The organism is Vibrio sp. Vb1026 (assembly GCF_033338745.1).
Classification (GTDB): Bacteria; Pseudomonadota; Gammaproteobacteria; order Enterobacterales; family Vibrionaceae; genus Vibrio; species Vibrio alginolyticus.
In genome coordinates, this window is the sequence record NZ_JAWOTH010000008.1 from 115,343 (window position 1) to 173,013 (window position 57,671).

Below are 57,671 nucleotides of genomic sequence, written 5' to 3' on the forward strand. Positions count from 1 at the left end.
AACTGGCGGTTAAGCGTTGGATAAAAAGGTCGAGTCTATCTCGGCCTTTTTATTATTAATTGCAAAACTACTCTTCAGGACTTTTAATTAATTATATTTTTAGAAGGCTAGTTATTGAGTATTAATTATTAACTCCACAAGCACTACTCTCTGAAGCCTCTCTTATTAAAAGAAAGGTTCTCTGACTTATCATTCGGAACATTGTTCTTCCACAGTTTTTTATTGATTAATCAAATACCCAATCTTTACTATTTTAAGATTGCGATAAGAACATTGTTCCAAGTAAACATCATCTCACTGTCGAGATAGTTATTCACATAAAATCAAAACAGGTGTTACTTAAAAGCTAGCGTGAGATAAGGCAATACATACGCTTTGAGCTTAGACTCTATCTGTTCCACTGTTTTTAGTTGAGCTGGTAGAACATTGTTCATAGGAGTTTCAACATCTATAACAGTGACCATTCCACTCGCTCGTGGTACCGTTTTTTTCGTTACCACTACTAGTGCTTCGGCTTCACTTTCAACGGTATCTAGTGCACTTAATAGAGCGTCACATTGAGATATTTGCGGTGTGTAACGAATCAGAAATCGGGTAGGGTTTATTGGACTTACGAACACCTCCCGAGCTAGCTCTGCTGTTTCATGGTAAAAGTATCGTTCTACTACATCTCCAATTGCTACTTTCCAACCTTGTTGAATGGCCGCAGTCGTTGTCGGCATCCAAAACTTAGAGAAATTCTCTCTCTGTTCTCTTGGCGCATTACGTGTCAGATCGCCAATCACTGGGTGAGCAGGAACAAATCCCATGCTCTTAAAACCATCTCGTAATTCTTTGGCGATTGGATTGGAGTCTTCGCATAACAAAGGGTAAATATCACGCCACAAATAATGAGGCCTTTCTATCGGCGATAGATACTTAGGATGGCTCGTAACTTGGTATGAAGGCGGCAGTAACTCAGAGCGAATATAAATCACATGATCCACAGGCAATTGCAGATATCGCTCCAATTGTAAAAGGTTGCCACTCTCAACATTACCGATCGTTTCGGCAGCATCGAGTTTATTTTCACAAAGAACAATTGAACCATCACTTAATATCAGACGCATGTCTGGTCGGCATCCAGGATAGATAACTTGGGTTTCGACCTTGCAGATCAATCTGTTATCTTCGTCTCCAAAAATCAACCTAACAAACGCTCGACTGAAACTTTCTGAAGACCCTAACGCCGCAGCGAAGAACTCAGTTAAGTGATCCTCTTTTGCTACCGTTAGTTTTTGAGTATTGATGAATAAGCTCACAAGCATCCCTTTCTATCAGCGTCGTTTACTAACAGAGAGGTTATCCGATTTTCCAGTCAGAACAATGTTCTTGTATCAAATATCAGCGGGATATCTTAGTAGCCTTGCTCTAAGCAAGAACAAGGTTCTTGCAATATCGTTAAAACCTCTTAGCTAATAACTACTACTGGTAGATCTCCGCCTCTCGGTATCATAGAACATTGTTCTTCATTGAATACTTTCAGTTAACCGCTTGTTCCAATGCCGCTTGACCGTAGGGACGGAGATGCCTAGAGCATGAGCTGTTTTGGATTGGCTCAGCCCTCTTGCCCTACATTCTTGGACTTTTTGAGTTGTGGTTAGTGCTTCTGGTCTACCAATACGCTTACCTTCAGACTTAGCCCTAGCCTGCCCCTCTAGCGTCCGCTCTCGAATACGGTTTCGCTCAAATTCAGCAAATGCTGAGAACATTTGCAGCATCAATCGTCCCTCCGCCGAGCTTAGATCAGCGGTCGGCAGATCCAGAGAAATTGGCGTAACACCTTTTTCTAACAGCATACTGATCGTATGCTGAACATCGATGTTATCTCTTCCAAGTCGATCAAGCTTAAGTACAACTAGTTTGTCCCCTGGCTCTAGTTTATGCTCAATCAACATTTTGAACTCACGTCGTTCTGTTGCTGGCACACTACCAGAAACTGTTTCATGTACAATTCGGTGTTCTTGAACATCGTAGCCAGCATTTCTGATAGCTAAGATCTGATTTGACACAGTTTGCTCGCTAGTCGATACACGACAATAAGCGAATGTCCGTCCCATACTATTCACTCCTTTTGGCATCACAATTGGTATCATCAATCGGTTGGGTATCATAAAAATCCGAACCCTACTTTATGAGACCGCAAACACTTCATTCCCGTCTGGTATCAGAAAACGGATGTTTGTTGATACTACAGGGGTGTTTACATCTCGCTAAAGTTGACTAGTCAATAATTTTGGCAAACCACCTTTGCCTTAATAAAAATCGAGTAAATAAATTAATACGCATAGGCAAATATCATTACTCTAAAGTTATTTATATATAATTAAAAACAAATTCAGTTTAAAAACACCTTGACATTAAAATCCAACATAAAAAATTAAATTTTATTTATTTAATTTTTTATGATATAACTATTATAACTGTTATAACTATTATAAAGTTATAATTCTAATATAAGGTTGACCTTTTAAAAAAGGAAGTTTATGACGAAGAAAGATTAAATTATTGAAAAAATTCTTCTGCCACTACTGACACTTTCAATGCCAGCATTGGCACATTGATTGCCAATCTTGGCAAATTCTCTTGCCACCTGCTTTAATGACGGAATTTTTAAGGCTTTTATCACTTGCCTGATACAAGTCCATAGGCTTTAACGTTGTGCAAAAAAAGAACAACGTTAGAACACGTTGAATGTCTCATTTTTTCTTGACTTATAACGGTTACAACCATACAAGCCAGGCACTCGGCATTCTTTCTCTTCCTTAATAGGTTGTCTTTTTAAACGAACTTGAGGAACATTGTTCTTTTCATCTAAATTAATAGAGTTTGCTCTACGTAATGCTTCTTCATCCGAAATATCATTATAAACGACTTGAAATCTATTTGGCTTAGCTTCACGTTCTTCTCTTGCAGATAGATAACTCATTTCACGATTACGTTTAGAATAAACCAAAACTTGAGACATATCGACAACCCTCTTGATATATATAGATAAATTCAATGACTATTATATTTATCAAGTAATATTCTCTTTGTAAAGGACCTTTAATCACTATTTTAAAAATCACATTAACATTTAATTATTAAATAAAAACCGTTTGTTTTTTAATTATTAAATTAGAAAAATAATAATTAGTTAAACTTCTACCTAAAAATGAAAAAGATCAGATTCTGGGCTATTAGTGTTGCGATTTCTCTCCTCAAAGAACCACATATTCATCACTATGAATTCTCGGTTAGGATCCTAACCGAGAATGAGCATCGGAGTCTGGCCGCGATTAGTGATTCTATTTCCCAAGCCTCATAGCAACCGAATTCATCACTACAAATTCCGAGTTAGGATCCTAACCGAAAATACACATCGGAATCTGGCTACGATTAGTGCTTCGGTTTCCCTAGCCTCACAGCAACCACATTCATCACTACGTATTCCACGTTAGGATCCTAACCAAGAATGAATATCGGAATCTGGCTGCGCTTAGTACAGCTATTTCCCCTAGTCTCAAAGTAACCATATTCATCCCAAAAATTCCGAGTTAGGATCCTAACTCGGAAAAACAAGTCAGGAATCACTAGGCTATCAGCGACTACCGATGTGCTTTAGCCTCAATCACAAGTAGACAAAAATATATGCTAAACTTACTTTTTATGACTACTTATAAGTATTGAAGTGAAGATTAAGACCGCTTTGGAGCGTCTGTATAAGTTTGACAAGCGAGGCATACACGTTTATCGAAAAAGTGACCTCAGGAGGTTATTTTTTGATGATTCACTTACAGCATTCCAGCAAAGTTTACCTCGTTTGGTGAAAGCTGGAGTACTAGAGCGGGTGTGCAACGGGGTTTATGTATTCTCATACAGTCGTCATAAGGACGGTTATACCATTGAATACATTGCTAAATGCTTGCGACGAGGAGAGTACAACTACATCTCTCTAGAATCGGCACTCTCGGAATACAGTGTTATTTCCCAAGTAATGCTTGATCGAATTACGATCATGACGACTGGACGCAAGGGAGAGTTTAAGACACCTTACGGCGTTATCGAGTTCACACATACGAAGCGTGATGCTATTGATATTATCAACAATACTATAACTTCAGATCGGCCTCTGCGAATTGCGAAAAAAGAAGCTGCGATTCGAGATTTGAAAAGGGTTGGAAGAAACACGCACTTAATAGTGACGAATCACAAGTAGGCAGATGCTGGCACTCCCAAAAACCACACACACAACTCACTTTTGGACAAAGGCGAGTTTGACAGCCGCAAGCAAGTCTCTCTCAAAAAAGGCCGTTTGGCAGTATTGATTTATTGCTTAATGTTCCCGACTGCAAAACGTCGGAATCAAGATGAACCCTTTGTGATAAAATGCGTTTGAATAGATGATATAAAAATTAATTTAAAATAAAGGTATATTTTTTTTAATTAATCTGTATAGTGGTCTTTGCTCTGACACAGAGTTGTTTCAAGATAAAATATAAAGAAAGTTTTCCAGCGTCATCCCTAGCAAGTTTCTCTCTGTAATCTCCTTAATGCTCTATCCTAAAATAATACCTATGTTCAGTGCACCTTAATTTTAATTTTATAAGGGGCATAATATGTCTAATCAAGTAATTGGTACAGTAAAGTGGTTTAACGAAACTAAAGGTTTTGGTTTTATTTCTCAAGAAAATGGCGATGATTTATTTGTTCATTTCAGAAGCATTTTAGGCGATGGCTTTAAGAAGCTTATTGAAGGCGAGCAGGTTTCCTTTACTGTAGGTAAAGGTCCTAAAGGCCTTCAAGCAGAAAATGTAACGACTATTTAGTCTTACAATTGAATTTACACTGCCTCGTCATACGCCTGGCGAGGTAGTTGCTCTGACAAAGATTTGTTTCAAGATAAAATATAAAGATAGTTTTCCAGCGTAATCCCTAGCAAGTTTCTCTCTGTAATCTCCTTAATTACCTATCCTAAAAATACTTATGTTCAGTGCACCTTAATTATAATTTTTTATAAAGGGGCATAATATGTCTAATCAAATATTTAATAATGAGAATAGAAATAATAAAAACAAATCTATTCAAAATAAAGAAACATCAATACATAAAAAAATAAAGATGAATAGCCTTCTCCAAAGGATTGCTAATGGTGAGACTGGTGTTGTTTTAGAGGAACTACTTTGAAAAATCACGGTAGAAAGAAGATCTGGTTTAAGTTAAAAAAGTGCGAATCATACACTAAAAAAATTTTATTATATTGAATGTAAGGTTTGTACAAGGTTGCTCATAGAAAGACTATGCTCTTCAACAGATGAGCTTTGGAAATAGCAACAACGAAATATCTGGGGCACACATCATATTATGACAAGTGGAACGTTAAGTTGCTTAAACTGTAGGAGCGATGAAACATACTCGTAGTGCTCAGGTTTGTGAGATGAGGTAATAACCATTCTATGATGGTTTTTTGCCGTCCATACTCCTTGATAATCAGTTGCTTGCCTAGTCCAGCTTTTAGGCAGAAACCAAGTCAGTTCGAACGTTTAAGCGTGAAACAATGCCATATTGAAAGCATCACACCACTACGTCTCCTCAAAAGGAATAGGACCATGCCGACCTAAAACACACCGTGATGGATAGCGAAACTATCTTCATGAAAAGTCTAACGAACGCCAAGCGCTCAGCTGAGCATCATGCGCCAGAGGGTGCAATACTAATTAAGATTAGAGATTTAATGGATCAGATGCTAAGTCGAATAACGCTTGATGCTTGATGCTTGATGCTTGATGATAGCTGGGTAGATAGCTGTGAAGACTGACGTTGGTTAGCAATCATGATTCGTTTTTCGTAGTAGCCTTTGACACAGTTTGGATTGTTTGTCTGACAAGGTTTGCTCACGATTAAGTTGATCTCGTAAACCTGTCAGCATGTCTCGGTCCAAGTTGCTCAGCTTTTCGGAATGTAAGAGGAGTGTCGTATTGATAAGCTCAGAGAGGTTTCGTGAACTCATAGTCCCCACTCTTTATCCCACTTTTTTTGTTCTTCAATCTCTTCTATGCGTTTGCGAACACCCATTTTTTTCAACTCTTCTGGTATTCGTTTAATCCCTTTCTGATTAATACTAAATTGCTTCTGCTTTTGTGTCGGTTTAGGTAACTTGCTCATATATCATCCTATTGATGCTAAGAAAGATGATTTTATTCAGATTAGAATAAAGCCATTTCAATTCATTATCTCTTATTAATGTATCGTTCCGCGTTTGCAAAAAGTTTATCGCATGCTTTTTTCTGTGCTAAATATTCTGATGAACTTTCAGTCATAGAGTCGAGAATTTCTTTCGCTTCTTGATATTCTTTTACCATCGCAGCGAATCGTTCTTCGAAGTTGTTTTTCTGTGTTTTCTTGCTTGATTTTCTTACTGGTTTTCTCATATTGCTTCTTATCTTATCGATCCAAAAATTTATTTTATTCGTATTTCGAACGTTCAGAATCTTTATTAAAAAATAAAGTAAAAAAGTCTCCTCGACAGAAGAGACTTTTTATAAATATCTTACACTAACGTAACATTATCCGCTTGAGGACCTTTGTTACCTTGTTCAACAACAAAAGAAACCTTTTGGCCTTCAGATAATGTTTTGAAGCCATCACTAACAATTGATTTGAAGTGAACAAATAGGTCAGAACCGCCGTTATCAGGAGTGATAAATCCAAAACCTTTGGATTCATTAAACCATTTTACTAAGCCTGTTGATTTATTTGACATAATATATCTCGATACATTGATTAAGTTAAAAAGAAAGCTACTAAATAAGGAATGAAGAAAAAGGTATCGCAGGATAAATATGACGAATTTAATCGAATAAAAACTGAGAAGATCTTGAACTAAATATTTTACTAATAGCTCATCGTTTGAGCTTCTGACACTATACACTATATGAACATAATAGATATCTATTTCTTGATTGATTTTTATTGTCCATAAAATCAATGACATAAAAAGTGAAAGGCTGAATTGAAATCAACAGCATCATTAAAAATAATTATTGCAAAACAGATATTCGATACAAGCATGATCCCTAATTCTAACTTTGAATGGGGCACAAACGAGTTATAGTTGGTGATCAAAATCGTGCACTTCGGATAAGTTGAATTGTATAAAACCAAGTAAACGAGTCTAACCGAAGCATGTCTATAAAGTCGGTGGCTATTCAGATATCGTTGTTTCTCTTGACCTCTCTGTCATGAAAATGGCGTCCATTCGCATAGCGAATATAACTATCCACTTTTTCTTTCAGAACAGCGTCGTATACACTAGGGTTCCGTTACTTCATTCTGAGAAGGATACCCATGAAAGCTCGCATTGGGGTTGCATCGGAAGATCTCATTCGTAGGCATATGATTAGTGTGGCCGCAGGCAACATTAGCCATAACAAGCATCTACCGACGCTTTGGTTCACGTCACTAAATGAAGCCTCAAAGCTACTGTGTAATGAGAATATCGAACTAATGCTGCTGATCAATAGAGAAAAGCCTGAAAGTCTAGCTGAGCTTGCGGAGATTAGCGGTCATCATATCCGCGAACTCTCACGAACTCTCGACGACTTATCATCAAAAGGATTCATCCAGTTAGAGGAAAAAGGCAACGCTTGCCGCCCTATTGCTGTATTTACTGACTTTGAGATTATTCTCGGCAAAGAATTAGAGAATACACTGCAAGAAGGCTATCTTGCATGATACCGAACACTCGTTACTGCGGCGCATGCCGCTTGGGTAGCACAGCTTCATGCTGTGCAGACTCGAATGGTGATTGTTCTTGATACTTTCTGTCTAGGCCAACTTGATAGCCATCAATGATCTCTTCCAGTTCTATTTTGAGGGCTTCAGTTACTTCAACTAGCTTATCAGTATTGGTAAAGATAGCGTGATCAAGCAAGTCAAGAAGTCCATTTAGCGTAACCTTACTATCCTTTGATTCGGCTTGCTCGTTATCACTTCTTGTAGCCTTAGCCTCGTTCTTCATATCAGCCTCGCTCATAAAAATGCCTGCCGTACACACGGCTGTAGCACAATTACACTCTCGCCAGCCTCTGAGAAGTTTCCTCAGCAAAAAATCTTAACTGTTTACAATAAAAACGATTAATTTCAGACAGTTATAAACCACTAAGATTTAGACACTAAAAGTTAGTGTCTAAATCTTAGTGCCGAAAAATCAAACAAAGCGTCCAATCATTGTCTTCCATGGAGGTTTCACTTTAAGCTACTGATGTTAAAGCACTTAGCGTATGTGCTCACTTCTCTAATCTAAAAAAACCCTGTACCATGGAGAAGTCAATCAACTCTAAGGTCATGATAGTTTGAAGTTTTACGTTGTTTCCGATCTGCATCTCGACATTCACGGAATACGCCGTGATTTCTGGTATAGCTTCGATAACGAAGCCACTTTAGTCGTTGCAGGTGACACAGCGAACGGCCTCTTAGGCATGGCGTATGTGAAGAATGTACTTTGCCGCCACTTTAAGACTGTGATAATGATTGCAGGAAACCATGAATGGTATAGCAATAAGAGTAAATCCTACCGCCATAGAAGTACGTCCGTTGGGTGCAAATCTAGTGCTAACTCTGACGTTCTCAAAGATTCTAGGGGTTCCGTACTAGCCAAGCTTAAGGCTCATAGTGATACAACTGAAAACCTGTTCTTTTTGAATAATGAGTCAATTGATTTACATGGATATAGCATTTATGGGGGAACTCTTTGGTTTCCTATTCACACATACTCGTCTACACTGATTGATGCGTACTCAGAACTGATGAATGATACAAAGTACATCAGCCATCAAATGATTGAAGAGCAGCACAAAGCATTCATTAACAACTTTCCAGAGAAAGTTGATATAGCAATATCTCACCACCTTCCATCTAAAGAAGCTTTTGCTTTCGAGCAAAATGCCAGCAACGATTATGCTCCGTATTATCATGCAGGGTTGAGTAATGAGTTGATCTCAAGAGCTAGGTATTGGGTTGCAGGGCATCAACATGATGCTGTAGAGAAAGTGATCGCTGACGGTAGTACCACATTCATTTCTAACCCCAAGGGTTCTGTCAGCTTATTAACTAGTGGATTACTTACTAATAAAGCTTATTACCTATAAGAGCTAGACAGCAAGAAACTTCGGCATCTGAAAGTCCGTTAGGGCTTTCTCGCTGCGATAATTGATCACCTTGCCAAGCAACCAATCAGAAATGATGCATAGATTCATCACCTCCCTTCACAATCCCAACACTATCATTCGCACAAATACACACATAACACTTCTACGCGCATAAAAGTGTTATTTAATACATTTTTATGCGCATTTAAATGTTAACGCTTGCATTTTATTGCGCATTTTTATGTAATAAACAATCGACCAGATAAGCACTTTAACTGAGGTGGCTAGATGAAACGAACACTACTTGAAAACCTACTCACCTGGAAAGACAAGCCGACAAGGAAGCCTTTGCTGATTGACGGTGCTAGACAAACTGGTAAAACATTCCTATTGCAGGAACTATTAGGAAGTACATTCGAAAATGTCCTAAGAATCGATTTTCTAGAAAGCCCTGAGTTAATGGAAGCCTTTTCAGGCTCTCTAAACCCTGATGACATCATCACCAACATTGAACTCTTAACAGGAGAAATCTTCGAACCATCGACAGATCTTCTTATTTTAGATGAAATTGGTGAATGTCCAAGAGCGGTCACCTCTCTTAAGTACTTTGCAGAAAAGGCTCCCAAAGCTTATGTTGCTGCTAGTGGTTCAAATATCGGATTGCTCACGTCCTTTCCCGTTGGAAAAGTTGAGCAACACAATTTAAGGCCACTGACTTTCAGGGAATTCTTGTGGGCATCTGGAGAAAAAGCACTGCAAAAAGCATTTGACCAAAAGCTGAATTCTCCAGCAGCTCATACAAAATTAATCGAACTACTGACCGACTATTATTTTGTTGGCGGCATGCCTGAAGCCGTAAACTCATGGTTCGAAAACTCAGAACTCAGTATTATTGAACGCATTGAAGCCGTGTCTGAAGTCCATAGGAACTTAATTGAGGGCTACATGCGTGATTTCGGAAAGTACTCTGGAAAAGTGGATGCACAGCTAATCGAATCAGTATTTCGAAGCATTCCCGCTCAACTATCTTCGGTATTCGACGACTCCGTTAAACGGTTTAAATTCAAGGGAGTTCACGAACGCAAGTCTCGCTATGCTGAGTATGAAAGTGCGATCACATGGCTTCACAAGTGTCGGCTTGCTTTAAAAAATCATCCTATTGAAGGACAGCCTCGTTCTCCTTTAGCTGCTTATCAGAAGGAAAATACGGTTAAACTGTTTCTCTTTGATGTCGGGCTATTGAACCATATGCTCGGCACTGGTTACCGTGAAATCAAACAGCAAGGCTATGAATACAAGGGATATGTCGCCGAAAACTATGTTCAACAGGAAATCGCTGCGCTAGGTATTGAACCAAGTTTCTCTTGGGGAGACGCAAGAGCAGAGATAGAGTTCATTATCGCTGATGACCTAGGTCGAATTGTGCCTGTAGAAGTAAAGAGTGGTAAGCGAACCCGTGCGAAATCATTGCAATCCTACATCGAGAAGTGCAACCCCCACAAGACAATCAAACTTACAGGTACTCAAGGCTCTCCAGCAACAGAGAAGGAGCACATCGTGATGCCGCTTTACTACACAGAATACTTACTTGATCACCTCAGAGATCTAGATAAAAGCTAAGTGAGTAAGAAAATACTCATTAACATCTAAGAATCAATGTTATGAGTAATTTTTTACTCATAACATTAATAACTAATTCATAAGCTTTAGAGGATCTGATGAAGCGAGGCTGCTATGAATAAAAGTGCTCCAGAAAAAAGAGAGTCTGTAGAAGAAGTCATAGCTCGTTTAAGGGCCAATCGAGATGCACCTCACGAGATATCAGAGAGATATGTAGTTAATACATCGCCCAAAACTTCAATAAATCAGAGAGTCTCAAAAATCGCCCCCTCCACTCGTCCATCAGAACGCAAAACCGAGGCAAGCAAAACCATCAAGCAACTCTTGCTTGGTAAACTTACGCAAGGTCAAGCGTTGAAATATTTACGTATTAATATACTGGGACTCAAACAGGATGTGTTCGCAAAACTCGTCGGTGTTTCAAGAAAAACACTCTCAGATATAGAGAATGATCGGGGCAGCTACAATACAGAGATTCTCAACAAGGTATTCAAACCATTTGGCTTAAAAGTCGGACTACTCCCTTCTTCTCCCGATGCGTTAAAATCGCTATTAATGGATGGTGAGGATGGGTAAAATGCTCAGTATCAGCCCTATTTATTTAGATTGAATTGCTATAAAAAGCTAGTATTTTTAAATGATTTAGGAATACATGGACGCGGGTTCAGTTCCTTTTTAAGCAGGAAATTGATGTAACATTTGATGCAACACCAAATTGGTAACATCGTTATAAGTTACTGAATTTATGAAAAGTGAGAAACCATTTCAACTCCCGCCAGCCCACCAAACGTTTGGAAAAGGCCACCCTCGGGTGGCCTTTTTTGTATCAACAACCCACTATCCACTATCCACTATCCACTATCCACATTGTCTTCTTTTCTCACGCACTCATGCTACCTGATAACTTTTCACGAGCATTACTGCATAACTCTGAACGTACACCGATTTAAAAACTCGTTGAGTATTAAGTAACAGGCGATACGCTCATAAATACACCACCAAAAACACATGGAAGTTCAGAAGAACTCATTCAAGGACAAAAGTGTGTACTATATGCTCTTCGATTTAAAGTGTTCTAAGTTTTTGGGGTATCAACAACTACGAGTGCTAAATCTAAGTTATAGAATTATGATGGGTTAAAGTTGAACAATTTGGGTTTATCACTAACCATCAAAAGATACTCAATAAGCCTTTTCTTTTGTTCTTGGTTATCACAATTGGCGGAAAAATAAATTATCAAGTCAATCTAGCATTACGATGTAAAGTAATAAAAACACCTCTTGAGCAAGCGACTAATTAACTATTTTCAATACGATTTCATTGTCTGAAACCTAGTATTTATAGAGCTCTTTCCCATTCGATAGCTCTCGTTTATTTTGCTTCCACATTACCAGATGAAAGCCTAAAAAATCCAATACAATATAACTACCTAAGGTTAGCGTAGACTGAGTATTCCAGATTTAAACTTTATTAATGCTAATAAAAATCGGTCAAGTAGATAAACATAAATCTAAAAATGTAATTTTCAAATTCACAAGTTACAAGGGCAATGCAGTACGAATCACATAGTTAGCATTAAATATTGTAAAAACACACAATACATATACATTTATAGATTTTTAAAATGAAAAAAGTCGATGTGAGAAATTACTTAGTTGGATTTATTACAATCATATTGTTGAGCATTAATATGAGTTTTGGAGAGAGTATATTGAATAGCGATAAAGTTAACCAATACACACCACAAATCAATGGTGTGCTAACAAAAAAAGGGAAGCCGATTAATAACCAAAAGGTTAGTCTTAGTATTGGTTTAAGCGCTTCAGGAAAATCAATAGACTTATCAACATTTACTGACAGCAATGGTCGGTTTGAATTTTCTCCTGTGTATGAGAACAAAGAGAGCGTTAAGATCCCGCTTATTGAACATTATGTAACTATTGTTTTAACCACAGAACTAGATATTGATGAAAGCGTTATTATTTGGGAAGGTTCGTTCGATGGCTATGAAATAGAGGATTACGTAAAAAACAATATGGCTAATCTAGTCTGTGATGCAGCAAACCCTCTTAAGTACTTTGCTTTTTCAATTGATGATGACGAAAACGATGACTACTACGTAAATAGTCAATGTGATTTATTTGGATATATTGACTCTGACTTATATGGAAATTAAAGAATGCAATCACTCTCACCAAAACTATCATCTAGAATCGCAGAAATCCCTTATTCTGTATTCGCAACTAATGTTCGTAACGTTAGTGGTTATATAGCAAAGTTTTTTACATTTGATCTAAGGAATGATGTCAAAAAAGGAACGACAAGTGGCTTTATGGGATTTGGTGGAATGACATCAGATTTTGTAGCGATAGGTCGAGGTAAGGGCGAGTTTGCCGATACTTTGGTATTTTCCTTCCGTGGCACTCAAGTAAACATCGGCGACATTATGACCGATGGAAACATTGGGATATCAGGTACCTCATCCGGTTACAGGGTACATGCAGGTTTTGTAAATCTCTTCAATACGATAAAGCCACAACTTGCAGCATACATCGCTGGTTATTCGAAAAAGAACATGAAAGCACCGAAGGCAATACACTGTGTAGGTCATAGTTTAGGTGGTGCTCTTGCTTCATTAGCGGCAGATTGGGTGAAGAGTCAGTACGGCTATAGCGTACACCTATATACTTTTGGCGCACCAAAAGTTGGCTTTAAACCATACGCAAGAAGGGAGTTAGATTCTTCCTATCGCTGCACTCATGGCGCAGATCCAGTTCCTATGTCTCCTCTTTGGCCATTTACTCACGGTGGTATTGAGTATCGGCTAGATGGAAGTTCTGGCATCTACTTCTGCGCTCATGGACTAGGAAAAAAATCTGTTCCGGGTTATGTCAATACCGCTACAAGTAATGAGTGGTCGGCACTACAACCCAAATCTCAAGCTTACCTAGAACGCAACGTATTTCTTGACTTCAACAATAGATATAATGCTCGGATGACTGATGGTTGGGTAAGTAAAATAGTCTCTTCAATTTTGACCTTATTAAGAATTTCAGGTCTGGGTCATATAATACAACAAATAGCAACTGTAGGCCTTACTGCTTGGGATCAACTAGCTAAAGCTATGGCGTACATCTCAAAACTAAAAAACGAGTATACAGAACACGTTCGCGGTATTTTAGGTCACATGAATGTAATGTCAGGTAGCGCAGCGATCGACCTATCGAGTATTACTTATAGAGTGATAAAACTTTGTTTTTCGAGACTAGTAAGAAGGTTAGATAGTCATGTTAGAAATGCTCTAAATATAGTAGAGTGACAGTAAAAGGCACGAACAATTATTCTAAAAAACGCTCTATTATCCTCAACTAGATTGAGTTCAGAAAAAGCGAAGCTATTTAGGCTTCGCTTTTTATTAGGGCTTAGAGTTGTTAACAATATTAAAATCTATATTCCACACCTAGTGATGCTTGGTTAAAGTCTGTTTCCGTGTTTGCACCGTTCGCGACATTCTCCGCATTGAGTTCTACGTCGTACCACATATATTCTGCGTTAACTAAGAAGTTATCAGTAACTTTAAAACCCACACCGGCACCAGCGAATACACCTTCATCATCTTTGTTGCCTTGGAAGCCCGCAACGTTGTAATCCGTCGAGTACCACATTTGACCGCCTTTTGCGTAAAGGTCGACACGATCAGCAATGGGAGCGGTAACTTTTAGAGCCGCTGTATAGCCGTCCGTTTCGGCATTTGCTAGGTTATTACCATAGCTACCGAAATCAATGTAACCACCTTCCAACGCTAAGTAAGGATTAAAACGGTAACCAACTAAACCTTGAATAACATCGCTGTCATCATCAAAGTCATCTTGTCCATCAACTTTTAAGTAACCGTAGTTGGCGCCAACATATACACCATGATCGTTGGAGTCCGCAGCATGTGATAAAGTACTAAACGTTGCTAAAGAAAAAAGGCTAATCAAAGTAACAACATTGCTTTTCATTTCGTTCTCCTAATATAAGTTCCATTGAAGGTTCGAATAGTAAAGAGCAAATGCAATGCCAACTTTAAATTAATGAAAAATATATTTAATTTTATAGAATACTGACAATCCTCTAAAGAACGCCGAACAAAAACAGAAAAAACGATCTGTCTGTTTACTTTATATAAACAATACTAAATTGAGGTTAATCGATGATGTGAAAAAGATTCTTGTTAATTTGTAGATTTTTCAAAGAAATTAAATAAACATCTAAAATACTCTTGTAGATTAATCAGTCAAAAAACGCTTAGCTAGTTTTTATAAGAAAGGAAGCTAATCACACATACGTTGCATCTTACTTTGCTTCAAGCCGTGAATACTCTACTCTTTGCCTAAGCAGAGTTTAATGGAACTGAAGTATGTTAAAAGGCAGTGAATACCCTTCTATTCGAGCATTAAGGACGTTTGTCGCGGTCTCTAATTACCTCAGTTTCTCTAAAGCAGCGGATGCCCTATGTATTACGCAAAGCGCAGTAAGCAAACAAATCGCATCGCTGGAGCAATTGGTGGGTTTACCTTTAATACAAAGAAGGGCGAGTGGTATTGAGTTAACCGAAGAAGGCAAGCGTTATCTGCCGCAAGTCACAGAAGCTTTGGAGCTTATTCAGCATGCAACTGCCAACTTAATCCAGTCAGATTCAAAGCAAGAATTACTCACCGTGGACGTAACCCCTTCTTTTGCCAGCCTTTGGTTGATACCTAATATTGATGACTTCCACCAGCAACATCCTAACATCCGAGTAAGAGTCTGTACCGGGGATGGGAACGTCAAAGATTCGAGCAACGAAAGTGACTTACATATTCGCTGCCTTCCATTATCCACACATTATGAATACAGCCACTTACTGTGCGAAGAAACATTGTTATTAGTCGGTTGCACAAATGCTCCTGCAATTGAGAGTGTGCACGCTGTTAGTAATTATCCGTTTATACCTCAAATCACTCGCCCTCAGCTATGGGAGCAATTTAAAACTGTCTACACTGTAGAATCTCCCGTTACCTATCAACCTGTAGGCGTCGAACATTTTTACCTAGCTTGCGAAGCTGTCAGAATGGGAAAAGGGCTCGCCTTGCTTCCTGATTTTATGGCGCAGTATTCGATTTTAAGAGGGGACATTCAGCATGTTCTCAACCTCTCTTTACAGAGCGGTTATGGTTATTACGTGATGATTCCAAATTATCGACTTTCAGCTAAAAAAGTAGTGGCATTTCACGAATGGCTGAAGAGCAAGCTAAGTTAATGTTGTTTCTTTAAACTCGTTTAGGTAAACCAAAACAACTCAAAGACTTCGGTATCTGTCTGCTCAAATTTATGGCATTCTCATCCATACTATTTAAAAAGGATAAATGGATAGTAGGATATGGACAGCAACACGCCAAGACTCTCTTTACGCACCATTGAGCCGACCGATTACCCAGAGCTCGCGGAATTAATGGACCTTGTTTTTCCTGATGTTGGTGGCTCATGGCCACGCCTGACCATCATGGATCTTATTCATCAGTTTCCTGATGGACAAATCTGTATTGAGGATAACGGAAAAATTGTCGGCGCAGCGCTAACAATCAAAGTGGACTACAACCGATTTTCACTTCCTCACCTGTACACCGACATCATCACCGAGAACAACGTCATCCAAAACCAAGTGACCGGTGACGCCATGTATGGTCTCGATGTATTTGTTCACCCGGACTACCGTGGGCTGCGTTTAGGTCGCCGTCTGTATGATGCGCGTAAAGAACTTTGCCGGAGTAAGAATTTCAAAGCAATTTTAGCCGGTGGTCGCATCCCGAATTACCACAAATATGCTGACGAACTGAGCGTGGCTGAATACATCGACAAGATAAAACGCCGTGAGCTTCACGATCCTATTTTGTCTTTTCAGCTTGCAAATGACTTCGATGTAAAGCGTATTATGCGTGGTTACTTGCCAGAGGATAGTGCTTCTAAAGGCTACGCAACTCTACTGGAGTGGGATAACTTCTTCTACGAAGAGGATATTCAATCCGTACACGATGTAGAAAAAACGCTGATTCGGATTGGTGTTGTGCAATGGCAAATGCGTGCTATGAATGACTTAGAGGACTTGCTCGATCAGGCTGAGTTCTTCATCTCTTCTCTTGCGAACTACAAAGCCGATTTCGCCCTATTCCCTGAATTCTTTAACGCGCCGCTGATGGGATTGCAAAACGACCAAAATTCCGTCGAAGCAATTCGCTTTTTGGCTAGCTTTACAGAAGAGATCAAAAACCGCTTCTCGCAGATGGCCGTCACCTACAACATCAACATTATTGCAGGCAGTATGCCCGTCATCGAGGATGGCAAGTTGTATAATGTGGCCTACTTGCTGCAACGAGATGGTGAAATAAACGCTCAATATAAGATCCACATCACGCCCCATGAGCAAAAAGACTGGGTGATCGACGGTGGTGACAATGTTCAAGTGTTCGAAACCGATGCAGGCAAAGTCGGCATACTGATTTGTTATGACAGCGAGTTCCCAGAGTTGGGAAGAATGCTCGCCGAGCAAGGCGCACAAATTGTGTTCGTTCCTTTCTGGACAGACACAAAAAATGGCTACCAACGAGTACGAATCTGTTCCCAATCACGAGCCATCGAAAACGAATGCTACGTTGCAATTGGGGGCAGTGTCGGCAACTTACCTCGTGTTGATAATGTCGATATCCAGTACGCACAATCTGCCGTATTTTCACCGTCGGATATCTATTTTCCACACGATGCGACCTTGACAGAAGCAAGCGCCAACACCGAAATGATAATCTTCGCTGATGTTGATTTGACTAAGTTGAAACAGCTTAATACCGAAGGCTCTGTCACCAACTTACGTCATCGCCGCCTTGATTTGTATGGTGCATTCACCAAAGCCAAAGAGTCATAAGGATCTCCCTAATTCGCCGCTACCAAAGAGCGTGGCGGCGAATAAAGCCTGCTGCAGGTTGATTCTGCGCAATTATCAGAGGCATGTCAGTTTTTCTCAATGGTGAGAAACAAGAATTGACCCAATAGGACATTCGGAGTATCACTCCAACTTCGTTCCGCTTTTATTAGGGGAAAGCTTTTGGAACATATTAACGAACTTCTCGTGTCAATGAAGCCTTTGCTTGAGCAATACGGCTACGTTGCGCTGATTGTCAGTATATTTCTAGAAGGGATAGGTATCCCGATGCCTGGTCAATCACTGATGATCGCGGCATCTTTGCTCTCGTCAGAACAAGTCATGAACCTAAGTATGGTAATGATGGTATCGTGGCTGAGCTGCTTTTTGGGTAATACCTGTGGTTACCTAATCGGCTATTACTTTGAAGGCTGGTTGGATAAAAAAGGCTACATTTCCGGCCCGAAGATGCAAACGCTTCAATTGACTATCCAGAAATACGGCCCTACGTGCTTGGTCGTCAGCCGCTTTATTGAAGGAATGAAGCAATTTATGCCTCTTGCATGCGGTATCGCGAAAATGCCACGTAGAGAGTTTTTGCTCGGTAACGCCCTCGCGGCGACGGTTTGGGTATTGGTATTCAGCTTGTTAACTCACTTTGCATTTGAACATTTAAGCGTGTTGAGCAACCTGTACACCGAATATAAATATCTGGTATGGGCATTTGCTGCTGTCTTATTTACGTGGATGGTTTTAGGTATTGTTAAACGCAAAAAAGCTAAATCAATGCAATAACGACAGCCTCTTCATTAGCGCATAACTAAAGCTCGTGGTATCAGTGAGATACGTAATACGAGCTTTTATCTTTTTCTTTACGCGCAAAATTTAAACAGCCATTTAGACGTCTAGACGTTGACAATACGTAAATGTGATATTAGTCTGCTCTTTTCTCTTATCATTAACATTGTCGTTTACATGTCCGGTTCCCAACAAACTACTAAAACAGTTGCACCGTCTGCGGTCGCACTGATCCCATTAATTGTATTCCTTGCGCTATTTATTGGCGTAGGCACTTACTTATCTTTGCAAGGCGTGGAATTTGCCTTCTACCAGCTGCCTGCACCCATCGCGGTATTACCAGCCATCATCATTGCGTTTCTTTTAAGTAAAGAGAAACTTAACCGCTCAATCGAACACTTCATGCGTGGTGTTGGCCACCCAGACATCATCGCAATGTGTATGATCTATCTGCTTGCAGGTGCCTTTGCTGCGGTAGCAAAAGCCTCTGGTGGTGTTGATGCAACAGTGAACCTTGGTTTATCCGCTATTCCAACCAGCATGATTTTACCGGGCATTTTTCTGATTTCTGCTTTTATCGCAACAGCAATGGGGACTTCGATGGGTACCATCGCAGCCGTTGCCCCCGTAGCGTTGGGGATTGCTGAATCAGCAGGAATGAGCTTACCGTTAACCGCAGGCGTTGTGCTGAGCGGCGCTATGTTTGGTGATAACCTTTCTATCATCTCTGACACCACCATCGCGGCGACACGCTCTCAAGGTTGTGAGATGAAAGACAAGTTTAAAGAGAACATTCGTATTGCTTTACCTGCGGCGTTGATCGCGATTGCAGTGTTCGCTTTCAACAGTACCGCGACTCAAGTGCCTGAAACTGGCGATATTGAGTGGCTAAAAGTCTTGCCGTACATCACTATTTTGATCCTAGCGGTATCTGGTGTGAATGTGTTTGTGGTTCTGTCGATTGGCATTCTTTTGGCTGGCGGCGTGAGCTTGGCATCGATTGACAATTACGGACTAACTAATCTAGCCCAAGACGTATACAAAGGCTTTGGTAACATGCAAGAGATCTTCTTGTTATCCATGCTGATTGGTGGTTTGAGTGAACTGATGCGTCGCCAAGGTGGTCTTGCTTTTCTAACAAATTTCGTTAGTAGCCTTATCCACGCGTTTGGCTCTAGTCACTCTAAACATGCGAACAGTCGTGCAAGCGAGCTAGGTATTGCAGGTTTGGTATCAATGGTCAATGGCTGTACGGCAAACAACACCGTAGCCATCATTGTATCGGGCAGCGTTGCTCGCCAACTGGCGGAAGAGAATAATGTCTCTCCTCGCCGCTCAGCAAGCTTGTTAGACATTTTCTCATGCGTGGTGCAAGGCGTGTTGCCTTACGGTGCTCAAGTACTGCTGCTAGGTTCCGTATTCAACCTATCGCCACTTGAAGTAGTTGCCAATTCTTACTACTGTTTTGCATTAGCGATAGCGGCTGTTGTCGCGGTGTTTATCAAACATCCCGCTCGTCAACCTGTAGCGCAAACTGAGAACTAACGACAAATACCGAAAAGGCTCCGATGGAGCCTTTTTACTTTCCTTTCTTCTTTTTTTCTTTTCCGCGAGCAGATTTACTTCAAAGCTGAACGCAAACTTTGCGCACTGTGTAAAGGAATAGCAAAGCGATGCGCCACATCGCGTATAGCTTCCACCTGAGCCGCGTTACTGATTGCTAATTCGCCTGCCACATCGACGTGGTTATTCTCAAACCCCACTCTCACATCGAATCCAAGTAACATCGCACTCGCTAAACAGTCTTGCTCTCGCGCGCCAAAAGCACAAATGGCACATCGAATTTCTTCCTCGACAAAACGCGCCAAATTCAAACCTCGTAAATCCCATGGCGAAGACTGTTGAGCTTGGTGATAACGCCCTAACACCACTAATGCATGCTGATGCGTTTTAGGTAACACGCCCGCATCACGCAGTTGGAAATAACGTTCAATGTCGGTTGCATCGTAGAGAATAATTTGGCTCACGATGTTGTGTTCTGCCACCCAATGGAAAAAGGCATGCCCTTCTTTCTCACTTGCGCGATCAGGGATTAACTCCCTCAATGCAAAAGAAGCCGCTTCTGGTTTCACAGCTTTAACTAACGCCATCTGTTGTGGCGGAGAATACAAGCCCACCGCCTCTGTGGTGAGCTGTACCATCATGTTTTGTCCCACCGCTTCTTTCACGGCATGGTAAATTGCCATGTTGCCGTCGATGTCTAATGAATGACGTCCGTTGGCGTCTCTAGCATGCAAATGGATCATGGCAGCCCCTACCGTTTGACAAGCGATAGCCTCTGCAACCAGTTCGTCTGTTGTCATGGGTAAGCTGGCGTGATCGTGCTTAGTTTTTCTTGCACCGTTTGGGGCCACGATAATAGCGATAGGCTCTCGTATACATCGATTTTCTAATTCCATTCCTTCGCTACCTCTTTTAGCGTTAATGAGAGTTTGCCAACTAGCTCATCAATATGGTGAGGCTGAATAATGAATGGCGGCGCAAGCAAGGTATGGTGCCCATTAACGCCATCAATCGTTCCGCCCATTGGATAGCACATTAAGCCATTTTCCATTGCTCGCTGTTTGATGCGTTTGTCTGCCAATGTGGCTTTACTCAGAGGCGCCTTGCTTTCTTTATCCGCCACCAGCTCAATGCCAAAAAACAAGCCTTTACCACGAATGTCGCCAATATACGGTAAATGGGCCAATGCAGAAGTAAGCTCATTACGCAGCAAAGCACTTTGCTGATTCACCGCCGTTAATAAATCATCTTGGAAGATGGTTTGAATGGTCGCCACGGCAGCAGCGCACGCCACAGGGTGCGCCATAAAGGTATGACCATGTTGGAAAAAACCGCTTCCATCAGCAATAGCTTGATAGACTCGATCATTCGCAACCACCGCGCCAATAGGTTGATAACCCGCACCAAGCCCTTTAGCCATACACACCAGATCGGGTTCTGCCTCTTCTTGCTCAAACGCAAAAAAACTGCCACTGCGTCCAACGCCACACATGACTTCATCCAAGATCAATAACACATCGTATTGGTCGCATATTTCGCGAATACGCTTGAAATAACCTTGCGTTGCAGGCACAGCTCCAGCGGTGGCTCCCACAATGGGCTCGGCGACAAAAGCCATGACATTATCAGCCCCCAACTCAAGAATTTTTGCCTCTAGCTCATTCGCCGCTCGCAATGAGTAATCCAATTCCGACTCATGACTCTGCTGATAACGATAAGCATAGCAAGGGGCGATATGATGGCTCGGGTGTAAGATGGGTTTGAACGGTTCACGTCGCCATTCATTACCTCCGACAGCCAAAGCCCCCAAGGTATTGCCGTGATAACTTTGCTGACGCGCGATGAACTGCTTTTTCTCTGGCTTACCTGATTCCACGAAATACTGCCGCGCCATTTTTAGTGCCGACTCCACCGCTTCTGATCCACCACTGACTAAATACACATGGTTGAACTGATCAGGCATGTGCTGACAAATCAATTCTGCTAGGCGCTCACTGTTGTCACTAGTAAAAAATCCAGTATGAGCAAATGGCACTCGCTCGATCTGTTCCAACATGGCTTTTTTAACGGCGTGATGACTGTGGCCAAGGTTTGATACCGCAGCCCCACCACAAGCATCGAGATACTGCTTTCCATGCTTATCGAATAGATAAACACCTTCACCTCTATCGATGATTGGCAGCGTGGCATGGCAGTGACGGTGAAATACGTAAGACATTTGAGTCCCTTCCAATGTGTAATACATGCACACATCATCAGGAACAAACCCAAACGTGACAAGAGAATAAATCTCACCCTCTATGAGCTTTTGGAATACCACAAACCAAAAACACCAAAAACCTTGATATTTAAACAATAAAATAAAAATAGGCCAGCTTTTTTAAAGGCTGGCCTATGGGTAACCCAAAGCTAAAAAAAATCGTTTTACGCGTTTAGTGCCTGTTCTAAATCGGCTAGGATATCGTCAATATGCTCAATACCCACCGATAAACGAATCATCTCTGGAGACACACCAGCTTGTTTTTGTTCTGCTTCGCTCAATTGACGATGAGTCGTCGATGCAGGATGGCAAGCCAATGATTTTGCATCGCCAATGTTCACCAAACGCTTAAAGATTTTCAAAGCATCATAAAAACGCACACCAGCGTCATAACCATCTTTTAAACCAAACGACAAAATCGCAGAAGGCTTACCTTTCATGTATTTTTCGGCGAGATGAAAGTGTTCAGAACTTGGTAATCCGGCATAACTTACCCAACTGACTTTGTCATTCTGTTCCAAGAATTCAGCCACTTTGAGTGTGTTCTCGGTATGGCGCTCCATGCGCAGCGGTAACGTTTCTAGCCCTTGCATAAGCATAAATGCATTCATCGGTGATAATGCGGATCCGGTATTACGCAGTGGTACGGTACGCGCACGCCCGATAAATGCCGCCTCACCAAACGCTTCGGTATACACCACGCCGTGGTAAGAAGGTTCTGGTTGGTTGAAAACAGGAAAGCGGTCTTTGTGCTGCGCCCAAGGGAATTTACCTGAATCCACAATCACGCCACCTAATGTGGTGCCATGCCCACCAACGTATTTAGTGAGAGAGTGAACTACGATATCCGCACCAAATTCGATGGGTTTGCAAAGCACTGGCGTCGCAACGGTGTTATCCACAATCACAGGTACGCCTTGTGCATGAGCAAGCTCCGCCACACGTTCTAAATCGATGATATTACCCGCAGGGTTACCAATGCTCTCGCAGTACACCGCTTTGGTATTTTCATCAATTAATTCGGCCAAACTTTCTGGCTTGTCATCTTTAGCAAACTTCACCTGAATACCTTGATTTGGGAGCATGTGCGCAAACAAGGTATAAGTACCGCCATAAAGTTGCGGCGTAGAAACGATGTTATCGCCCGCTTGCGCTAAGGTCAGAATTGCATAGTTAATCGCTGCACTCCCCGCACTCACGACCAATCCAGCAATGCCGCCTTCTAACGCCGCCATGCGTTTTTCCAGAACATCGTTAGTCGGATTCATGATGCGAGTGTAGATATTCCCCGGCACTTCCAAGTTAAACAGATCAGCGCCGTGCTGCGCGTTGTCAAACTCGTACGCGACTGTTTGATAAATCGGCGTCGCGACAGATTTAGTGGTAGGGTCAGTTTCGTAACCAAAATGGATGGATAGCGTTTCGTCTTTCATGTTCTTCCCTGTCTTTCATCACTCAAATAGCGGCAAGCAAAGCACTTACCTTGCTTAAAACTTATATTGCCCAATTTTTCAACAAATAACGTAGGGATGAATCACAGAGATAAAACGCTAATTCAACTGTCCAAGTAACCAGCGACGAAACGTTTCTGTCGCATTCGTACGTGTGTTCATGATCAAGTAATACCCTGCATTGGCAGGAATCGGTTTGAATGGAGAAACCAAACGCTCTGTCGTCAATTCATCCTCAATCAGTGCCATTCGTGCCATCGCAATCCCAACGCCTGCTTCGGCTGCAGACATCGCCATATCCGTTCGATTAAAAAAGTGTCCGATATCGGTTTTAAAATCCAACCCCATCGCTGACGCCCAATATAGCCACTCATAGTCACGCGTCGCTTTTTCCCATGGCATCGCATCGTGTAGTAGCGTCGCCTCTTGCCATTGCTTCACTGGCATTGAGGTTTTTCGTTCACCAAACAACGTTTTTAGCCAGCCATGATCCTCAAGGTATTTTGGACTCATCACCGGCAGCAGATGCTCATCCAAAATCAGCTCCGCGTTAGCATTTCTATAAGGATGAAGACCATAGTCAATTGCGACGTCATAGTCTTTTATCTCACTATTTACCAACGCACCTTCCGCAAAGATTTGTACTTGGATATCCGGATTATCATGATGGAAGCTTTCGAGCTTTGGGACTAACCATTTGAAAGCAAAAGAAGGCGTCAACTTCAAACGAATTTCATTGGTTTGCTTTTCTACTTTGAGCTCATCAAGCAATTTGCTCAGTTCCGAAAAGTGAAACTGCGTCGCTTGGTGTAACTGAGTGCCTTTTACGGTTAAACGAATACCGCGAGAGTGGCGTTCAAATAAAGTAAAACCTAATAACGCTTCTAAATGAATAATTTGTTGGCTTATGGCACCAGTGGTGAGGTGTAAATGTCTTGCGGCACCAGTAAAGCTGCTGTACTCCGCGACTTGGCTAAATAGGCACAAACCACTTATCAGATTACTTTTCATCCTTGAGCCTATAGTTTTTCTAAACGCAGTGTGTAATTTATATCGATTGTTAACAAAAGGTAAAGAAAAGAAACTGAGCACTCTGATAAATGTGTGGAGTGCATCAATGGAAGTCATCGTATTAGGCAGCGGCGTTATCGGCTTAACCTCTGCTTGGTATTTATCTCAAGCAGGCTATCAAGTTACCGTCATTGACCGCCAACCAAGCAGTGCCATGGAAACGAGCTTCGCCAATGCCGGGCAGATCTCATATGGTTACTCTTCACCTTGGGCTGCGCCTGGTGTTCCTGTTAAAGCCATTAAGTGGTTAATGGAAGAGCATGCTCCACTTAAAATCAAACCCACCCTGAATGCCGACATGATCCGCTGGGCGAGTAAAATGGTCGCGAATTGCACCCTACCTCGCTATCAAGTTAACAAGGCTCGCATGCTTTCTATCGCTAACCACAGCCGTATTTGCTTAGAACAGTTACGCCAAGAACACGCCATTGAGTATCAAGGGCGTCAGTTTGGGACCTTGCAAGTATTCCGAACACATCAACAGCTGCAAGCTATTGAAAAGGACATGCAGCTCCTTGAACAAAGCGGAACCCGATTTAAGCTAATGGACGTCGAACAATGTATTGAACAAGAGCCAGGGCTTGCACTTGTGAAAGACAAACTGGTTGGTGGCTTGCATCTACCTGATGACGAAACGGGCGATTGCCATCAATTTTGCCAACAACTAACGGAGCTTGCTAAGGCACACGGTGTCCGATTTGAGTTCGATACTGAAGTAAGCAATTGGGTTACAGTAGGCAAAAAGATCATAGGTGTCCAAACGAACCGAGGACAATTTAAAGCAGACCAATATGTGGTGGCCTCTGGCAGCTACTCTACAGCGCTACTCAAGCAACTCGATATTGATATTCCGGTCTACCCTGTCAAAGGCTATTCACTCACCATCCCGATGGAAGATGAACACTTCTCTCCTCGATCTACTGTGATGGATGAAACCTATAAAGTCGCTATGACTCGATTTGATGACAGAATTCGCGTAGCTGGCACCGCAGAATTAGCAGGGTTTGATGCTTCCCTTCCACAAAAGCGCAAAAACACCATCGAAATGGTCATCCGTGATCTTTTTCCTCGTTGTGGTGACTTCAGCCAAGCTGAGTTTTGGAGCGGCTTTAGGCCAATGACGCCTGATGGCACACCAATTATCGGTGCGACTAAATACGATAACCTTTTTACTAACACCGGACACGGAACTCTGGGCTGGACGATGGCTTGTGGCTCAGGTCAATTGCTAGCAAGCGTAATGAAAGGTGAAAAAGCAAAAGTGATGGATAATGCGGAGCTTAACCTTTGTCGTTACGCCTGAGGACATGACTGAACAAAAAACAGGCAGACACTTACTCCACAAAATGCATAACCACTGGCATTTTTAACTCATCAAAATCGCAGCACATTTAAATGACAATGTGCTGCATAATTAATCATCAGGCAAATCTTCTACCTAAAAGGAGCAAATAAGCAACAAGAACCAAATTTTAACAACTACTCTCCATTCTGTGTTCATCATCACGCTACAAAGGATTTGTAGCTAAAAAAGTTAACAATTGCATTACATAAAGGGTAATGTATTGTGTGAAAAACAACCACAAACACAACTAACAGGGAAAATACTCATGCAGTCATTAGTTGATTTTCTGAATGGAATTATTTGGAGCCCGGTACTGATCTATTTGTGCCTTGGCGCAGGTTTGTTCTATTCAATCATGACGCGTTTTGTACAAATTCGTCACTTCTTTGAGATGTGGCGCTTATTACTTTCAGGGAAGAGTTCAACAAAAGGGATATCATCATTTCAGGCACTTGCCGTTTCACTATCTGGCCGTGTAGGTACAGGTAACATTGCTGGTGTTGCCGCTGCTATCGGTTTCGGTGGCCCAGGCGCCGTATTCTGGATGTGGGTCGTTGCCTTCTTTGGCGCTGCAACCGCATACGCAGAATCAACACTTGCACAAATTTATAAAGAAGAAGACGAAGGCGAGTTCCGTGGTGGCCCTGCTTACTATATTGAGAAAGCAATGGGACAAAAATGGTACGCTTGGATCTTTGCTATCGCGACCATCTTTGCTTGTGGTGTTCTACTTCCTGGCGTTCAATCGAACAGTATCGGTAACGCAGTAGAAGCCGCATTTGGCTCAGGTGACATGATTGAAACCGCTATTGGTACCTTCAGTTTTGCTAAAATTTTCACTGGTACGGTTGTTTGTGTCATTTTGGCTTTCATCATTTTTGGTGGCGTAAAGCGTATCGCGAACTTTACCCAAGTCGTTGTACCATTTATGGCGTTAGCTTACATCATTACTGCGTTTGTCATCATCCTTCTAAACATTGGTGAGGTTCCGCGCATTTTCGGCATGATTATTGGTGACGCGTTCACACCAATGGCAGGCGTTGGTGCAGCAATCGGCTGGGGTGTAAAACGTGGTGTCTACTCCAACGAAGCAGGTCAAGGTACTGGTCCTCACGCAGCAGCAGCAGCGAGTGTTGATCACCCAGCTCAGCAAGGTCTTGTTCAATCTTTCTCTATTTACATCGATACACTACTTGTGTGTTCAGCAACCGCGTTCATGATTCTTATCACTGGCGCGTACAACGTAAATGGTGCGATTGAAGGTACATTCCTGGTTCAAAACCTACCAGCGGATATTGGTGCAAATGGTCCTGTGTTTACACAGATGGCGATCGAAAGCGCACTACCTGGCGTGGGTAAACCATTCATCGCAATCGCTCTATTCTTCTTCGCGTTTACGACCATTCTGGCTTACTACTACATTGCAGAAACGAACATTGCTTACATTCGTCGTACGTTCAAAGTAAATGGACTGATGTTTATTCTGAAAGTCATCATTATTTCATCCGTGTTCTACGGAACCGTGAAAACCGCCAACTTAGCATGGGCGATGGGTGATGTAGGCGTAGGACTGATGGCGTGGCTAAACATCATCGGTATTTTGATCATCTTCTTTATGTCGAAGCCTGCACTCAAAGCACTGAACGACTACGAAGAGCAACAAAAACGTGGTGTGACCGATTTTACATTTAACCCTGTTGCACTGGGCATTAAAGGCGCAGATTACTGGGAAGATAAGTACCGACGTAAAACGGGTAAAGCACCAACGGCAGACAGCAATAGCGCAGAAACTGTTGAGCAACCATCAACATAGCGTTATCACATAAATAAGAAAAAGCAGTGGTCCGATTGAGGACATAAAAAAGGGGGATTAACCAATGGTTAATCCCCCTTTCTTCATTATGAGTAACAGCTTAGGCGATAACCGCTTCAACTTTACGAGCGATTTTTGCTTTACCTACAGGTAACACTTCACGACCAAATTCGTTGTTCAGTACTTGTGCCATTGCGAAGTAAATTGCACTTGCGCCACAGAAGATACCCTCGAAGCCAGCGATAGCACCGATCACTTCGCTACCAGTGAAATCACGAGCAGCAAGCAAGAAGAATAGGATAGTTAGAGAGCCAAATACCACTTGCTTCGCTGTTGGGTAACATAGAGAACCAATGAACATGAAACCAGTGAAGATGCCCCAAAGCGCTAGGTACCAACCCATAAAGCTTGCAGGGCTTGCAGGAAGACCCATGTGAGGCATTACGATTAGACCAACCAATGTTAGCCAAAATAGACCGTAAGAAGTAAACGCAGTTGTGCCGAACGTATCACCGCGTTTAAAGCACATGATGCCAACGATTACTTGGCTAAGGCCACCGTAAAAGATGCCCATCGCTAGGATCATAGAGTCAATTGGGAAAAATCCTGCATTATGAATATTGAGCAGAATAGTGGTCATACCGAAACCCATTAGACCTAGCGGTGCTGGGTTAGCCAGTTTTGTCGACATGTACAAATACCTTTTTTCAAAAATGTTGATAAAAAATGCGCGCGAATTTTAATGGGCTGCAGAACAAAAGAGAAAAGCTGTTATTGAAAACTTAGATTCCATAAATAAACCACTACATATATAAAAAAAGACCCTGCAAAAAAGCAGAGTCTTTATAGATGGTTAGGTTGTTTTTTACTCGATCACTGACAAGAAATCTCGTCCCAGAACCAGTTGCTTTGCGTTGGGCTTTCCCATACTCCAGGGCCATTTTTTGCGACAAAACATTTGTTTTGGTACGTCACTTTATCGCCGTTAGCGACTTGCGTTACACCCGGCTCCCACTGAATAAAATTGCCTGTCACTGGTGGTTCTGGCTCGGTTACTGGCGGCTCTGGCTCAATCACCGGTGGTTCAGGTTCCGTTGTAGGCGGCTCCGTAGGAGTGCCTGAAACCAGCTTCCAAGGGTCTCCTTTCGTTGGCTCATTACCTTGTGACCACCATTTCGCTTCGTAAACAGCACCTTGGTAAGAAACTTGATCACCCGTGTTATATACTTTGCCAGAATCCCAAGCTGCCACACCACCTACAGGCGGATCGACCGGATCCACTGGGTCTAACTTGTCAACTACACGAACTTCTGGCCAACCCGCATGAGATTGGTAGAAGTTAGTTACACATTTCTCATAATCACCCGCAACTAGCGCAGAGTAAGCCGTTTGGAAACCAACAAGCTCACATTCAAATGAGTGACCTCCAGGACGATCTGAGTAGTATTTCCAGTCTCCATCCCAGTTGGTGTACAACACGTCTGTCGCACCATTCAGATTTAAGCTGCCATAAGGCGTCTGCTGCCAACAGGTATTGGTCTCATCGGCTTCAATTGGAATTTGATAATGAGCGGCAAGTCCTTCCCAATAGCGAATACGGTTAACAGGTTGACCTTTATCTTTGTTTTGCTCCCCACACTCAATACCACCATTGATCACGTTGATGGTGGTACCAAAGCCGTAACCAATGCCAGCATCAAGCTCACGCTGTGAAGGCACCCAAGTACGGTCAATCACATGTAGCATTGCAGGTTTCGGTGCTTGTGGGGTTAGGAAGAACCAGATAGCCGATGCTAAGTTCAGCCACGAATCCGCAACCAAGCCTGGATTTTTTAGCAATACAGATGCATCACCATCAAACATCACTTCAGAGAACGCGCCATAGTTAAAATGGTAAGAAAGCTGTTTTGCACCACGTCCAAAGTAACCTTGTCCAGGTTCACATGGCCAGCGTTTGTTTTGCCAGTCATTTTGACCACAACCTGTTGTGTAACCTTCTTGCCCTTCAGACCATCCCATTTCTCGCACATGAACCAAAGCTTGCTGCCACTCTTCCAACCCTAGCGGATTATCCGATACGTTATCGATCGAAATATGGCCACCGGTTTCTTGTGCAAAGTGAGCAAACGCTGTCACGATCGATTTTTTACAAATTGCATCCGAATCACGACCGTCTGTGTACTCACCACAGAATGCAGGGAACTTACCAATTGCACGTAGGAAACGCGTGTAAGTGTATTCAGGTGCCGCCATTTGAGTCAGGAAGTCCCACTCACTTTCGGGGAATACACGCTCTACACGCTTCACGTTTTCTGGGTTGGTTGTCGCCCCTGGAACAATCGCTTCAACTACTGAGTTCGGGCGTGTCTCTAATGCTTGTGACCAAATGGCATACATAGGATCAGAAGTTTTGCTTTGCTCTACGGCTTGAACGTCACCACGAGCAATAACATAACCATTCGGATTTTGCGGATCGGGCTGAATATTCATACTCGCATTCACTTGTGCTGCTAAGACACAACTCAATGCAAGAGGAAGATGTTTGAGTGCAAACATGTCTAGTCTCCGGATTTCAACAATACAATATACGAGGAATAACTAGACATATAGTGGATCATATATACGAAACACCGAGCCAAGTACGTTGATTCTGCGAGACAAAATGAATAAATAGGTCCTCACACACATTTTGTCACAAGAAAAATGTTACCTTGACTCAAAAGAAAAGCGGAGACCCTGTGAGCCTCCGCTTTGTGATGTTTCTCTCTTTATTGATCTGCCGAAACCACCTCTAGCTTCGCGGTTGACTTTTGTTTAGACAGCACAAAATAAACCACACACTGAGAAATAATTGCGGCAAGCACAATCACTGGTGAGGCGTTGATTCCAGCTAAAAGAAAACACCCCAATGCGATCATTCCATTGAGTAATGCGTAAGGTAATTGTGTACGGAAGTGCTCATACTGTTCACACCCCGCTCCTGTCGACGACAAAATCGTAGTTTCAGAGATGGGAGAACAGTGATCGCCAAACAAGCCACCAGATAATACCGCACCAATACAAACCAACAGTGGTGCATCAATCGCGACGGCAGTTGGGATCACTAATGGCATCATGATGGCAAACGTCCCCCAAGATGATCCCGTAGCGAACGAGATAATACCGGCCAGTAAAAACGCAACCGCTGGCAATAACCAGTAAGGGAAACCGGCTTGAGCTTGTTCAGCAATGTATGCAGCTGCACCTAATTCTTTCCCAACCGAGCTAAGCGCCCAAGCCAATACCAGAATCACCGCCACTGACATCATGTTTGACATCCCTTTCAGATAAACCTGAATACCATCCGAAAGCTTTCTTACGCCATAAAACGCCATCAGCGCAATTAAAGTGAAGGCCGCGAAGAAATATGCAGAAGAAAGTGCAGCCCTAAACGTTGATCCTGCCACTTTTTGAAATGGAAAACCGTGTGGCACGAGGATGGTACATAGAACCACCAGCATAACGAGCAAAGGTGCCCATACAAAACTAGATTTTGCATTTTTATGCGTAAACACATTCATGGACTCCTGCACTTTCCCAAAGTCGGAGCCCTGCTCTGCTAGTTGCTCAGCCTTCGCCATCGGTCCGAAATCTAATTTGAAGAAAGAGACAATCGGCACAATCGCGATCGCAAGAAAGGCGTAAAACTGATACGGGATCGCACCAATGAAAGCATCCCAATCACTCATACTGACATTCAGGGCAGTAAACTCTTTTTGAATCAATCCCATGATGTAAACGCCCCATCCGATAAAAGGGATCAAGATTGCGACGGGAGAGGAAGTAGAGTCGATAATAAAAGCTAATTTTTGGCGTGATACTTTTAACTTATCAAATAAAGGGCGAAAAACAGGGCCAACAATCAGTGGTGTACCAAGGTCTGAGAAGAAAATAACCACACCACCGAACCATGCGGACAGTTGAGCTTGGCATTTACTCGCAACCCATTGAGTAACCTTTTTAGCAAACGCCACACCACCGCCAGATTTCTCCATCAAGGCAACAAAGCCACCAATAAAGACCAAGAGCAAAATGACGCCCGCATTGTAGCTGTCAGTTAATTGCGGCAGTAGATAGCTTTTCATCAATGCACTAAACGAGTCTAGTGGCCCTTTTTCGACAAATGTCCCTTCGAGCATAGCGACACCACTCACCACACCGGCGAATAAACCAACAACGACATTTCTTGTGGTCAGCGCGAGGAAAAGAGTAATAAGGATGGGAATGAGAGAGGTAACGTCAGCCTGTTCCATAGCAATACCATTTATGATAATCAAACAATTAAAATGAATATATATTTAATTTAACTGCATGTATATATCTCTCACAAAAAAGTTGAGCCACCTCTTCACAAACTTGAAGTACAAAAAAACCAGCCCGAAGGCTGGTTCTTATAAACTCAACTGTCTAGAGGAAAATTATTCCCACTCGATAGTCGCTGGTGGCTTACCTGAAATGTCGTAAACAACACGAGAAATGCCATCAACTTCGTTGATAATACGGTTAGATACCTTACCTAGGAAGTCGTATGGTAGGTGTGCCCAATGAGCAGTCATGAAGTCGATAGTTTCTACCGCACGCAGAGACACAACCCAATCGTACTTACGACCATCGCCCATTACACCAACAGAACGTACTGGTAGGAATACCGTGAACGCTTGAGATACTTTGTTGTATAGATCAGCTGCGTGCAGCTCTTCAATAAAGATAGCATCAGCACGGCGTAGCAAGTCACAGTACTCTTTCTTGATTTCACCAAGAACACGAACACCTAGACCAGGACCTGGGAATGGGTGGCGGTAAAGCATGTTGTAAGGCAGGCCTAATTCTAGACCAATCTTACGAACTTCATCTTTGAACAGCTCACGTAGTGGCTCAACAAGACCCATTTCCATGTCATCTGGAAGACCGCCCACGTTGTGGTGCGATTTGATCACGTGCGCTTTACCAGTCTTAGATGCAGCTGACTCGATTACATCAGGGTAAATCGTACCTTGAGCTAGCCATTTCGCGTTTTTCAGCTTCTTAGACTCTTCATCGAATACATCTACGAATACGTGACCGATAGTCTTACGCTTCTCTTCTGGGTCAGACTTACCTTCAAGTGCTTTGAGGAAGCGTTCTTCAGCGTCAACTTTGATAATGTTCAAACCAAATTGGTCGCCGAACATATCCATAACTTGTTGACCTTCGTTTAAACGAAGTAGACCGTTATCAACAAATACACACGTTAGCTTGTCGCCGATTGCGCGGTGAACCAGCATCGCAACTACCGATGAATCAACACCACCAGATAGACCTAGGATAACTTCGTCGTCACCCACTTGCTCTTTAATACGAGCAACCGCGTCTTCGATGATAGATTCAGAAGTCCATAGACGTTCACAGCCACATACGCCAAGAACAAAGTTCTCAAGCATTTGTAGGCCACCTTTTGTGTGTGTCACTTCTGGGTGGAACTGAACGCCGTAGTATTTCTTCTCTTCATTCGCCATCGCAGCGTAAGGACAAGTTTCTGTCTCACCAACTTTTACGAAATCGGCTGGGATCTCTACTACTTTGTCGCCATGGCTCATCCAAACGTCTTGAGTTGCTTCAAGGTCTTTAAATAGAGCACATTCACCAGAAACTTTAACCTGAGCGTAGCCAAACTCACGTTCGTTAGAGCCCGCCACTTTGCCTCCTAGCTGTTCCGCCATGGTTTGCATGCCGTAACATACGCCAAGCAAAGGAACACCAGAATCAAACACATATTGAGGCGCGCGTGGAGAGTTCTCTTCCGTTACACTTTCTGGACCGCCAGATAGGATAATGCCATCTGGGTTGAATTCGCGAATATCCGCTTCTTCTACATCCCAGCTCCATAGTTCACAGTAAACGCCGATTTCACGTACGCGGCGTGCTACTAATTGAGTGTACTGAGAACCGAAGTCCAAGATCAGAATACGTTGGTCATGGATATTTTTAGTCATTTTGAGCAGTCTTTTTAAGGCTAAGTGATTAAAACCGAGGCGAGTGTACTCGCCTCTTCTTAATGCTTCAAGGAAAAAGCAAACGTTTCCGTTAGGTAATTAGTTCCCTAGACGGTAGTTCGGTGCTTCCTTAGTAATTTGAACATCGTGTACATGAGACTCTTGCATACCAGCACCAGAGATACGTACAAATTCAGCTTTCGTACGCATATCTTCGATAGTTGCAGAACCAGTTAGACCCATGCTTGAACGTAGACCACCCATTTGTTGGTGTACGATCTCTTTTAGACGGCCTTTGTATGCGATACGACCTTCGATACCTTCTGGTACTAGCTTGTCCGCTGCGTTGTCAGACTGGAAGTAACGGTCAGAAGAACCTTGAGACATAGCACCAAGAGAACCCATGCCACGGTAAGACTTGTAAGAACGGCCGTTGTATAGAATCACTTCACCCGGCGCTTCTTCAGTACCTGCAAACATAGAACCAACCATCACACATGATGCGCCAGCTACGATTGCTTTACAGATATCACCTGAGAAACGGATACCACCGTCAGCAATAACCGGAATACCATAATCATTAGCCACTTCTGCCGCATCTGCGATTGCAGTGATTTGTGGAACTCCCACACCCGTTACAATACGAGTTGTACAGATAGAACCAGGGCCGATACCCACTTTCACTGCGCTTACGCCAGCTTCGATTAGTGCTTTAGCACCAGCACCTGTTGCTACGTTACCACCGATGATGTCTAGATCTGGGTAAGCAGCGCGAGTTTCGCGGATGCGGTTTAGTACACCTTCAGAATGTCCGTGTGAAGAGTCGATAAGTAGAATGTCAACGCCTGCTTCAACTAGAGCAGCAACACGCTCTTCGTTACCAGCGCCAGCACCAACGGCTGCGCCAACACGTAGGCGACCACGCTCATCTTTACATGCGTTTGGTTTACGTTCTGCTTTGTGGAAGTCTTTCGCAGTAATCATACCGGTTAGTTGGAACTCATCATTCACAACCAATACTTTCTCTACACGAGCTTCGTGCATTTTCTCTTGCACTTCTTCTCGTGTTGCACCTTCTTTAACTGCTGCCAACTTCTCTTTTGGCGTCATTACTGAAGATACTTTCTTAGAAAGGTCCGTCACAAAACGAACGTCACGACCAGTGATAATACCAACAAGCTCATTGCTCTCAGTGACAACAGGGAAACCTGCAAAACCATGCTTTTCAGTGAGTGCAACAACATCAGCGATGGTCGCGTCAGGGTTTACAGTAACCGCGTCAGTTACCATACCAGCTTCGAACTTCTTAACTTTACGAACTTCGGCTGCCTGCTGCTCAATAGACATGTTCTTGTGGATAAAGCCAATGCCACCCTCTTGCGCTAGCGCAATTGCTAGACGAGCTTCAGTAACAGTGTCCATAGACGCTGAAATCATTGGGATGTTTAGGGTGATGTTCTTAGTTAGCTGAGTGCGAAGATCAGCTGTGTTTGGGAGAACGGTGGAGTGTGCTGGCACAAGTAGTACGTCATCGAATGTCAGCGCTTCTTTGGCAATTCTTAGCATTTGCAATATCTCACAATTAGAGGAGTAAAAAGAACAATCCAATCTCATCGTTTCGCATAATGAGGGTAACCTGCGTTAGCAACTAGCTACATTTGGATTAGATATTGCGGAGGGATTATACGGTTAACGCAATCGCTTGACCACAAATTTTTTAATTTTTTTCTTGCAATTACCCCCTTGCTATGTATTATATTGCCGCTAATTTCCATACTCACGTCTAAGAGATTAGCTGTGCTCTCCAAGACCAATCAAAACATCTTTACTGTTTCTCGTCTCAACGCAGAAGTTCGTTTACTCCTTGAAAACGAAATGGGGATCGTTTGGCTCGTCGGAGAGATATCCAACTTTTCAGCTCCTGTCTCTGGTCACTGGTACCTCACTCTTAAAGACTCTCGCGCTCAAGTTAAATGTGCCATGTTTCGTGGTAACAATCGCCGCGTTACTTTCAAACCCGCTAACGGTAATCAAGTCCTAGTAAAAGCTCGTCTGTCTCTTTATGAGCCTCGCGGTGACTACCAATTGATCATCGAAAGCATGCAACCGGAAGGTGACGGCCGTCTTCAGCAAGAGTTTGAAGAGCTGAAAATGAAGCTTGCAGCAGAAGGGTTGTTCGCGCAAACCAATAAGCAATCTTTGCCTGAGCACCCTAAACGTGTTGGCGTCATCACATCGAAAACTGGTGCCGCGCTTTACGATATCTTAGACGTATTGAAACGTCGTGATCCTTCCCTACCTGTTGTGATTTATCCGACAGTGGTACAAGGTGAGGACGCAGCCATTCAAATTGCACAAGCCATTGGTCGCGCTAACAGCCGTGATGAATGTGATGTGCTAATTGTGGGCCGAGGTGGTGGTTCATTAGAAGACTTATGGTGCTTTAACAACGAGATATTAGCTCGCACGATTGCAGCAAGCCAAATTCCTATTATTAGCGCCGTTGGACATGAAGTTGACGTGACAATAGCTGATTTTGTCGCCGACGTACGCGCGCCTACTCCATCAGCAGCCGCTGAGCTAGTAAGCCGTGATAACAGCCACAAAGATCAAGCTTTAGTTACCCGCCAGCATAAGTTAGCGAGCGCGATGCGTTACTACCTAGCACAACAAAAGCAGCGATCTGCTCAATTAGTGCACCGTCTAGAGAGACAGCACCCAAGCTATCGCTTACAACGTCAGACGCAACAGTTAGATGAGTTGGACATGCGCTTACAGCGAGCGATGAGTCGTTTTATTGCCTTGCGTCAACAGCGAATCGAGCGTCAACATTATCGGCTGCAATTAAATTCTCCTGTAACACGCCTTAGCGAGCAGAAGTCGAAGCTAGAACGTGTTGAGCAAAAGCTCATGGATGCAATGGATCGCAAATTACTGACTATGCGCCATCAACTCGCGATTGCCGCAGAAAAGTTGGACACCGTCAGCCCACTAGCGACATTGAAACGAGGTTACTCAATTACTCAAACTGAGCAAGGTAAAGTAATTACGCAATCTTCAGATGTAAAGTCGGGAGATGTATTGATTACCCGGTTAGCCGAAGGCGACGTTCGTTCTACCGTTAACTGAATACAAACTCTGGTTAACTGACTTTCTGGAACTCAAATCGGACACGTGATTTTGATTTGAGTTCATTACACACATTACAAAAGTAACTCGCAGCACCGCATGCTTGCAGCTTCTCCAGCTCCGCCTCACAATCAGGGCAAAAACCTACTTTTTTAAAATCCGATTCACACTGTGCACAATGGTATTGTCCTGTCCATTCCAGTTCGACATTGCAAGTCGGGCAAATGTTCTGCTGCATATCCCGTTCCTCTCTCTAAACTAAGCAATTTCGAGTAACGCATGCTACTCAAAATAACGAACAAGTATGTTGATCTTCATCACCGCCCCAACAAGTTTCACGAGGCGATAACCATACTTGATACGTAGGATCTTATACTGATCGTCTGATATTTACTCCTTGATCAGCGATCACCCCTTAAAAGAATATTTATATAACCACACACCGAAAGCATAAGTTACATATTCTGCATTCCAATTTAAAACAGAATAAAAAACCTTATAGAGATTTAATTAAACAAAAAATCAGAATTTAATAAAAAGATCTTATTCAAAAAGCAGTGTTTACATTGGTGTGCATTTCGATAGTTTGAGCGTCGAGCTTAACGAGTTTAACTTGGATAAAAGCAAACTCATTTAAATGGCTCGCATGCGTTCCACCACAAGGGATTACCGCTAATTGACCTTCCCCTAAATCGCACTTCCAATAGCGAGAATCCGTTAATCTATCGCCGTGGCATTCCATGGTGATCATCGCATCTCTTTGAAGCCATTCAACCAGTTGGCCATTCACTTTTTCTGCAATCGCCTGGAGGTCATTCAGCATATCTGCACTGTTTAATCCTCTTTTACGAAGTGTTTTGCCTAAACGGTACATATCGAGGCACTTGTCTGGAGTGACATAACTAGTAACTTGCGCATAGCTATTAAAGTCATAATAACCATGTGGGTCTTTGCGGTCTGCGTCTTTTCGCCAATAGTCTTCCGATAGTACTTTATTCAACGCCAAATACGCTAAGTGTCCTGCAGTGTGGCCTCGACTCAAAGCATTTTGATAGTCTTTATCTACCGCTAATGTTACCAAGTCATTAATTGCACATGATTCCGTACGTGATATAACATGCACGACGACAAACACCCAACCTTCAGCATCACGCTTTACAGGGATGTCACTACCCACATACAGAGCACCACTCTCCTGCTCCACTGCCCCAACTTGGCAATCTACCACATCATGCTCAGCCCCATTCACCTTCAACGTTCCTTTGTCTGCAGGGTGATCCGGCCATATGTGACTAACGGGATGGAACGGTGTGACATCTGTAATAACGTAAGTCACTTTTTCCGTAGATTGAACGAGCTGTATTTGTGCTTCTAATTGCCATGTTTGATGACAAAAACGAGTCTTTGTTGCTGTGATAGTCATTTTTACGATTACTTTTGATAAAAAAATACCCAAGTAGAAACTTGGGTATTCGAATTTCATTATTTATTGCGGTTTTTCACCATCGACATCATACGCTTACGTTTACGCTCTTGTGATAGCGTAAGCTTATTCGTACGGTTCTCGTATGGGTTATCACTGTTGTGGAAGTTAATGCGAATCGGTGTTCCCATAATTTCCAGAGACTTACGGAAGTAGTTCATCAGATAACGTTTATACGAATCTGGCAATTCACGAACCATGTTACCGTGGATAACAACGATCGGTGGGTTGTAACCACCTGCGTGTGCGTATTTGAGTTTGATACGACGACCACGAACCATTGGCGGTTGGTGATCATCCACAGCCATCTTCATGATACGCGTCAGTACTGACGTACCCACACGCGTTGTCGCCGAGTTATATGCTTCTTGAATAGATTCAAACAAGTGACCAACGCCAGTACCGTGCAGCGCAGAGATAAAGTGGATACGCGCGAAGTCGACGAATCCTAGACGGCGGTCCAGTTCTTTCTTCACGCTTTCTTTCACGTCACTGTCTAGACCATCCCACTTGTTAACGGCGATGACAATTGAGCGGCCAGCATTCAGTGCAAAACCAAGCAAGCTTAGGTCTTGGTCTGAAATATTTTCACGTGCATCAATCACCAGTAGAACGACGTTTGCATCTTCTACCGCTTTCAGCGTCTTAACAACAGAGAACTTTTCAACCGTTTCATTGATACGACCACGACGACGAACACCTGCGGTATCAATTAGTACGTATTCGCGTCCATCACGCTCCATCGGGATGTAGATAGAATCGCGCGTTGTACCAGGCATATCGTATACAACCACACGTTCTTCACCCAGAATACGGTTAGTCAGTGTCGATTTGCCTACGTTAGGACGACCGATGATCGCCAACTTAATCGGCTGCTCTTGAAGGCGTTTGAATTCAGCTTCTGCGTCTTCTTCAGTGTAATCTTCAACAAGAGGCTCTTCGTCTTCGAATCCAGTCAGGTCTTCAATCTCACCTTCTTCAGATTCACTTGTTAGTAGATCATCAAAGAATGGAGATAAAGCACGCTCAAGCAAAGCGGTCACACCACGGCCATGAGCAGCCGCAATCTGGTACATATCATCCACGCCGAGCTGCCAAAAATCAGCACACGCCGCATCGGCATCAATACCATCGATTTTGTTTACTACCAGCATCGCTGGCTTTTCAATTTTACGCAGATGCGCAGCAATTGCTTCATCTGAAGGTGTCAGACCAGCACGACCGTCAACAAGGAACAATACAACATCAGCCTCATCAATCGCGGCTAATGACTGTTCTGCCATCTTTGTTTCCACGCCTTCTTCTGTGCCATCGATACCACCAGTATCAATCACAATGAATTCGTGCTCTTCACCAAGTCTCGCCTGGCCATATTTACGGTCTCGCGTTAGGCCTGGAAAGTCCGCAACCAACGCGTCACGAGTGCGAGTCAATCGGTTAAATAGTGTAGATTTACCTACGTTCGGACGCCCTACTAGAGCTACAACAGGTACCATAACAACCTCTACAATAATCTTTCTTCTGTAGTTATAGGTAACGACTTGCTCGATGCCAAATCAAACCAGCTTTTTACCTATAACCACGTCAGGGTTAATAAATTCAAACAACAAAACGGCTCCTAGCTGTCACCAGCCAGGAGCCGAATGTGAATTATATCACGATATTATTCGTTAATGGTTAGTTTCTTTACATCGCCGTTGCGAGTTGTAATCACATAACCATCCGACAATAACGTCGGGCCAACTGCCAAGCCACTATCATCGACAAACTGCTGCGCAACAAATTCGCCCGTTGAACGATCCATCCAGTGAAGGTAACCAAGCGTGTCACCGACAACGAGATAATTGCCAACAATAACTGGCGCTGTAAGTTGTCGGTGCTCAAGCAAGCTGTTTTCCCACAACTCAGTCCCGCTTCGTGAATCAACGGCAACAACATGATCTTTTTCCGTTATCACAAAGATGCGACTACCATCTGTAGAAATGTCTGTCGCAGATGAGTAATTACGCTTCCAAATCGGGTTCGCTGAACGTAAGTCAATGGCGATAAGTTGACCATTGTATCCAATGGTGAAAAGAGTACCGCCTAGCACAATTGGCGATGAATCAACGTCAACCAAACGATCAATTTCTGTCGCGCCTTTTGGCGTACCAACAGGCTGTTGCCAAATCAACTGACCACGCTCAACGATAGCAGCTGCGAGTCGGCCATTTGCCGTTCCCCAAAATACACCGCCGCCAATTGCAGTCGGAGTACTGTCGCCACGTAAAGTTAAGTTCGGCACTTCTGTGCTCAATGCCCAGCGTTGCTCACCTGTACTCTCATTAAGGGCAATCAGCATGCCTCGGCTAGTATTGATGATAATAAGGCCTGAATCTGCAACTGGCTTCGCCAGTACCTCACCACCAACTTTTACACGCCAAACAATTTCACCTGTTTCTTGGTCAAGAGAGATGACTTCACCATTCTCAGAGCCAATGTAAAGGTTTCCGTATGCCGCTGTGATACCACCAGAGAGACGAGCAATGACATCTTCTTCTAGGTCCGTTTGCCAACGTTGTTTACCATTCTCAGGATCCAGCGCTTTTACTAAGCCATCACGACTTGCCACGAACAATGTATCATTCGCAAATACAGGGGATAGTTTTGAAAAGTAATGACCAACACCATCGCCAACCGATGTGCTCCACTCACTACTGGTTGTAAACTGACTGTCTACCTGAGGTAGTGGCGCCATTACAATGGTGTCTTTCTCACCTGCACAACCGGCAAGTACTCCCATTGTTAACGCCCCTAGCAAGGCTTTCTTAAAGACTCTTTTCATCCAATGCGGTCCTTATTTCGCCAGATCGTCCAATTTCATTTGTAGTGTCGGGCTTGCATCTGCCGCTTGCTGAGCTTCAGTATACGCAGCGTACGCAGCATCTTTGTCACCTTGGCGAATCGCAATATCGCCACGAAGTTCAGCAATACGACCTGTCCATGCTGTATCAGTGACGTTACTTAGCTCTGCCGTTGCAGCGTCGAAGTTACCCATTTCCGTCTCAATACGCGCAATGCGGTAACTAATCAATGGTAACAACGCAGCATCTTGAGTGCTGCTTTGCGCCCACTTCAGTTGCTCCAATGCAGCAGAAAGGTCTTGAGCTTCAACTTGTGCTTTAGCAAGTTGTAGCGCAGCCAGTACTGAATATTCTTTTACTTCATTTGACTCAATGAAAGCTTTCACGTCAGCTTGAGCATCAGTGCCTTTGTCTTGCAAAGCATTCATTGCTGTCGTGTAGCTTTGAGAAGCTGCTTCACTCGCCTGAATCACAGAATCCTGGTAGTAACGCCAGCCGAATAGACCACCTAAACCAACAACCGCACCGATGATGACGGCTTTGCCGTTTTCCTTCCACCAGTCTTTAATGGCTTCAACTTGTTGTTCTTCAGTATCGTAAAGTTCCACTTCCTGTCCTCTTAAAACATGTAAATGGCAGCTTAGCTGCCATTGTTCCTATTTCGTTTAAAGGCTCCACATTTGGGAGCCTTAGCTTACGAACTAGGATGTAATTTTGTTAGATTACTAAAAGACTTAAATCAGTGCTGCGATCTTTTCTGCAACTTCTGCTTGGTTGTAAGTCTCTTGCTCACCACCAGCTAAGTCTTTCAGTACTACGGTATTATCCGCAACTTCGTTTTCGCCCAGAACCAATGCTACAACAGCACCAACTTTGTCTGCGCGTTTAAACTGTTTCTTGAAGTTACCGCCACCGAAGTGATTCATCACACGAACGCCTGGAACAGACTCGCGAAGCTGTTCTGCTAGCTTCATTCCTGCCATCATGGTGCCTTCACCCGCTGTGACTACGTACACGTCAACACTGCGACGAACGTCTGTCAGTTCCAACGTTTCTAGCATCAGTACTAGACGCTCTAGGCCCATTGCAAAGCCAACCGCTGGTGTTGGTTTACCACCTAATTGCTCTACAAGGCCATCGTAACGACCACCGCCACATACAGTGCCTTGAGCACCTAGGCTCTCAGTGATCCACTCAAATACCGTGCGATTGTAATAATCCAGACCACGAACTAGACGTTCGTTAACTGTGTATTTGATACCTGCGGCGTCTAAAAGTTCACATAGACCTGCGAAGTGTGCTTTAGATTCTTCACCCAAGTAATCTGAAAGGCGAGGCGCATCACCTAAAATAGCTTGAACGTCTGGGTTCTTCGTATCCAGAACACGCAGTGGGTTCGTGTGCATGCGACGCTTACAATCTTCATCTAGCACATCAATATGTTGCTCAAGGAATGCAACCAGTGCAGTACGGTAGTCTGCGCGGTCTTCTTGAGAACCGATAGAGTTCAGCTCAAGACGAACATGTTCATTGATACCTAGCTCACGCCATAGACGCGCCGTCATCATGATAAGCTCTGCATCAACATCTGGACCATTTAGACCAAACACCTCAACACCACACTGGTGGAATTGACGGTAACGACCTTTCTGCGGACGTTCATGGCGGAACATAGGCCCCATGTACCACAGACGCTGTTCATCACGGTTGATCAGGCTGTTTTGGATACATGAACGTACACAACCCGCCGTACCTTCTGGGCGAAGTGTTAGGCTGTCGCCGTTACGGTCATCAAAAGTGTACATTTCTTTTGAAACGACGTCTGTTTCTTCACCAACAGCGCGGCTGAATAGGTTTGTTTCTTCAACGATTGGCATGCGCACTTCGTTATAACCGTATGCGCTAATTACATTTTTCACTGTGTTTTCTAGTTTTTGCCACAGTGGCGACTGAGTTGGGAGGCAATCGTTCATGCCTCGAATTGCTTGAATTGTTTTTGCCACAATACTTACCGTAATTCTCGTTGAGATTAATCTTGTACTTTAACTTCGATGCGGTTTTCGCCATTCATCATAGCTGCTTTCGCACGGATCTTAGCTTCTAGCTTATTCACAAGGTCATCGTTATCAAAGCGCTCTTTCTGGCGTTTACCATCTTCGTAGAATGCGCTCTTCTTGTTACTACCTGCTAGACCTAAGTGAGAAACTTCTGCTTCACCAGGGCCGTTTACCACACAACCGATGATAGACACATCCATTGGCGTGATGATGTCTTCTAAACGTTGCTCCAGTGCATTCACCGTACCAATCACATCGAATTCTTGGCGTGAGCAGCTGGGGCACGCAATAAAGTTGATGCCTCGAGAGCGAATGCGCAGAGATTTAAGGATGTCGAAACCGACTTTGATTTCTTCAACTGGATCGGCCGCCAAAGAGATACGCAGCGTATCGCCTATCCCTTCAGATAACAGCATACCTAAGCCAACAGATGACTTAACAGCGCCAGCTCGAGCACCACCCGCCTCTGTGATACCTAAATGAAGAGGCTGATCGATTTTCTTCGCCAGCAGACGATATGAATCCACAGCAAGAAAAACGTCTGAAGCTTTCACGCTAACTTTAAATTGGTCAAAGTTAAGACGATCGAGATGATCTACGTGACGCATCGCCGATTCAACCAAGGCTTCTGGCGTTGGTTCACCGTATTTCATCTGTAAATCTTTTTCCAAAGATCCACCATTGACGCCAATACGGATCGGGATGTTTTTATCGCGAGCGCAATCAACAACAGCGCGAATACGCTCTTCATTGCCGATGTTACCTGGGTTGATACGTAAACAGTCAACTCCGTACTCCGCAACTTTCAGCGCGATACGATAGTCGAAATGAATATCAGCCACTAATGGTACAGAAACTTGCTGTTTAATCAGTTTGAAAGCTTCTGCTGCGTCCATCGTAGGTACAGAAACTCGAACGATATCTGCGCCGACTTTTTCTAGTGCTCGGATTTGAGCGACTGTCGCTTCTACGTCAGTCGTGCGAGTGTTAGTCATTGACTGTACTGCAATTGGCGCACCATCACCAATTGGCACATCACCCACATAAATACGCGTCGATTTACGACGAATAATTGGAGATTCGTGTTGCATAATTTTTTATAACGGTAGAGTGAATCTAGCTACTTTGCCTGAAGTATACCCAGAAAGGTCGACAGGTTCACTTGCAAATGTCATTGTAACCCCTTCCGGTGCGCCCAATATCACTTTAAATGGCGCTTTTCCGGTAAGTTCTACATCTTGTCCTGGCTTATGAGTACCACTTACCAGCGTTTTACCATTGGTGTCTTTTACTTGAATCCAACAGTCCGCTTTAAACTTCATAGTAAGAAGTGTCATGCCTTCAGGTACTACTGGCGCAGGCTGTTCCTCTTCCGCCGCTTCAATCACGGCAACAGGTTCTTCAGAATCTACGCTTGTTGTATTTTCAGTTTCAGTCAGCAAAGGATCCGCCCCTTGCTCAACGGATGCTTCAGTCGATTCAGCAACGCCTTCATTAGTTGAAGCAACTTCTTCAGGAGTGCTTGCGATTAACTCTTCAGCCGTCATCAAATCGATATCAGCTAATTCTTGAGCAGTGGGCTGCGGCGCTTCAACACTTGAATCCGTTACTTCCTTAGTTAGGCTATTCTCTTGTTGGTTTTGCCACCACCATGCCGCTGAAATGCCAATAATGACTAGCCCGATAACCCAAGTAAGGAGCATAATACGGCTATTGTGCTTCTCGTCTTTTGTTTTACGAGAGAAGCTTTGCATTTCAATTTCTTGCTCTTGAGGCTGAGCATCGGCAGTCTGCTCTAACGCCGTCAAAACCACCTTCTCATCAAGACCTACGAATTTAGCGTAAGAGCGTAAGTAACCACGCGTAAATGTCGCGACTTGTTGAGATTCAAATCGGTTATTTTCAATATCTTCAATCACAGAAATGCGAAGCCTCAGGCGGTCGGCAACTTGCTTTTGGCTCATTCCCAAGGATTCACGTTTGTTTTTCAGTAATGTGCCAGCTTCAATAGAGAGTGGCACTTCATTCGTATTTTCGTGTTCTGTCATAATGGCGGTATTTAATCTGTTTTAGTGGCTAACGTGGTCATGTATTTTCGTTATTGTTCTTAAGCCTCTTTAAAGATAGCTAGCCAAAACGCGTTAACCAAAAATAATAATTTTAAGAAACTCTCAGCGATCTGAGTGCGAATACCCGTTTTGCAAAAATCAGCAAAACGTATGTGAGAAAGTGCTGAGAATTATCGGTGTCATCGTTAGTGTTACATATCATGATAAGCGAATGCGCAACGAAGACAAAAACTCTTTACACTCAAACTAACAGATAGCTCAAGCTTTTGTCCAAACTTTGACAAAGGAATTCGAAATTATACCCAAATAACCTTAGGTTGAAGAGTGATAGTCCCAAATCTTGGCGAAAATGTCCTAAACAATAAACAAAATAGCCAGAGCGAATGGCTCTGGCTATTTTTGAATTCCGGTCGTTTATACAGCTTTCACTTCAATGGTATCGGCACCGCGTGACGCTTTCAGCATTGCCGTACGTTTAGTTCGGTCAATTACATCACCGACCAACTGACCACATGCGGCATCAATGTCATCACCACGTGTTTTACGAACCGTAACTGTGTGCTCGTATTGCATCAATGTTTTTTGGAAGCGATCAATACGTGAGTTACTTGGTTTCTTGTAAGGTGAACCTGGGTACGGGTTAAACGGAATCAAGTTAATCTTACATGGTGTGTCTTTCATCAATTCAGCCAGCTCGCGTGCATGGTCCATGTCATCGTTCACATGATCAAGCAACACGTACTCGACTGTTACCTTGCCACGGTTTGCATTCGATGAAGCAATGTAACGACGAACGGATGCTAGGAAATCTTGAATATCCCAACGATCGTTAATTGGCATGATTTCACTACGCAGCTTATCGTTTGGCGCATGAAGAGAGATCGCTAACGCAACGTCGATTTTGCCCGTCATCTGATCAAGACCAGAAACGACACCTGATGTTGATACGGTTACGCGACGCTTCGACAAACCAAAGCCAAGGTCATCCAGCATTAACTCCAATGCAGGAATCAAGTTCTTCATATTAAGAAGCGGCTCACCCATGCCCATCATCACGACGTTCGTAATTGGGCGACGGCCTGTTTCTTTCTCAAGACCAATTTCACGTGCAGCACGCCACACCTGACCGATGATCTCTGAAACTTTCAAGTTACGGTTAAAGCCCTGCTGTGCTGTTGAGCAGAACTTACATTCCAATGCACAACCTACTTGAGAAGATACACAAAGCGTTGCGCGATCATCTTCTGGAATGTAAACCGTTTCTACATCCTGATCACCAACCTTCATTGCCCACTTGATCGTGCCGTCTGAAGAATGCTGGGCTTCTGCTACAGTTGGTGCTTTAATTTCACACTTGTGTAAAAGCTTTTCGCGCAGCTTCTTGTTGATGTTTGTCATTTTTTCGAAGTCATCTACACCGAAATGGTAGATCCACTTCATAACCTGATCGGCACGAAACGCTTTCTCGCCAAGTTCTTCCGCGAAAAACTGACGCATGCCTTTGCGATCAAAGTCGAGTAGATTGATTTTTTCAGTGGTCATGTTGCCTCTCAATGACTGAAACAAGAATAAGGGCGCGAATTGTACAGCCTTTATTCAGCTACAACAAGGGGTGTAAGACCCTGAGTTTGCTAAGGCATTAAAATAAAAACGTTTAAATTTTAATCAGACTTTACGGTGAGAATAATGATTAGACAACCGACAGCAAAAGCGTAGAAGTGATACAGAGAAAACAGTGAGAACAAACACACTTAACTAAGCTTTCCCCCCTGTAAGATGCTCAAATTAGCCAACGTCTTCGCGAATAATTACGAATGAACTCGCCGGGGAAATGGAGAACGCGGAATAAAAAACCTCGGACAAATCCGAGGTTATTACGAACTAGATCATCACGCAAAAGTGATGCATGAACGAGTTAGCGAGAGAAAACTTCTGATTCAGGGAAGAAAAACTCAATTTCACGAGCGGCAGACTCAGGGCTATCGGAACCATGAACTGAATTGTGACGCATGCTGAGTGCGTAATCAGCACGCAAAGTGCCACATGCCGCGTCCTCTGGGTTGGTTTTACCCATTAGCTCGCGGTAACGTGCAATCGCATTTTCGCCTTCCAATACCTGAACCATAATAGGACCAGATGTCATGAACTCTTTTAGAGGAGGGAAAAACTCTTTACCTTCATGCTCTGCATAAAAGCCGCTTGCCTGATCTTCTGTCAGGTGAACCATTTTGGCAGCGATGATACGTAGGCCAGCCTTTTCAATACGATTGTAGATTTCACCAATTAGGTTTCGCTCTACAGCATCAGGCTTAATGATTGAAAATGTTCTTTCTAGAGCCATAAAATTTCCTTTCTGTACTTGTAATAATAGTTGTGCTTTTAAAGTGACTTACTGGGTAAGAGCAGCACTCAAACAAGAGAGTGCTGCAATCAATCTTATTTTCCAGCTTGCTCATTGAGGAAACGAGCAAGTGTACGAACACCCATCCCCGTTGCTCCCGCAGCCCATTTATCAGAAGCGGCTTTACGATACGTACCCGCACAGTCGAAATGTAACCAGCCTTTATTGTAGTCCTCAACGAAGTAAGACAAGAATGCAGCAGCAGTACTTGCACCTGGAGAATAATCACCAGAGCTGATATTCGATAAATCGGCAAAATTAGATGGCAACATTTCTCGATGGAAATCAGCAAGTGGTAGCGGCCACAAGCCTTCTTTTTCCTGGTTTGCCGCCGTGAGGGCTTGATGCGATAGCTCATCATCAAAGCTCATTAGCGCATGGTAATCGTTACCTAACGCATTCTTCGCTGCGCCTGTTAGCGTCGCGCAGTCAATAATTAACTCAGGCTTTTGCTCACTGGCGTAGATAAGACCGTCTGCAAGCACCAAGCGACCTTCCGCGTCGGTATTCATAATCTCAACGGTTTTGCCGTTTTTGTAAGTGATGATGTCGCCAAGCTTAAGGGCACGGCCAGAAACCATGTTCTCAGCACAACACAAGATCAGTTTTACGCGCTTGTTTAAACCGCGCAAGATAGCTAATCCTAGGCCACCAGTGATAGTACCCGAGCCACCCATATCTGCTTTCATTGCACTCATGAAGGTAGAAGGCTTCAAGCTGTAACCACCGGAATCAAAGGTGATGCCTTTACCCACAAGACATGCGAATACAGGTGCGTTTTCGTCACCAGTTGGGTTGTAGTCTAACTGAAGCATCGCAGAAGTACGCTCAGAACCACGGCCTACTGCGTAAATACCTTCCCAACCTTCTGCCAACAAGTCTTTGTCTTTGACGATACGTGCTGTCACAGTGCCTTTCGGCGCAACAGATTTAATGAATTCAGCAGCCATTGTCGCTAGCTGACGAGGAGCAACTTCTTCTGCCGTTTTGTTGATAATATCGCGGGTAAAATCAGTCGAAGTAATACGAGCTTGAAGCTCTGCTTGATCTTCATCAGACAATGCTGCCCACTCAACTGAGCCATGTTTTTTAGGGTTACGGAACCCTTGGTGGAAAGCCCATACGCTCTCTAGATCCCAGTTATCACCAGAAAGAAAAATAGAACGAATTCCTTGGCCATCTAGCTGACGAGCTGCACGTTGAATTGCGCCGAGATCATGACCTTCACCTAAGTGAATAGTTGCGCCGTTTTCAGCGAATGAAAGCAGTGCTTTTTCACCCCAATGTGGTGCTGCCGACTCTTGACTTAAAAATACAGACATCTGTGTAGACATGGTTTCTCCTTGTCTTATAGCAGCGTTGCCTACGCTGCTTCTTTTTAATAACTCACGGATGTTAGCATTATGTAGGGCAAAAATGTCAATTGGATAAAAAAACGGACCTAAAGGTCCGCTTTTTTTAGTAAGAATTGTTAACTAGGCTGTGTTTTACAGACTTAGTCCGCTTCGTCCATCCAGCACATGATAACGGCTTCTAGAATCTTTTCATTAGAACGGTTTGGCTCATCGTCAAACTCATCTAACTCCATGATCCATTGATGAAGATCGGTAAAACGCACTGTTTTAGGATCGACATCTGGAAACTTGTCACAAAGTTCAATCGCGATATCGCGAGAATCTGTCCATTTCATTGCTCATCTTCCTTTTGCTTCTTCCCTATATTGGGAAGATAGTTTTAGTGATCTTCTGAAGCGTGGTTTAGTGTGTATTTAGGAATTTCTACCACCAAGTCTTCATCAGCAATTCTCGCCTGACACCCTAGGCGTGACTCAGGCTCTAGACCCCACGCTTTATCTAGCATGTCGTCTTCTAGTTCTTCACTTTCTTCTAGTGAATCAAAACCTTCACGGATGATTACGTGGCAGGTAGTACACGCACATGACTTCTCACACGCATGTTCAATACCGATACCGTTTTTTAGCGCTACGTCTAGAACGGTGTCACCAGAGTTTGCTTCCAACACTGCACCTTCTGGGCACAAATCGTCGTGTGGTAATACAATAATCTTAGGCATAACTACTTATCTCTTATATATCGTCTACTGATTGACCTGACAACGCAGCTCGAATCGATTTATCCATACGGCGTGATGCGAAATCTTGGCTCGCTTTATCGGTATCTTTAATGCCTTGCTCTATCGCATCTGCATCATCACCATTACGCAGCTCAATCAAGGCTTCGATGGCTTTAATCAAGTTTTGTTTCTCTTGTTCTGATAGTAAGTCATCACCATCAGCTTGCATCGCTGCAATCAAACCTTCTATCACTCGGTCGGCTTCAACACGCTGCTCAGCTAAGGCACGAGCTTGCATGTCTTCTTTTGCGTGCGTCATTGAATCACGCAACATATCCGCCACTTCATTGTCACTTAAGCCGTAAGAAGGTTTTACTTGAATCTCTGATTGAACACCAGTGCTCTTCTCCATTGCCGTAACAGAAAGAAGGCCATCAGCGTCAACTTGGTAAGTCACGCGAATATGTGCCGCACCCGCTGCCATCGGAGGAATACCTTTTAACGAGAAGCGAGCAAGTGAACGACAGTCATCAACCATTTCACGTTCACCTTGTACCACATGAACACTCATCGCCGTTTGGCCATCTTTGAATGTGGTAAATTCTTGCGCACGCGCAACGGGAATCGTAGTGTTGCGGGGGATGATCTTCTCGACCAAACCACCCATGGTTTCAATACCGAGCGACAGTGGAATCACATCAAGAAGCAACATTTCAGAGTCAGGCTTGTTACCCGCGAGAATGTCTGCTTGGATACCCGCGCCGATTGCAACAACTTCATCAGGGTTAATGCTTGTCAGGGGTGTGCGACCAAAAAACTCGCCTACCATTTCACGAACCAGCAATGTACGGGTTGAGCCACCAACCATGACGACCTCGAGTACTTCATCTGCGTCGACATCCGCATCTTTTAATGCGCGACGACAAGACATCAGTGTTTTCTTCACTAGCGGACGAATCAGATCTTCGAACTGCTCGCGAGTCACGGTGCCTTTCCAACCAAAAACGTCAACGTCAACACTGTCTTGCTCAGAGAAAGCAATCTTAGCTTCAGTAGCAATGTTCAACAGTGTACGGTTCTTTTCTGCAGAAAGCGGCGCTTCTAGACCCGCTTGCTCCATTAAATAATCGGCAAATAAATGGTCGAAGTCGTCACCGCCTAATGCAGAGTCGCCACCTGTTGCTAATACTTCAAATACGCCTTTCGATAAACGTAGGATAGAGATATCAAAAGTACCGCCACCTAGATCGTAAACCGCAATCACACCTTCTTGACCTGAGTCTAGGCCATAAGCAATTGCCGCAGCGGTTGGTTCGTTAAGTAGACGGAGAACATGAAGACCAGCTAATTTCGCCGCATCTTTTGTACCTGCACGTTGCGCGTCATCAAAGTAAGCAGGAACGGTAATAACGACACCTGCTAACTCACCACCTAACGTATCTTCAGCTCGCTTACCCAATACTTTTAGGATGTCCGCAGATACTTCAATCGGGTTTTTGTCACCTTGAGGTGTTTGCAAAATTGGCAGGCCGTTTTCACTCTCTTTAAAACGATAAGGAAGTGAAGAGTAACGGGACTGAATGTCCTTTAATGAACGACCGATCAAACGTTTTACAGAGATAATCGTGTTCTCTGGTTCAAACTCTGCTTTGGCTTTGGCTTCGTGGCCGACCGTTAACGTTTCCTCAGCGTAATTAACGACTGAAGGTAAAATAGTACGGCCCTGCTCGTCCGCAAGTGGAGTTGCATCGCCGCTACGTACAGAAGCAACCAAAGAGTTGGTAGTACCTAAGTCGATACCCGCTGCTAACTTATGCTCATGAGGTGCCGAGCTTTGGCCCGGTTCTGCGATTTGAAGTAGTGCCATGATAGGTCCTTGTCACGCTTACTAGCCGAGGAGTTTGTCTTCGACTAGCTCAATTTCGTTCTTTAGTTTGGCAATGAATTTTAGCTTACGAACTCGGTCTGCGGCTTCAGCCCATAGACCATCATCAAGCTCTTGCTCGACGCTTGCCAGATGCTGTTTGTACATTTTGCTGACCTTAGAGTCGAAGTCAAAAAGCGCCGATTCAGGATCGGACTTGTCAGCAATCTCTTCCAGTTCTTCGCGCAGTTCCATTTGCTCCATTAAGAACATCGGATCTTGCATTGTTTGCTGTTCACCTCGGATCTCAACACCTTGCTCTGCGAGGATATACTCGGCGCGAGAAATAGGATTTTTCAGAACTTGATAGGCATCGTTGATTTGCGCCGCCTTTTGCACCGCCATCAAACGGTCACGTTCTGAGCCCGTTGCAAAGTTATCCGGGTGGAAGCGTTTTTGTAGTTCTCGGAACTGAGAAGAAAGAAGGCTACCATCCAGCTTAAACTGACTTGGTAGCCCAAATAATTCAAAGTGATTCATTAAGTTCGGGTCCTAGTAAAGCCTTCCGGACTCGTTTGCCCAGAAGGACAATCAATTAGACGTTGAAGCTTTCACCACAACCACATTCACTTTTCGCGTTAGGGTTGTTGAATTCAAAACCTTCATTCAACCCTTCTTTCACGTAATCCAATTCAGTACCATCTAGGTACACTAAGCTCTTTTGATCGATGATAATTTTCACTCCAGAGAGTTCAAATACTTCGTCTTCTTCATTGAGCTCATCAACAAACTCAAGTACGTATGCCATGCCGGAACAGCCAGTCGTCTTCACTCCAAGACGTAAACCGATACCTTTGCCTCGGTTATCTAGGAATGCTCTTACGCGACTTGCCGCTGATTCTGTCATTGTGATGGCCATACTGCACCTTAGTCTGTCTAAATTTCGATTGGAATGGGAGCGTCAAAGCTCCCATTATATTACGGAATAATTATTCTTGGTGTTTTTTCTTGTAGTCAGCAACCGCTGCTTTGATTGCATCTTCAGCAAGAATAGAACAGTGAACTTTCACTGGTGGAAGCTCTAGCTCTTCAGCAATCTCAGAGTTTTTAATTGCTGCCGCTTCATCAACTGACTTACCTTTTACCCACTCAGTTACTAGTGAGCTTGATGCGATTGCACTACCACAACCGTATGTTTTGAACTTCGCATCTTCGATGATACCTTCAGGTGTCACTTTGATTTGAAGCTTCATTACGTCACCACACGCAGGAGCGCCAACCATGCCGCTACCTACTGATGGATCTTCTTTATCGAATGAACCAACGTTACGTGGGTTCTCGTAGTGATCAATTACTTTTTCGCTGTATGCCATGATAAATTACCTCGAATCCTCTATTTCAATCCCTGAGATTAATGGTGAGCCCATTCAACAGTGCTCAAATCAATCCCTTCTTTGTACATATCCCATAGAGGAGACATGTCGCGTAGCTTAGTCACTGCAACGCGGATTTGTTCAATTGCGTAATCAATTTCTTCTTCAGTCGTGAAACGACCAAACGAGAAACGAACCGAGCTGTGAGCCAATTCGTCATCCATGCCTAGGGCACGAAGAACGTAAGAAGGCTCAAGGCTTGCAGACGTACAAGCACTACCAGAAGATACCGCTAGATCTTTAAGCGACATTAGTAGAGATTCACCTTCTACGAATGCGAAACTGATGTTTAGGTTGTGTGGTACACGCTGCTCAAAGTCACCGTTTACCGTCACTGCTTCTAAGTCTTTCACGCCATCAAAAAGACGGTTACGAAGCGCTAAAGCATGATCGTAATCTTTTTGCATGTCTTCTTTTGCAATGCGGAATGCTTCACCCATACCTACGATTTGGTGAGTAGGAAGTGTACCAGAGCGGAAACCACGCTCATGACCGCCACCGTGCATTTGCGCTTCAAGACGAATACGAGGCTTACGACGTACGTAAAGTGCACCGATACCTTTAGGGCCGTATACTTTGTGAGCAGAAAGTGAAATTAGATCAACTTTCATCTCTTGAACGTCGATTGGTAATTTACCTGCAGATTGCGCAGCGTCCACGTGGAAAACAATTTTACGCTCACGGCACAGTTCGCCGATCGCTGTAATGTCTTGAACCACACCAATCTCGTTGTTTACATGCATAATAGACACAAGCACGGTGTCATCACGCATGGCTGCTCTAAGCTTCTCTAGATCGATCAAGCCATTTGATTCTGGCTCAAGGTAAGTCACTTCAAAGCCTTCACGCTCAAGTTGACGACATGGGTCAAGAACGGCTTTGTGCTCTGTTTTACAAGTGATTACGTGCTTGCCTTTCTTCGAGTAAAAGTGCGCTGCACCTTTAATCGCAAGGTTGTCTGATTCTGTCGCACCAGATGTAAATACGATTTCGCGAGGATCTGCATTTAGAAGGTCAGCAATTTGCTCACGAGCAGTATCGACCGCTTCTTCTGCCTGCCAGCCGTAACGGTGCGAACGTGACGCTGGGTTGCCAAATGTGCCATCCATTGTCATGTACTGAACCATTTTTTCAGCAACACGTGGATCAACTGGACATGTAGCGGAATAATCAAGATAAATCGGCAGTTTCATTCTCTACTCCAATGTAAAAAGCTGACCGCTAAGAGCGGACGTTTACACCGATGGGCGCGGCGGTTGTATTTTTGTTTGATAGCCCATGGGTTACCGCCAGATCAATGTCCTGACGATCAGAAATTTCGAGTACTTCATTGTCTGTCATCAACTCACCAAGAGTGATGTTATTCAAAAAGTCACTAATGCGAGAGCTTAGGTCACGCCACAGCGTGTGAGTAAGGCAACGTGTTCCACCTTGGCAATCTCCTTTACCTTGGCATTTGGTTGCATCTACTGACTCATCAACGGCAGCAATCACGGTACCAATAGCGATACTGTGAGCGTCGGCACCAAGTCGGTAACCACCACCAGGACCACGAACGCTGGCAACGAGACCTGCTTTACGCAATTTTGAAAATAGCTGCTCTAAGTAAGAGAGCGAGATCCCTTGACGCTCTGAAATATCAGCCAGAGGTACAGGGTTTTGTTGCGAATGCAGTGCCACATCCAGCATGGCTGTCACCGCATATCTTCCTTTAGATGTAAGTTTCATACCACACCGTATCCACATGGTTTGTAATGGTTAAGATTTTTCCATACCTGAGTAATTTGGTCAAGTATTTATTTGACCATTTTACTCAGGTATTCATCCTCACACCTAAAGTGGTTATTATTCACTCAGAACTTCTTTTCTATCGAAGTCAAAACGCCTCGTAGAATATTAAGTTCTTGGGTTTCTGGTCGAGCACGAGAGAACAAACGGCGCAACTTATTCATCACCTGTCCAGGTTGCTCTTTGTTAATAAACTGGGTCTCAACCATCACCTTTTCAAGATGCTCGAAGAACATTTCGAGTTCTCGATGACGCGGGTATTCTTCCGATTCATTTGGGGAAAACTGGCTTTGCTCTAAGTTCAAGTGTGCAACTCGCACTTCGTAACTGAGAGTTTGTACAGCCATCGCTAGGTTAAGCGAGCTGTACTCAGGATTAGCGGGAATACAAACATGGTAGTGGCACTTTTGTAGCTCTTCGTTTGTCAAACCAGTTCTTTCTCGGCCAAACACGAGCGCAACCGGATGCTTTCGGCCTTCAACTGCAAATTTCTCACCGCATTCACGTGGCTCGAGCATTGGCCATTCTAATGTACGAGAGCGGGCGCTAGAACCCACAACAAGGCCACAATCTTCAACAGCTTCTTCTAATGTGCCGACAATCTTTGCATTTTGAGCAATATCACCAGCACCCGCAGCTAAAGCAAGAGTTTGTTCATCCACTTCACATTGTGGATCGACTAATACTAGTTGGTTTAAACCCATCACTTTCATTGCTCGAGCTGCTGAGCCAATATTGCCTGAATGAGAGGTACCTACGAGTACAATTTTTACTTGATCCAACATCTGTGTTTGCTACCTAAATTAAAACCGCAGAATGTTATCATAGTTTTTTAAGACACCCTAGAGGCAAGCAGACCTCTCTTCTCATTCTTGGTTATTGTTCTCGTCCGCAGTATGATCTGTACACTCAGTCGGCCGCAATTAGAGTAAAAAATAAACACTTCCCTTTTTGATTATCTCTGGTATACTCGCCGCCGCTTTCATTTGTTCTTTAACATCCGTTGGGAAATTCGTATGCATCCAATGCTAAACATTGCTATTCGCGCTGCGCGAAAGGCAGGCAATCATATTGCTAAATCATTAGAAAACACTGATAAAGTAGAATCTACTCTTAAAGGCACTAATGACTTTGTCACTAACGTAGACAAAGAAGCAGAATACATCATCATCGATACTATCAAGCAGTCTTACCCTGAGCACTGTATCGTTGCTGAAGAACAAGGTCTTATCGAAGGTAAAGATAAAGACGTACAATGGATCATCGACCCACTGGATGGCACCACTAACTTTGTAAAAGGTTACCCAACTTTCGCGGTTTCTATCGCTGTTCGTATTAAGGGCAAAACTGAAGTTGCTTGTGTTTACGATCCAATGCAAAACGAGCTATTCACTGCACAACGCGGTGCCGGCGCTCAACTAAACAGTGCACGTATTCGTGTTGCTCAACTAAAAGACCTTCAAGGTACTGTTCTAGCAACAGGCTTCCCATTCAAGCAGAAACAACACGCTGAGTCTTACATCAAGATCGTTGGTGCGCTATTCACTGAATGTGCTGATTTCCGTCGTAGCGGCTCTGCTGCTCTTGACCTTTGTTACGTGGCTGCTGGCCGTGTTGATGGTTACTTCGAGCTAGGCCTAAAACCTTGGGATATGGCAGCAGGTGAGCTTATTGCTCGTGAAGCTGGCGCAATCCTAACAGACTTTGCTGGCGGCACTGACTACATGAAGTCTGGTAACATCGTTGCTTCAAGCGCTCGTGGCGTAAAATCTATCCTTAAGCACATCCGCGAAAACGGTAACAGCGCGATCCTTAAGTAAGATTTGAAAGTCATATATAGCCCGTCACGCTGATGACTTTAGAAAGCCCCGCTCATTGAGCGGGGCTTTTTTATTTCGAACAATCAGCCTGTTTGTAGAAACGGTCGTAGTCAGATAAGTGGTCTATTTTTACGTGCTTAACCTTCCATATTTGTTCCTTCATTAAAAACTGCAGCGAAACCGTGACTGGCTGGTATACATCACCAAAGCCGTTTACAGAAAGACATCCAACTCCTCCATCCTCACTGTACTCTTCAAAGTAAGACAGCTCTGTAACCAAACTTGATGGGATAGATGATAAAAATGGAAATTGATGACCAAATTTTATTGGGTGAGACTTAATACTGTTCAGCTCTTCAATCGATAGATTTGGTCCTGCCATAGCTTCTACCACCTCTATATACTGCATCTTGTATAAATTATTACGTATATCAAGGTAAGTATCGTGGAGTGGACTTGCGATGCAGGGCGTTGAAACACTTAGTAAAACCGGAATAGGTAGAATTCTATTTAGCATAACCAACTAAACCCCAGCTTCACGGAGCGCTTGATCAATTTTACTCGGCTTAAATCTGTACTTACAAAGCCCCCACTCGCACTGCTCTAAAAGCTCACGGACATTTACCTGCCCAGTAACTCCAAAGGAAACAACACCAAAAAGAGAAACACTCC

Annotated in this window: 56 protein-coding genes (1 of these 56 cut by a window edge); 17 read left to right on the forward strand and 39 right to left on the reverse strand. The window is 43.4% G+C overall.

Going from position 1 to position 57,671, the window contains the following annotated elements; all coding sequences use genetic code 11:
* Positions 1-335: 335 nt before the first annotated feature.
* The 3 genes from R7E47_RS13890 to R7E47_RS13900 all read right to left on the reverse strand — a co-directional run bounded on the left by R7E47_RS13890 (position 336) and on the right by R7E47_RS13900 (position 3,007).
* Positions 336-1,307 (reverse strand): hypothetical protein, encoded by a 972-nt coding sequence (locus R7E47_RS13890; protein ID WP_123016599.1) that lies wholly within the window; start codon positions 1,305-1,307, stop codon positions 336-338.
* A gap of 201 nt (positions 1,308-1,508) precedes the next feature.
* Positions 1,509-2,099, reverse strand: a complete 591-nt coding sequence (locus R7E47_RS13895; RefSeq protein ID WP_123016600.1) for a recombinase family protein — start codon at positions 2,097-2,099, stop codon at positions 1,509-1,511.
* 620 nt (positions 2,100-2,719) lie between these two features.
* The gene (locus R7E47_RS13900) at positions 2,720-3,007 is read right to left on the reverse strand and encodes a hypothetical protein (RefSeq protein ID WP_212569268.1); all 288 of its coding nucleotides are present in this window, start codon (positions 3,005-3,007) and stop codon (positions 2,720-2,722) included.
* A gap of 705 nt (positions 3,008-3,712) precedes the next feature.
* Here R7E47_RS13900 and abiEi point away from each other — a divergent pair.
* From abiEi to R7E47_RS13915, 3 genes are all read left to right on the forward strand, one after another.
* The gene (abiEi, locus tag R7E47_RS13905; RefSeq protein ID WP_162808942.1) at positions 3,713-4,240 is read left to right on the forward strand and encodes a type IV toxin-antitoxin system AbiEi family antitoxin; all 528 of its coding nucleotides are present in this window, start codon (positions 3,713-3,715) and stop codon (positions 4,238-4,240) included.
* A gap of 400 nt (positions 4,241-4,640) precedes the next feature.
* Positions 4,641-4,850, forward strand: a complete 210-nt coding sequence (locus R7E47_RS13910; RefSeq protein ID WP_005380677.1) for a cold-shock protein — start codon at positions 4,641-4,643, stop codon at positions 4,848-4,850.
* 202 nt (positions 4,851-5,052) lie between these two features.
* Positions 5,053-5,208, forward strand: coding sequence for a hypothetical protein (locus R7E47_RS13915; RefSeq protein WP_020196713.1), 156 nt, complete (start codon positions 5,053-5,055; stop codon positions 5,206-5,208).
* Positions 5,209-6,027: 819 nt separating this feature from the next.
* On the opposite strand, the gene R7E47_RS13920 is transcribed toward R7E47_RS13915, so the two are convergent.
* The 3 genes from R7E47_RS13920 to R7E47_RS13930 all read right to left on the reverse strand — a co-directional run bounded on the left by R7E47_RS13920 (position 6,028) and on the right by R7E47_RS13930 (position 6,784).
* Complete coding sequence (locus tag R7E47_RS13920) at positions 6,028-6,186, reverse strand: hypothetical protein (RefSeq protein WP_171822351.1); 159 nt, start codon at positions 6,184-6,186, stop codon at positions 6,028-6,030.
* A 65-nt stretch (positions 6,187-6,251) separates the two neighbouring features.
* Positions 6,252-6,452 carry a hypothetical protein gene (locus R7E47_RS13925; protein ID WP_020196715.1) on the reverse strand — a complete coding sequence of 67 codons (201 nt, stop codon included), beginning with the start codon at positions 6,450-6,452 and terminating at the stop codon, positions 6,252-6,254.
* Between the two features lie 119 nt (positions 6,453-6,571).
* Positions 6,572-6,784 (reverse strand): cold-shock protein, encoded by a 213-nt coding sequence (locus R7E47_RS13930; RefSeq protein WP_005380667.1) that lies wholly within the window; start codon positions 6,782-6,784, stop codon positions 6,572-6,574.
* 584 nt (positions 6,785-7,368) lie between these two features.
* Here R7E47_RS13930 and R7E47_RS13935 point away from each other — a divergent pair.
* Positions 7,369-7,755 (forward strand): hypothetical protein, encoded by a 387-nt coding sequence (locus R7E47_RS13935; RefSeq protein ID WP_005392195.1) that lies wholly within the window; start codon positions 7,369-7,371, stop codon positions 7,753-7,755.
* Positions 7,756-7,768: 13 nt separating this feature from the next.
* On the opposite strand, the gene R7E47_RS13940 is transcribed toward R7E47_RS13935, so the two are convergent.
* Positions 7,769-8,056, reverse strand: coding sequence for a hypothetical protein (locus tag R7E47_RS13940; RefSeq protein WP_244813314.1), 288 nt, complete (start codon positions 8,054-8,056; stop codon positions 7,769-7,771).
* Positions 8,057-8,375: 319 nt separating this feature from the next.
* On the opposite strand from R7E47_RS13940, the gene R7E47_RS13945 reads away from it, so the two are divergent.
* The 5 genes from R7E47_RS13945 (at position 8,376) to R7E47_RS13965 (ending at position 14,109) form a co-directional block, all read left to right on the forward strand.
* A complete protein-coding gene (locus tag R7E47_RS13945; protein ID WP_031415402.1) occupies positions 8,376-9,170 on the forward strand; it encodes a metallophosphoesterase in 795 nt (264 codons plus the stop codon).
* 288 nt (positions 9,171-9,458) lie between these two features.
* A complete protein-coding gene (locus tag R7E47_RS13950) occupies positions 9,459-10,790 on the forward strand; it encodes an ATP-binding protein (RefSeq protein WP_031415399.1) in 1,332 nt (443 codons plus the stop codon).
* A gap of 114 nt (positions 10,791-10,904) precedes the next feature.
* Positions 10,905-11,366 (forward strand): helix-turn-helix transcriptional regulator, encoded by a 462-nt coding sequence (locus R7E47_RS13955; RefSeq protein WP_025795024.1) that lies wholly within the window; start codon positions 10,905-10,907, stop codon positions 11,364-11,366.
* A 1,048-nt stretch (positions 11,367-12,414) separates the two neighbouring features.
* Positions 12,415-12,966, forward strand: coding sequence for an Ig-like domain-containing protein (locus R7E47_RS13960; RefSeq protein ID WP_258483900.1), 552 nt, complete (start codon positions 12,415-12,417; stop codon positions 12,964-12,966).
* A 3-nt stretch (positions 12,967-12,969) separates the two neighbouring features.
* Entirely contained in the window at positions 12,970-14,109 is a 1,140-nt protein-coding gene (locus R7E47_RS13965; protein ID WP_005383744.1) for a lipase family protein, read from the forward strand.
* A 121-nt stretch (positions 14,110-14,230) separates the two neighbouring features.
* Here the strand turns inward: R7E47_RS13965 and R7E47_RS13970 are convergent, their stop codons facing one another.
* The gene (locus R7E47_RS13970; protein ID WP_005381668.1) at positions 14,231-14,794 is read right to left on the reverse strand and encodes a porin family protein; all 564 of its coding nucleotides are present in this window, start codon (positions 14,792-14,794) and stop codon (positions 14,231-14,233) included.
* Between the two features lie 398 nt (positions 14,795-15,192).
* Here R7E47_RS13970 and R7E47_RS13975 point away from each other — a divergent pair, with 398 nt between their 5' ends.
* The 4 genes from R7E47_RS13975 to R7E47_RS13990 all read left to right on the forward strand — a co-directional run bounded on the left by R7E47_RS13975 (position 15,193) and on the right by R7E47_RS13990 (position 20,070).
* Positions 15,193-16,074, forward strand: a complete 882-nt coding sequence (locus R7E47_RS13975; RefSeq protein ID WP_005381669.1) for a LysR family transcriptional regulator — start codon at positions 15,193-15,195, stop codon at positions 16,072-16,074.
* Positions 16,075-16,194: 120 nt separating this feature from the next.
* Positions 16,195-17,730 carry a bifunctional GNAT family N-acetyltransferase/carbon-nitrogen hydrolase family protein gene (locus tag R7E47_RS13980; protein ID WP_005381670.1) on the forward strand — a complete coding sequence of 512 codons (1,536 nt, stop codon included), beginning with the start codon at positions 16,195-16,197 and terminating at the stop codon, positions 17,728-17,730.
* Between the two features lie 204 nt (positions 17,731-17,934).
* On the forward strand, positions 17,935-18,522 hold the full coding sequence (locus tag R7E47_RS13985) for a DedA family protein (protein ID WP_005381671.1): 588 nt from the start codon (positions 17,935-17,937) through the stop codon (positions 18,520-18,522).
* A 180-nt stretch (positions 18,523-18,702) separates the two neighbouring features.
* Positions 18,703-20,070, forward strand: coding sequence for a Na+/H+ antiporter NhaC family protein (locus R7E47_RS13990; protein ID WP_017635705.1), 1,368 nt, complete (start codon positions 18,703-18,705; stop codon positions 20,068-20,070).
* Between the two features lie 74 nt (positions 20,071-20,144).
* On the opposite strand, the gene R7E47_RS13995 is transcribed toward R7E47_RS13990, so the two are convergent.
* From R7E47_RS13995 to R7E47_RS14010, 4 genes are all read right to left on the reverse strand, one after another.
* Positions 20,145-20,984 carry a 3-keto-5-aminohexanoate cleavage protein gene (locus tag R7E47_RS13995; protein ID WP_258474386.1) on the reverse strand — a complete coding sequence of 280 codons (840 nt, stop codon included), beginning with the start codon at positions 20,982-20,984 and terminating at the stop codon, positions 20,145-20,147.
* On the reverse strand, positions 20,975-22,306 hold the full coding sequence (locus R7E47_RS14000) for an aspartate aminotransferase family protein (RefSeq protein ID WP_054579032.1): 1,332 nt from the start codon (positions 22,304-22,306) through the stop codon (positions 20,975-20,977). Before R7E47_RS14000 ends, R7E47_RS13995 begins: the two co-directional genes overlap by 10 nt.
* 206 nt (positions 22,307-22,512) lie before the next feature.
* On the reverse strand, positions 22,513-23,781 hold the full coding sequence (locus tag R7E47_RS14005; protein WP_005391505.1) for an O-acetylhomoserine aminocarboxypropyltransferase/cysteine synthase family protein: 1,269 nt from the start codon (positions 23,779-23,781) through the stop codon (positions 22,513-22,515).
* Positions 23,782-23,898: 117 nt separating this feature from the next.
* Positions 23,899-24,810: a LysR substrate-binding domain-containing protein gene (locus R7E47_RS14010; RefSeq protein ID WP_318084437.1), complete on the reverse strand. Its 912-nt coding sequence runs from the start codon at positions 24,808-24,810 to the stop codon at positions 23,899-23,901.
* Positions 24,811-24,916: 106 nt separating this feature from the next.
* On the opposite strand from R7E47_RS14010, the gene R7E47_RS14015 reads away from it, so the two are divergent.
* Together R7E47_RS14015 and R7E47_RS14020 are read left to right on the forward strand one after the other, a co-directional pair.
* Positions 24,917-26,173, forward strand: a complete 1,257-nt coding sequence (locus tag R7E47_RS14015) for a D-amino acid dehydrogenase (protein ID WP_047102136.1) — start codon at positions 24,917-24,919, stop codon at positions 26,171-26,173.
* 307 nt (positions 26,174-26,480) lie between these two features.
* On the forward strand, positions 26,481-28,028 hold the full coding sequence (locus R7E47_RS14020) for an alanine/glycine:cation symporter family protein (RefSeq protein WP_005381681.1): 1,548 nt from the start codon (positions 26,481-26,483) through the stop codon (positions 28,026-28,028).
* 100 nt (positions 28,029-28,128) lie between these two features.
* Here R7E47_RS14020 and R7E47_RS14025 read toward each other — a convergent pair whose 3' ends face one another.
* From R7E47_RS14025 to guaB, 5 genes are all read right to left on the reverse strand, one after another.
* Positions 28,129-28,719: an acetate uptake transporter gene (locus R7E47_RS14025; protein ID WP_005381682.1), complete on the reverse strand. Its 591-nt coding sequence runs from the start codon at positions 28,717-28,719 to the stop codon at positions 28,129-28,131.
* A gap of 182 nt (positions 28,720-28,901) precedes the next feature.
* Entirely contained in the window at positions 28,902-30,584 is a 1,683-nt protein-coding gene (locus R7E47_RS14030) for a chitinase (protein ID WP_318084439.1), read from the reverse strand.
* Positions 30,585-30,796: 212 nt separating this feature from the next.
* Complete coding sequence (locus R7E47_RS14035; protein WP_064353653.1) at positions 30,797-32,320, reverse strand: Na+/H+ antiporter NhaC family protein; 1,524 nt, start codon at positions 32,318-32,320, stop codon at positions 30,797-30,799.
* A gap of 165 nt (positions 32,321-32,485) precedes the next feature.
* Positions 32,486-34,039: a glutamine-hydrolyzing GMP synthase gene (gene guaA / locus R7E47_RS14040; protein WP_318084441.1), complete on the reverse strand. Its 1,554-nt coding sequence runs from the start codon at positions 34,037-34,039 to the stop codon at positions 32,486-32,488.
* A gap of 99 nt (positions 34,040-34,138) precedes the next feature.
* Positions 34,139-35,605 (reverse strand): IMP dehydrogenase, encoded by a 1,467-nt coding sequence (gene guaB, locus R7E47_RS14045; RefSeq protein ID WP_017633908.1) that lies wholly within the window; start codon positions 35,603-35,605, stop codon positions 34,139-34,141.
* A 231-nt stretch (positions 35,606-35,836) separates the two neighbouring features.
* Here guaB and xseA point away from each other — a divergent pair, with 231 nt between their 5' ends.
* Positions 35,837-37,168 carry an exodeoxyribonuclease VII large subunit gene (xseA, locus tag R7E47_RS14050; RefSeq protein WP_318084443.1) on the forward strand — a complete coding sequence of 444 codons (1,332 nt, stop codon included), beginning with the start codon at positions 35,837-35,839 and terminating at the stop codon, positions 37,166-37,168.
* A 13-nt stretch (positions 37,169-37,181) separates the two neighbouring features.
* On the opposite strand, the gene R7E47_RS14055 is transcribed toward xseA, so the two are convergent.
* The 20 genes from R7E47_RS14055 to trmJ form a co-directional block, all read right to left on the reverse strand.
* Positions 37,182-37,406 carry a zinc ribbon domain-containing protein gene (locus tag R7E47_RS14055; protein WP_005381691.1) on the reverse strand — a complete coding sequence of 75 codons (225 nt, stop codon included), beginning with the start codon at positions 37,404-37,406 and terminating at the stop codon, positions 37,182-37,184.
* 309 nt (positions 37,407-37,715) lie between these two features.
* Positions 37,716-38,591, reverse strand: a complete 876-nt coding sequence (locus tag R7E47_RS14060; protein ID WP_318136233.1) for an alanyl-tRNA editing protein — start codon at positions 38,589-38,591, stop codon at positions 37,716-37,718.
* A 59-nt stretch (positions 38,592-38,650) separates the two neighbouring features.
* Positions 38,651-40,147: a ribosome biogenesis GTPase Der gene (gene der, locus R7E47_RS14065; RefSeq protein ID WP_017820569.1), complete on the reverse strand. Its 1,497-nt coding sequence runs from the start codon at positions 40,145-40,147 to the stop codon at positions 38,651-38,653.
* Positions 40,148-40,314: 167 nt separating this feature from the next.
* Entirely contained in the window at positions 40,315-41,475 is a 1,161-nt protein-coding gene (gene bamB, locus R7E47_RS14070) for an outer membrane protein assembly factor BamB (RefSeq protein ID WP_005381696.1), read from the reverse strand.
* 12 nt (positions 41,476-41,487) lie between these two features.
* Positions 41,488-42,102, reverse strand: coding sequence for a YfgM family protein (locus R7E47_RS14075; RefSeq protein WP_213915298.1), 615 nt, complete (start codon positions 42,100-42,102; stop codon positions 41,488-41,490).
* Between the two features lie 126 nt (positions 42,103-42,228).
* Positions 42,229-43,497, reverse strand: a complete 1,269-nt coding sequence (gene hisS, locus R7E47_RS14080) for a histidine--tRNA ligase (RefSeq protein WP_005381698.1) — start codon at positions 43,495-43,497, stop codon at positions 42,229-42,231.
* A 26-nt stretch (positions 43,498-43,523) separates the two neighbouring features.
* Positions 43,524-44,642 (reverse strand): flavodoxin-dependent (E)-4-hydroxy-3-methylbut-2-enyl-diphosphate synthase, encoded by a 1,119-nt coding sequence (ispG, locus tag R7E47_RS14085; protein ID WP_005381699.1) that lies wholly within the window; start codon positions 44,640-44,642, stop codon positions 43,524-43,526.
* 6 nt (positions 44,643-44,648) lie between these two features.
* The gene (rodZ, locus tag R7E47_RS14090) at positions 44,649-45,599 is read right to left on the reverse strand and encodes a cytoskeleton protein RodZ (protein WP_005381700.1); all 951 of its coding nucleotides are present in this window, start codon (positions 45,597-45,599) and stop codon (positions 44,649-44,651) included.
* Positions 45,600-46,034: 435 nt separating this feature from the next.
* On the reverse strand, positions 46,035-47,162 hold the full coding sequence (locus R7E47_RS14095) for a bifunctional tRNA (adenosine(37)-C2)-methyltransferase TrmG/ribosomal RNA large subunit methyltransferase RlmN (RefSeq protein ID WP_017633913.1): 1,128 nt from the start codon (positions 47,160-47,162) through the stop codon (positions 46,035-46,037).
* A gap of 373 nt (positions 47,163-47,535) precedes the next feature.
* A complete protein-coding gene (gene ndk, locus R7E47_RS14100; protein WP_005381702.1) occupies positions 47,536-47,961 on the reverse strand; it encodes a nucleoside-diphosphate kinase in 426 nt (141 codons plus the stop codon).
* 95 nt (positions 47,962-48,056) lie between these two features.
* Positions 48,057-49,355 (reverse strand): aminopeptidase PepB, encoded by a 1,299-nt coding sequence (gene pepB / locus R7E47_RS14105; RefSeq protein WP_213874915.1) that lies wholly within the window; start codon positions 49,353-49,355, stop codon positions 48,057-48,059.
* Between the two features lie 161 nt (positions 49,356-49,516).
* Complete coding sequence (gene iscX, locus R7E47_RS14110) at positions 49,517-49,711, reverse strand: Fe-S cluster assembly protein IscX (protein WP_005381711.1); 195 nt, start codon at positions 49,709-49,711, stop codon at positions 49,517-49,519.
* 44 nt (positions 49,712-49,755) lie between these two features.
* Positions 49,756-50,094: an ISC system 2Fe-2S type ferredoxin gene (gene fdx / locus R7E47_RS14115; protein ID WP_005381713.1), complete on the reverse strand. Its 339-nt coding sequence runs from the start codon at positions 50,092-50,094 to the stop codon at positions 49,756-49,758.
* Positions 50,095-50,107: 13 nt separating this feature from the next.
* Positions 50,108-51,961 carry a Fe-S protein assembly chaperone HscA gene (gene hscA / locus R7E47_RS14120; RefSeq protein WP_017820567.1) on the reverse strand — a complete coding sequence of 618 codons (1,854 nt, stop codon included), beginning with the start codon at positions 51,959-51,961 and terminating at the stop codon, positions 50,108-50,110.
* Positions 51,962-51,982: 21 nt separating this feature from the next.
* The gene (hscB, locus tag R7E47_RS14125; RefSeq protein ID WP_033905803.1) at positions 51,983-52,498 is read right to left on the reverse strand and encodes a co-chaperone HscB; all 516 of its coding nucleotides are present in this window, start codon (positions 52,496-52,498) and stop codon (positions 51,983-51,985) included.
* 55 nt (positions 52,499-52,553) lie between these two features.
* Positions 52,554-52,877: an iron-sulfur cluster assembly protein IscA gene (gene iscA / locus R7E47_RS14130; RefSeq protein ID WP_005381717.1), complete on the reverse strand. Its 324-nt coding sequence runs from the start codon at positions 52,875-52,877 to the stop codon at positions 52,554-52,556.
* 70 nt (positions 52,878-52,947) lie between these two features.
* Positions 52,948-53,331 carry a Fe-S cluster assembly scaffold IscU gene (gene iscU, locus R7E47_RS14135; RefSeq protein WP_005381718.1) on the reverse strand — a complete coding sequence of 128 codons (384 nt, stop codon included), beginning with the start codon at positions 53,329-53,331 and terminating at the stop codon, positions 52,948-52,950.
* Positions 53,332-53,369: 38 nt separating this feature from the next.
* Positions 53,370-54,584 (reverse strand): IscS subfamily cysteine desulfurase, encoded by a 1,215-nt coding sequence (locus tag R7E47_RS14140; RefSeq protein ID WP_005381719.1) that lies wholly within the window; start codon positions 54,582-54,584, stop codon positions 53,370-53,372.
* A gap of 28 nt (positions 54,585-54,612) precedes the next feature.
* Positions 54,613-55,119 carry a Fe-S cluster assembly transcriptional regulator IscR gene (gene iscR, locus R7E47_RS14145; protein ID WP_005381720.1) on the reverse strand — a complete coding sequence of 169 codons (507 nt, stop codon included), beginning with the start codon at positions 55,117-55,119 and terminating at the stop codon, positions 54,613-54,615.
* 125 nt (positions 55,120-55,244) lie between these two features.
* Positions 55,245-55,964 (reverse strand): tRNA (cytosine(32)/uridine(32)-2'-O)-methyltransferase TrmJ, encoded by a 720-nt coding sequence (trmJ, locus tag R7E47_RS14150; protein WP_005383693.1) that lies wholly within the window; start codon positions 55,962-55,964, stop codon positions 55,245-55,247.
* A gap of 231 nt (positions 55,965-56,195) precedes the next feature.
* Here trmJ and suhB point away from each other — a divergent pair, with 231 nt between their 5' ends.
* Positions 56,196-56,999 (forward strand): inositol-1-monophosphatase, encoded by an 804-nt coding sequence (gene suhB / locus R7E47_RS14155; protein ID WP_005381722.1) that lies wholly within the window; start codon positions 56,196-56,198, stop codon positions 56,997-56,999.
* A 70-nt stretch (positions 57,000-57,069) separates the two neighbouring features.
* Here suhB and R7E47_RS14160 read toward each other — a convergent pair whose 3' ends face one another.
* The gene (locus tag R7E47_RS14160; RefSeq protein WP_017633920.1) at positions 57,070-57,381 is read right to left on the reverse strand and encodes a hypothetical protein; all 312 of its coding nucleotides are present in this window, start codon (positions 57,379-57,381) and stop codon (positions 57,070-57,072) included.
* A gap of 141 nt (positions 57,382-57,522) precedes the next feature.
* Positions 57,523-57,671, reverse strand: partial view of a hypothetical protein gene (locus R7E47_RS14165; protein ID WP_017633921.1) — the 3' portion only. 268 nt of this gene lie beyond the right edge of the window; the window shows 149 of its 417 coding nt (coding positions 269-417); its start codon lies beyond the right edge, outside the window; the stop codon is at positions 57,523-57,525.

Excerpts from the sequence above, each read along its gene's own strand:
- R7E47_RS14140 (WP_005381719.1), bottom strand. The coding sequence starts at position 54,584 with ATGAAACTGCCGATTTATCTTGATTATTCCGCTACATGTCCAGTTGAT.
- R7E47_RS13890 (WP_123016599.1), bottom strand. The coding sequence starts at position 1,307 with ATGCTTGTGAGCTTATTCATCAATACTCAAAAACTAACGGTAGCAAAA.
- R7E47_RS13965 (WP_005383744.1), top strand. The coding sequence starts at position 12,970 with ATGCAATCACTCTCACCAAAACTATCATCTAGAATCGCAGAAATCCCT.
- R7E47_RS14055 (WP_005381691.1), bottom strand. The coding sequence starts at position 37,406 with ATGCAGCAGAACATTTGCCCGACTTGCAATGTCGAACTGGAATGGACA.
- rodZ (WP_005381700.1), bottom strand. The coding sequence starts at position 45,599 with ATGACAGAACACGAAAATACGAATGAAGTGCCACTCTCTATTGAAGCT.
- R7E47_RS13925 (WP_020196715.1), bottom strand. The coding sequence starts at position 6,452 with ATGAGAAAACCAGTAAGAAAATCAAGCAAGAAAACACAGAAAAACAAC.
- iscR (WP_005381720.1), bottom strand. The coding sequence starts at position 55,119 with ATGAAACTTACATCTAAAGGAAGATATGCGGTGACAGCCATGCTGGAT.
- R7E47_RS14095 (WP_017633913.1), bottom strand. The coding sequence starts at position 47,162 with ATGACCACTGAAAAAATCAATCTACTCGACTTTGATCGCAAAGGCATG.
- guaB (WP_017633908.1), bottom strand. The coding sequence starts at position 35,605 with ATGCTAAGAATTGCCAAAGAAGCGCTGACATTCGATGACGTACTACTT.
- R7E47_RS14020 (WP_005381681.1), top strand. The coding sequence starts at position 26,481 with ATGCAGTCATTAGTTGATTTTCTGAATGGAATTATTTGGAGCCCGGTA.
- R7E47_RS13930 (WP_005380667.1), bottom strand. The coding sequence starts at position 6,784 with ATGTCAAATAAATCAACAGGCTTAGTAAAATGGTTTAATGAATCCAAA.
- R7E47_RS13990 (WP_017635705.1), top strand. The coding sequence starts at position 18,703 with ATGTCCGGTTCCCAACAAACTACTAAAACAGTTGCACCGTCTGCGGTC.
- R7E47_RS13970 (WP_005381668.1), bottom strand. The coding sequence starts at position 14,794 with ATGAAAAGCAATGTTGTTACTTTGATTAGCCTTTTTTCTTTAGCAACG.
- R7E47_RS13980 (WP_005381670.1), top strand. The coding sequence starts at position 16,195 with ATGGACAGCAACACGCCAAGACTCTCTTTACGCACCATTGAGCCGACC.
- R7E47_RS13910 (WP_005380677.1), top strand. The coding sequence starts at position 4,641 with ATGTCTAATCAAGTAATTGGTACAGTAAAGTGGTTTAACGAAACTAAA.
- R7E47_RS14025 (WP_005381682.1), bottom strand. The coding sequence starts at position 28,719 with ATGTCGACAAAACTGGCTAACCCAGCACCGCTAGGTCTAATGGGTTTC.
- iscA (WP_005381717.1), bottom strand. The coding sequence starts at position 52,877 with ATGGCCATCACAATGACAGAATCAGCGGCAAGTCGCGTAAGAGCATTC.
- R7E47_RS14005 (WP_005391505.1), bottom strand. The coding sequence starts at position 23,781 with ATGAAAGACGAAACGCTATCCATCCATTTTGGTTACGAAACTGACCCT.
- R7E47_RS14060 (WP_318136233.1), bottom strand. The coding sequence starts at position 38,591 with ATGACTATCACAGCAACAAAGACTCGTTTTTGTCATCAAACATGGCAA.
- bamB (WP_005381696.1), bottom strand. The coding sequence starts at position 41,475 with ATGAAAAGAGTCTTTAAGAAAGCCTTGCTAGGGGCGTTAACAATGGGA.
- R7E47_RS14160 (WP_017633920.1), bottom strand. The coding sequence starts at position 57,381 with ATGGCAGGACCAAATCTATCGATTGAAGAGCTGAACAGTATTAAGTCT.
- ndk (WP_005381702.1), bottom strand. The coding sequence starts at position 47,961 with ATGGCTCTAGAAAGAACATTTTCAATCATTAAGCCTGATGCTGTAGAG.
- R7E47_RS14035 (WP_064353653.1), bottom strand. The coding sequence starts at position 32,320 with ATGGAACAGGCTGACGTTACCTCTCTCATTCCCATCCTTATTACTCTT.
- R7E47_RS13915 (WP_020196713.1), top strand. The coding sequence starts at position 5,053 with ATGTCTAATCAAATATTTAATAATGAGAATAGAAATAATAAAAACAAA.
- R7E47_RS14000 (WP_054579032.1), bottom strand. The coding sequence starts at position 22,306 with ATGTCTTACGTATTTCACCGTCACTGCCATGCCACGCTGCCAATCATC.
- R7E47_RS14030 (WP_318084439.1), bottom strand. The coding sequence starts at position 30,584 with ATGTTTGCACTCAAACATCTTCCTCTTGCATTGAGTTGTGTCTTAGCA.
- R7E47_RS13895 (WP_123016600.1), bottom strand. The coding sequence starts at position 2,099 with ATGGGACGGACATTCGCTTATTGTCGTGTATCGACTAGCGAGCAAACT.
- iscX (WP_005381711.1), bottom strand. The coding sequence starts at position 49,711 with ATGAAATGGACAGATTCTCGCGATATCGCGATTGAACTTTGTGACAAG.
- hscB (WP_033905803.1), bottom strand. The coding sequence starts at position 52,498 with ATGAATCACTTTGAATTATTTGGGCTACCAAGTCAGTTTAAGCTGGAT.
- fdx (WP_005381713.1), bottom strand. The coding sequence starts at position 50,094 with ATGCCTAAGATTATTGTATTACCACACGACGATTTGTGCCCAGAAGGT.
- suhB (WP_005381722.1), top strand. The coding sequence starts at position 56,196 with ATGCATCCAATGCTAAACATTGCTATTCGCGCTGCGCGAAAGGCAGGC.
- R7E47_RS13975 (WP_005381669.1), top strand. The coding sequence starts at position 15,193 with ATGTTAAAAGGCAGTGAATACCCTTCTATTCGAGCATTAAGGACGTTT.
- iscU (WP_005381718.1), bottom strand. The coding sequence starts at position 53,331 with ATGGCATACAGCGAAAAAGTAATTGATCACTACGAGAACCCACGTAAC.
- R7E47_RS13995 (WP_258474386.1), bottom strand. The coding sequence starts at position 20,984 with ATGGAATTAGAAAATCGATGTATACGAGAGCCTATCGCTATTATCGTG.
- pepB (WP_213874915.1), bottom strand. The coding sequence starts at position 49,355 with ATGTCTACACAGATGTCTGTATTTTTAAGTCAAGAGTCGGCAGCACCA.
- R7E47_RS13920 (WP_171822351.1), bottom strand. The coding sequence starts at position 6,186 with ATGAGCAAGTTACCTAAACCGACACAAAAGCAGAAGCAATTTAGTATT.
- trmJ (WP_005383693.1), bottom strand. The coding sequence starts at position 55,964 with ATGTTGGATCAAGTAAAAATTGTACTCGTAGGTACCTCTCATTCAGGC.
- R7E47_RS13950 (WP_031415399.1), top strand. The coding sequence starts at position 9,459 with ATGAAACGAACACTACTTGAAAACCTACTCACCTGGAAAGACAAGCCG.
- R7E47_RS13935 (WP_005392195.1), top strand. The coding sequence starts at position 7,369 with ATGAAAGCTCGCATTGGGGTTGCATCGGAAGATCTCATTCGTAGGCAT.
- ispG (WP_005381699.1), bottom strand. The coding sequence starts at position 44,642 with ATGCAACACGAATCTCCAATTATTCGTCGTAAATCGACGCGTATTTAT.
- R7E47_RS13955 (WP_025795024.1), top strand. The coding sequence starts at position 10,905 with ATGAATAAAAGTGCTCCAGAAAAAAGAGAGTCTGTAGAAGAAGTCATA.
- R7E47_RS14010 (WP_318084437.1), bottom strand. The coding sequence starts at position 24,810 with ATGAAAAGTAATCTGATAAGTGGTTTGTGCCTATTTAGCCAAGTCGCG.
- R7E47_RS13960 (WP_258483900.1), top strand. The coding sequence starts at position 12,415 with ATGAAAAAAGTCGATGTGAGAAATTACTTAGTTGGATTTATTACAATC.
- der (WP_017820569.1), bottom strand. The coding sequence starts at position 40,147 with ATGGTACCTGTTGTAGCTCTAGTAGGGCGTCCGAACGTAGGTAAATCT.
- R7E47_RS14015 (WP_047102136.1), top strand. The coding sequence starts at position 24,917 with ATGGAAGTCATCGTATTAGGCAGCGGCGTTATCGGCTTAACCTCTGCT.
- R7E47_RS13900 (WP_212569268.1), bottom strand. The coding sequence starts at position 3,007 with ATGTCTCAAGTTTTGGTTTATTCTAAACGTAATCGTGAAATGAGTTAT.
- hscA (WP_017820567.1), bottom strand. The coding sequence starts at position 51,961 with ATGGCACTACTTCAAATCGCAGAACCGGGCCAAAGCTCGGCACCTCAT.
- guaA (WP_318084441.1), bottom strand. The coding sequence starts at position 34,039 with ATGACTAAAAATATCCATGACCAACGTATTCTGATCTTGGACTTCGGT.
- R7E47_RS13940 (WP_244813314.1), bottom strand. The coding sequence starts at position 8,056 with ATGAGCGAGGCTGATATGAAGAACGAGGCTAAGGCTACAAGAAGTGAT.